50 protein-coding genes and 1 pseudogene (1 of these 51 running past the window's edge) are annotated in these 56663 nt (G+C 71.3%); 22 read left to right on the forward strand and 29 right to left on the reverse strand.

Going from position 1 to position 56663, the window contains the following annotated elements:
• Positions 1 to 219: 219 nt before the first annotated feature.
• The 4 genes from ACIBX3_RS56660 to ACIBX3_RS56675 all read left to right on the forward strand — a co-directional run bounded on the left by ACIBX3_RS56660 (position 220) and on the right by ACIBX3_RS56675 (position 3050).
• On the forward strand, positions 220 to 321 hold the full coding sequence (locus tag ACIBX3_RS56660) for a hypothetical protein (RefSeq protein ID WP_397129209.1): 102 nt from the start codon (positions 220 to 222) through the stop codon (positions 319 to 321).
• An 88-nt stretch (positions 322 to 409) separates the two neighbouring features.
• Positions 410 to 850 (forward strand): ATP-binding protein, encoded by a 441-nt coding sequence (locus ACIBX3_RS56665; protein ID WP_397129141.1) that lies wholly within the window; start codon positions 410 to 412, stop codon positions 848 to 850.
• Positions 851 to 923: 73 nt separating this feature from the next.
• Positions 924 to 2504 (forward strand): AMP-binding protein, encoded by a 1581-nt coding sequence (locus ACIBX3_RS56670; protein ID WP_397129142.1) that lies wholly within the window; start codon positions 924 to 926, stop codon positions 2502 to 2504.
• A gap of 372 nt (positions 2505 to 2876) precedes the next feature.
• On the forward strand, positions 2877 to 3050 hold the full coding sequence (locus ACIBX3_RS56675; protein WP_397129143.1) for an MbtH family protein: 174 nt from the start codon (positions 2877 to 2879) through the stop codon (positions 3048 to 3050).
• Between the two features lie 10 nt (positions 3051 to 3060).
• On the opposite strand, the gene ACIBX3_RS56680 is transcribed toward ACIBX3_RS56675, so the two are convergent.
• From ACIBX3_RS56680 to ACIBX3_RS56700, 5 genes are all read right to left on the reverse strand, one after another.
• A complete protein-coding gene (locus ACIBX3_RS56680; RefSeq protein WP_397129144.1) occupies positions 3061 to 3843 on the reverse strand; it encodes a TIGR03943 family putative permease subunit in 783 nt (260 codons plus the stop codon).
• Positions 3840 to 4490 carry a TIGR03943 family putative permease subunit gene (locus tag ACIBX3_RS56685; RefSeq protein ID WP_397129145.1) on the reverse strand — a complete coding sequence of 217 codons (651 nt, stop codon included), beginning with the start codon at positions 4488 to 4490 and terminating at the stop codon, positions 3840 to 3842. The genes ACIBX3_RS56680 and ACIBX3_RS56685 overlap by 4 nt, the downstream gene beginning before the upstream one ends.
• Positions 4487 to 5458, reverse strand: coding sequence for a permease (locus tag ACIBX3_RS56690; RefSeq protein WP_397129146.1), 972 nt, complete (start codon positions 5456 to 5458; stop codon positions 4487 to 4489). The genes ACIBX3_RS56685 and ACIBX3_RS56690 overlap by 4 nt, the downstream gene beginning before the upstream one ends.
• 69 nt (positions 5459 to 5527) lie before the next feature.
• Entirely contained in the window at positions 5528 to 6349 is an 822-nt protein-coding gene (locus tag ACIBX3_RS56695; protein WP_397129147.1) for an SDR family oxidoreductase, read from the reverse strand.
• Between the two features lie 83 nt (positions 6350 to 6432).
• A complete protein-coding gene (locus ACIBX3_RS56700) occupies positions 6433 to 6837 on the reverse strand; it encodes a YybH family protein (RefSeq protein WP_397129148.1) in 405 nt (134 codons plus the stop codon).
• 62 nt (positions 6838 to 6899) lie between these two features.
• Here ACIBX3_RS56700 and ACIBX3_RS56705 point away from each other — a divergent pair, with 62 nt between their 5' ends.
• The 3 genes from ACIBX3_RS56705 to ACIBX3_RS56715 are packed head-to-tail and all read left to right on the forward strand — an operon-like array spanning position 6900 to position 10033.
• Positions 6900 to 7403 carry a hypothetical protein gene (locus ACIBX3_RS56705; RefSeq protein WP_397129149.1) on the forward strand — a complete coding sequence of 168 codons (504 nt, stop codon included), beginning with the start codon at positions 6900 to 6902 and terminating at the stop codon, positions 7401 to 7403.
• Positions 7400 to 8854: a hypothetical protein gene (locus ACIBX3_RS56710; RefSeq protein ID WP_397129150.1), complete on the forward strand. Its 1455-nt coding sequence runs from the start codon at positions 7400 to 7402 to the stop codon at positions 8852 to 8854. The genes ACIBX3_RS56705 and ACIBX3_RS56710 overlap by 4 nt, the downstream gene beginning before the upstream one ends.
• A gap of 27 nt (positions 8855 to 8881) precedes the next feature.
• Positions 8882 to 10033: a hypothetical protein gene (locus tag ACIBX3_RS56715; RefSeq protein ID WP_397129151.1), complete on the forward strand. Its 1152-nt coding sequence runs from the start codon at positions 8882 to 8884 to the stop codon at positions 10031 to 10033.
• A gap of 507 nt (positions 10034 to 10540) precedes the next feature.
• On the opposite strand, the gene ACIBX3_RS56720 is transcribed toward ACIBX3_RS56715, so the two are convergent.
• Entirely contained in the window at positions 10541 to 10951 is a 411-nt protein-coding gene (locus ACIBX3_RS56720; RefSeq protein WP_397129152.1) for a hypothetical protein, read from the reverse strand.
• A 159-nt stretch (positions 10952 to 11110) separates the two neighbouring features.
• Here ACIBX3_RS56720 and ACIBX3_RS56725 point away from each other — a divergent pair, with 159 nt between their 5' ends.
• The 5 genes from ACIBX3_RS56725 to ACIBX3_RS56745 all read left to right on the forward strand — a co-directional run bounded on the left by ACIBX3_RS56725 (position 11111) and on the right by ACIBX3_RS56745 (position 17625).
• Positions 11111 to 14140 carry a BTAD domain-containing putative transcriptional regulator gene (locus tag ACIBX3_RS56725; RefSeq protein WP_397129154.1) on the forward strand — a complete coding sequence of 1010 codons (3030 nt, stop codon included), beginning with the start codon at positions 11111 to 11113 and terminating at the stop codon, positions 14138 to 14140.
• 222 nt (positions 14141 to 14362) lie between these two features.
• Positions 14363 to 15583, forward strand: coding sequence for a serine/threonine-protein kinase (locus ACIBX3_RS56730; RefSeq protein ID WP_397129210.1), 1221 nt, complete (start codon positions 14363 to 14365; stop codon positions 15581 to 15583).
• Between the two features lie 32 nt (positions 15584 to 15615).
• Complete coding sequence (locus ACIBX3_RS56735) at positions 15616 to 16050, forward strand: GTP-binding protein (protein ID WP_397129155.1); 435 nt, start codon at positions 15616 to 15618, stop codon at positions 16048 to 16050.
• 35 nt (positions 16051 to 16085) lie between these two features.
• Entirely contained in the window at positions 16086 to 17039 is a 954-nt protein-coding gene (locus ACIBX3_RS56740; RefSeq protein ID WP_397129156.1) for an alpha/beta fold hydrolase, read from the forward strand.
• Positions 17017 to 17625 carry a TetR/AcrR family transcriptional regulator gene (locus ACIBX3_RS56745; protein ID WP_397129157.1) on the forward strand — a complete coding sequence of 203 codons (609 nt, stop codon included), beginning with the start codon at positions 17017 to 17019 and terminating at the stop codon, positions 17623 to 17625. Before ACIBX3_RS56740 ends, ACIBX3_RS56745 begins: the two co-directional genes overlap by 23 nt.
• On the opposite strand, the gene ACIBX3_RS56750 is transcribed toward ACIBX3_RS56745, so the two are convergent.
• Complete coding sequence (locus tag ACIBX3_RS56750; RefSeq protein ID WP_397129158.1) at positions 17579 to 17992, reverse strand: GNAT family N-acetyltransferase; 414 nt, start codon at positions 17990 to 17992, stop codon at positions 17579 to 17581. The two genes, ACIBX3_RS56745 and ACIBX3_RS56750, sit on opposite strands and share 47 nt — an antisense overlap.
• Positions 17993 to 18448: 456 nt before the next feature.
• Here ACIBX3_RS56750 and ACIBX3_RS56755 point away from each other — a divergent pair, with 456 nt between their 5' ends.
• Positions 18449 to 19162, forward strand: a complete 714-nt coding sequence (locus ACIBX3_RS56755; protein WP_397129159.1) for a hypothetical protein — start codon at positions 18449 to 18451, stop codon at positions 19160 to 19162.
• 533 nt (positions 19163 to 19695) lie between these two features.
• Here the strand turns inward: ACIBX3_RS56755 and ACIBX3_RS56760 are convergent.
• The 5 genes from ACIBX3_RS56760 to ACIBX3_RS56780 all read right to left on the reverse strand — a co-directional run bounded on the left by ACIBX3_RS56760 (position 19696) and on the right by ACIBX3_RS56780 (position 28615).
• Entirely contained in the window at positions 19696 to 23358 is a 3663-nt protein-coding gene (locus ACIBX3_RS56760) for a BTAD domain-containing putative transcriptional regulator (RefSeq protein WP_397129160.1), read from the reverse strand.
• Between the two features lie 288 nt (positions 23359 to 23646).
• Complete coding sequence (locus tag ACIBX3_RS56765) at positions 23647 to 25038, reverse strand: FAD-binding oxidoreductase (RefSeq protein WP_397129161.1); 1392 nt, start codon at positions 25036 to 25038, stop codon at positions 23647 to 23649.
• Positions 25039 to 25327: 289 nt separating this feature from the next.
• On the reverse strand, positions 25328 to 25621 hold the full coding sequence (locus tag ACIBX3_RS56770; RefSeq protein ID WP_397129162.1) for a hypothetical protein: 294 nt from the start codon (positions 25619 to 25621) through the stop codon (positions 25328 to 25330).
• 437 nt (positions 25622 to 26058) lie between these two features.
• Positions 26059 to 26265, reverse strand: a complete 207-nt coding sequence (locus ACIBX3_RS56775) for a hypothetical protein (RefSeq protein ID WP_397129163.1) — start codon at positions 26263 to 26265, stop codon at positions 26059 to 26061.
• Positions 26266 to 26500: 235 nt separating this feature from the next.
• A complete protein-coding gene (locus ACIBX3_RS56780) occupies positions 26501 to 28615 on the reverse strand; it encodes a hypothetical protein (RefSeq protein WP_397129164.1) in 2115 nt (704 codons plus the stop codon).
• 366 nt (positions 28616 to 28981) lie between these two features.
• Here ACIBX3_RS56780 and ACIBX3_RS56785 point away from each other — a divergent pair, with 366 nt between their 5' ends.
• On the forward strand, positions 28982 to 30361 hold the full coding sequence (locus ACIBX3_RS56785; protein ID WP_397129165.1) for an FAD-dependent monooxygenase: 1380 nt from the start codon (positions 28982 to 28984) through the stop codon (positions 30359 to 30361).
• Here ACIBX3_RS56785 and rpsR read toward each other — a convergent pair.
• A pseudogene (rpsR, locus tag ACIBX3_RS56790) lies at positions 30323 to 30566 on the reverse strand (30S ribosomal protein S18). The gene ACIBX3_RS56785 and the pseudogene rpsR sit on opposite strands and share 39 nt — an antisense overlap.
• Positions 30479 to 31609 (reverse strand): CobW family GTP-binding protein, encoded by a 1131-nt coding sequence (locus ACIBX3_RS56795; protein ID WP_397129166.1) that lies wholly within the window; start codon positions 31607 to 31609, stop codon positions 30479 to 30481. Before ACIBX3_RS56795 ends, rpsR begins: the two are co-directional and overlap by 88 nt.
• A 72-nt stretch (positions 31610 to 31681) precedes the next feature.
• Here ACIBX3_RS56795 and rpmG point away from each other — a divergent pair, with 72 nt between their 5' ends.
• From rpmG to rpmF, 4 genes are read left to right on the forward strand one after another with little or no spacing between them, the layout of a single operon-like run.
• Positions 31682 to 31846 carry a 50S ribosomal protein L33 gene (rpmG, locus tag ACIBX3_RS56800; protein ID WP_188196245.1) on the forward strand — a complete coding sequence of 55 codons (165 nt, stop codon included), beginning with the start codon at positions 31682 to 31684 and terminating at the stop codon, positions 31844 to 31846.
• A gap of 9 nt (positions 31847 to 31855) precedes the next feature.
• Positions 31856 to 32092: a 50S ribosomal protein L28 gene (gene rpmB / locus ACIBX3_RS56805; RefSeq protein ID WP_397129167.1), complete on the forward strand. Its 237-nt coding sequence runs from the start codon at positions 31856 to 31858 to the stop codon at positions 32090 to 32092.
• Positions 32092 to 32391: a 30S ribosomal protein S14 gene (gene rpsN / locus ACIBX3_RS56810; RefSeq protein ID WP_397129168.1), complete on the forward strand. Its 300-nt coding sequence runs from the start codon at positions 32092 to 32094 to the stop codon at positions 32389 to 32391. Before rpmB ends, rpsN begins: the two co-directional genes overlap by 1 nt.
• A 2-nt stretch (positions 32392 to 32393) precedes the next feature.
• Entirely contained in the window at positions 32394 to 32561 is a 168-nt protein-coding gene (gene rpmF / locus ACIBX3_RS56815) for a 50S ribosomal protein L32 (protein ID WP_397129211.1), read from the forward strand.
• A 52-nt stretch (positions 32562 to 32613) separates the two neighbouring features.
• On the opposite strand, the gene ACIBX3_RS56820 is transcribed toward rpmF, so the two are convergent.
• The 13 genes from ACIBX3_RS56820 to ACIBX3_RS56880 all read right to left on the reverse strand — a co-directional run bounded on the left by ACIBX3_RS56820 (position 32614) and on the right by ACIBX3_RS56880 (position 47333).
• Positions 32614 to 33216, reverse strand: coding sequence for a DNA-binding response regulator (locus tag ACIBX3_RS56820; RefSeq protein ID WP_397129169.1), 603 nt, complete (start codon positions 33214 to 33216; stop codon positions 32614 to 32616).
• Positions 33213 to 34430, reverse strand: a complete 1218-nt coding sequence (locus ACIBX3_RS56825) for a sensor histidine kinase (protein ID WP_397129170.1) — start codon at positions 34428 to 34430, stop codon at positions 33213 to 33215. The genes ACIBX3_RS56820 and ACIBX3_RS56825 overlap by 4 nt, the downstream gene beginning before the upstream one ends.
• Positions 34431 to 34482: 52 nt before the next feature.
• Positions 34483 to 35157, reverse strand: coding sequence for a maleylpyruvate isomerase family mycothiol-dependent enzyme (locus ACIBX3_RS56830; RefSeq protein WP_397129171.1), 675 nt, complete (start codon positions 35155 to 35157; stop codon positions 34483 to 34485).
• 546 nt (positions 35158 to 35703) lie between these two features.
• A complete protein-coding gene (locus ACIBX3_RS56835; protein WP_397129172.1) occupies positions 35704 to 37377 on the reverse strand; it encodes a High-affinity nickel-transporter in 1674 nt (557 codons plus the stop codon).
• A complete protein-coding gene (locus ACIBX3_RS56840; RefSeq protein WP_397129173.1) occupies positions 37374 to 38663 on the reverse strand; it encodes a tetratricopeptide repeat protein in 1290 nt (429 codons plus the stop codon). Before ACIBX3_RS56840 ends, ACIBX3_RS56835 begins: the two co-directional genes overlap by 4 nt.
• 12 nt (positions 38664 to 38675) lie before the next feature.
• Positions 38676 to 40061 carry a DUF4331 domain-containing protein gene (locus ACIBX3_RS56845; protein WP_397129174.1) on the reverse strand — a complete coding sequence of 462 codons (1386 nt, stop codon included), beginning with the start codon at positions 40059 to 40061 and terminating at the stop codon, positions 38676 to 38678.
• 81 nt (positions 40062 to 40142) lie between these two features.
• Positions 40143 to 40802: a hypothetical protein gene (locus ACIBX3_RS56850; protein ID WP_397129175.1), complete on the reverse strand. Its 660-nt coding sequence runs from the start codon at positions 40800 to 40802 to the stop codon at positions 40143 to 40145.
• A 124-nt stretch (positions 40803 to 40926) separates the two neighbouring features.
• Complete coding sequence (locus ACIBX3_RS56855) at positions 40927 to 41706, reverse strand: hypothetical protein (RefSeq protein ID WP_397129176.1); 780 nt, start codon at positions 41704 to 41706, stop codon at positions 40927 to 40929.
• 247 nt (positions 41707 to 41953) lie between these two features.
• A complete protein-coding gene (locus tag ACIBX3_RS56860) occupies positions 41954 to 42541 on the reverse strand; it encodes a group II intron maturase-specific domain-containing protein (protein WP_397129177.1) in 588 nt (195 codons plus the stop codon).
• Positions 42542 to 42739: 198 nt separating this feature from the next.
• On the reverse strand, positions 42740 to 43615 hold the full coding sequence (locus ACIBX3_RS56865) for an inositol monophosphatase family protein (protein ID WP_397129178.1): 876 nt from the start codon (positions 43613 to 43615) through the stop codon (positions 42740 to 42742).
• A 738-nt stretch (positions 43616 to 44353) separates the two neighbouring features.
• Positions 44354 to 45097: an ABC transporter permease gene (locus ACIBX3_RS56870; protein WP_397129179.1), complete on the reverse strand. Its 744-nt coding sequence runs from the start codon at positions 45095 to 45097 to the stop codon at positions 44354 to 44356.
• 150 nt (positions 45098 to 45247) lie between these two features.
• A complete protein-coding gene (locus ACIBX3_RS56875) occupies positions 45248 to 46588 on the reverse strand; it encodes an FAD-binding oxidoreductase (protein WP_397129180.1) in 1341 nt (446 codons plus the stop codon).
• Between the two features lie 259 nt (positions 46589 to 46847).
• Entirely contained in the window at positions 46848 to 47333 is a 486-nt protein-coding gene (locus tag ACIBX3_RS56880) for a carboxymuconolactone decarboxylase family protein (protein WP_397129181.1), read from the reverse strand.
• Positions 47334 to 47530: 197 nt separating this feature from the next.
• Between ACIBX3_RS56880 and ACIBX3_RS56885 the strand changes: the two genes are divergently transcribed.
• The gene (locus ACIBX3_RS56885) at positions 47531 to 48469 is read left to right on the forward strand and encodes an RNA polymerase sigma-70 factor (protein WP_397129182.1); all 939 of its coding nucleotides are present in this window, start codon (positions 47531 to 47533) and stop codon (positions 48467 to 48469) included.
• Between the two features lie 169 nt (positions 48470 to 48638).
• Positions 48639 to 49097: a hypothetical protein gene (locus tag ACIBX3_RS56890; RefSeq protein ID WP_397129212.1), complete on the forward strand. Its 459-nt coding sequence runs from the start codon at positions 48639 to 48641 to the stop codon at positions 49095 to 49097.
• Positions 49098 to 49169: 72 nt separating this feature from the next.
• On the opposite strand, the gene ACIBX3_RS56895 is transcribed toward ACIBX3_RS56890, so the two are convergent.
• A complete protein-coding gene (locus tag ACIBX3_RS56895; RefSeq protein ID WP_397129183.1) occupies positions 49170 to 50081 on the reverse strand; it encodes a LysR family transcriptional regulator in 912 nt (303 codons plus the stop codon).
• 114 nt (positions 50082 to 50195) lie between these two features.
• On the opposite strand from ACIBX3_RS56895, the gene ACIBX3_RS56900 reads away from it, so the two are divergent.
• Complete coding sequence (locus ACIBX3_RS56900; RefSeq protein WP_397129184.1) at positions 50196 to 51092, forward strand: MBL fold metallo-hydrolase; 897 nt, start codon at positions 50196 to 50198, stop codon at positions 51090 to 51092.
• 71 nt (positions 51093 to 51163) lie between these two features.
• Complete coding sequence (gene argG, locus ACIBX3_RS56905; RefSeq protein WP_397129185.1) at positions 51164 to 52636, forward strand: argininosuccinate synthase; 1473 nt, start codon at positions 51164 to 51166, stop codon at positions 52634 to 52636.
• Between the two features lie 45 nt (positions 52637 to 52681).
• On the opposite strand, the gene ACIBX3_RS56910 is transcribed toward argG, so the two are convergent.
• On the reverse strand, positions 52682 to 56663 hold the 3' portion of the coding sequence (locus tag ACIBX3_RS56910; protein ID WP_397129186.1) for a hypothetical protein. It continues 122 nt past the right edge of the window; the window shows 3982 of its 4104 coding nt (coding positions 123-4104); its start codon lies beyond the right edge, outside the window; it ends in the stop codon at positions 52682 to 52684.

A 56663-nucleotide genomic window follows, 5' to 3' on the forward strand; every position in this document is an offset into this window, starting at 1 on the left:
AAGGAAATGCAGTCGCTGTGCCTGAACGTCGAGGTGCTCTCCAGCGACGGCATGTCCATCGAGATGCGCGACACCGACGAGGACGTCTTCCGCGCTGCGGAGGAGCTCGGTATCGATCTGTCCCGGCGTGAGCCGAGCAGCGTGGAAGAAGTCTGAGCGCCTCAGGGCTTCAGGCGACGGCCACGATCGCCATCCGGGAGAAGCTGGCGGGGCTTCTACCTGGTCGAATGCGCGGACCTGGCGGAGGCGGAGGAGATCGCCCGGCACTGCCCGATGGGGGCGGGCGTCGAGATCCGCCCCGTCTGGTCGGCGCCGTCCTGATCCCGTCGGCGCTGACCAGGGTTTTCGGCTGCTCCGGGTTGTGACCTTGGGCACTGACGGCGCCCGGGGCCCGGCTGACAGTGAAGGCATGGACCTGATCAGCGTGGAGTTCGAAGGGGGCTGCGTGGCGCGTACGCGCCGCGCGGTCCTGGCTTGCGCCCGCGACCAGGGGGTGGCGGGCGAGCGGCTGGGGGACTTCCTGGCGGCGGTCAACGAGTGCGTCGTCAACGCGGTGGAGCACGGCGGCGGGCGAGGGCGGCTGCGCATGTGGCGGGAGGACGGCAGGCTGGTGTGCGAGGTCACCGACGCCGGACAGGGGATCCCCGCGGGCGTGCTGGAGGAGAAGGGCCTGCCCGGGCCGTCGGCGCCGGGCGGGCGCGGCATCTGGCTGACCCGCCGCCTGTCGGACGAGGCCGCCTTCACGACCGGTCCTCTGGGCACCGCCGTGCGCGTGACCCTGCACCTGACCGATGCGCGGGCCGCGGCGGATCCGCCGATGACGCCGGGCCCCGTGGCCACCGCCCTGTGACCCGCGCCAGGCGAATGGTTCAGGCAAGGAGCGGGTACGGGAACGTCCTCCGCGAGAAGGGCCGGGTTCGCCGATGATCGGAAGGCTGGTCGAGCTGGGCGGCTTCGGGCTCGAGGCCGTCGTCGCGCTCACCCGCAACGGGCTGCTGGCTCCGGTGCCGCCCGCCGCGCTGGCGCGCATCGTGGAGGCGTACCGGCACTTCCACGTCACGCCCGCCGCCGGCCTGGCCATGGCGGCGGCGCGCTGGCCGGAGCGGCGGGCTGTCGTGGACGAGGCGGGGGCGATCACGTTCGCCGAGCTGGACGCGCGGGCGGCGGCGCTGGCCGCGGGCCTGCACCACCGGCACGGCGTGGGACCGGGGCGGACGGTCGCGGTCATGTGGCCCAACGACCGCGGCTTCCCGACGGCGGTCGCGGCGGTGTCCCGGCTCGACGCCGACCTGCTGCTGCTCAACACGGGGCTGGCCGGGCCACGGCTGCGGGACGTGCTGCGTCGCGAGGACGTGGACGTGCTGATCGCCGCACCGGACCTGCCGTCAGTGGACTTCGACGGCCCACGCGTCACCGACCTGGACGAACTGGCGCGGGAGGACGGCCCGCATGGCTACGACCTGGACGAGGCGGCGCGGGAAAGCGGTCCGGCCGTGGAGCCGCCGCGGCGGGCCGGGCGGCTGGTGTTGCTCACCTCCGGAACGACCGGCACGCCCAAGGGCGCGCCGCGCAGGCTGTCGCTGACCGGGCTGGCCGAGCCGTTCGTGTCCATGCTCGCCACCGTCCCGCTGCGCAGCGGCGAGCCGATGCTGATCGCGCCGCCGCTGTTCCACGGCCTCGGCCTGCTCTGGTACGCCGCCGCTTTGGTGCTGGGCTGCCCCGTCGTCCTGCTGCGCCGCTTCGACGCCGAGGCCGTGCTCGACGCCCTGGCCGCCGAGCGGGCCGGGGCGCTGGTGGCGGTGCCGATCATGCTGAGGCGGCTGCTGGCCTGCCCGCCGCGCCCGCTGCCGCACCTGCGCGTGGTCGTCTCCGGCGGCTCGGCGCTCCCGCCCGACCTGGCCGCCGCCTTCATGGACGCCTACGGCGACGTGCTCTACAACCTGTACGGCTCCACAGAGGCCGGCTGGGCCTCCATCGCCACGCCCGCCGACCTGCGCACCGCACCCGGCACCGTCGGCCGCCCGCCCCGCGGCGCCACCGTACGCGTCGCCGGCCCGGATGGCGCCGAGCAACCCGCGGGCGAGGTGGGCAGGGTGCTGGTGGCCGGCGGGCTGACGTTCACCGCCGCCGCGGACGGCCTGCTGAGCACCGGCGATCTCGGGCACCGGGACGGCAGCGGCCTGCTGTTCATCGACGGCCGCGACGACGACATGATCGTCTCCGGGGGCGAGAACGTGTTCCCGCAGGAGGTCGAGCACCTGCTGGCCCGCCAGCCCGGTGTGGCGGACGTGGCCGTGCTGGGCGTGCCGGACGAGGAGTACGGCCAGCGCCTGGCGGCGTACGTCGTCCCCGAGGAGGGGGCGGCGCCGTCGGCCGACGAGCTGAGGCGGGCGGTCAAGGCGGAGCTGGCCGGGTTCAAGGTGCCGCGCGACATCGAGTTCGTGGCGTCGGTGCCGCGCAACCAGACCGGCAAGGTCGACCGGCTCCGGCTCCGGCGGCGCTAGCCGGCGGTCACCTCTTCGGGCGGGCGAGGAACGTCGTGGCGATCACCGTGATGGCGATGATCACCGAGACGAGAACGATCGCAAGGGGCCAGTCCATGACGGCCTCCTCTCCAGGATCTCTGCAGCTCCATTCTCCCGCCCCAGGATCCCCGCTGACCAGGGGTGATGCCAGGGTGATGGCCCCCCGCCGTGGCGGCGGCACGGAACACCTCTTGACAGACACCACATTTCCGATCAAATTAGGCAAGGCTAACCTCATCGAGCTGTGGTGTGCCGCTCCTCGCCTGAGCGGATGGGACCTCCATGCATCTGCTGACAGCCGCGGATCCGCTCGCCGCACGACGACGCGGAGCCGACTCGAGGAGCTGATTCGTGAACCTCTTCGACGACCCTCACGACGAGTTCCTCGTCGTGGCCGACGCCGAGGACCGGCACTCCATCTGGCCGTCCTTCGCCGCCGTGCCCGACGGCTGGTCCGTGCGCTTCGGGCCGGACGTGCGGGCCGCCTGCCTGGCGTACGTCTGCGCCCACCGGACGCACCTGTGACGTTGAAGGGCTACTCGTAGGGCTCGCCGGGTGCGGGGAGGGGCTCGACGCCGGTGGCGGCCAAGGAGGGTACGGCGGTTCGGGCGGCGGGGATCCAGGTGCCGGTGACCCGCACCCAGGCGTCGGCCGCGGGGGCGGGCGCGCCCTTGACGGTGACCTTCATCGTGAGGGCGTCGGCGGCGCAGCAGCTGATGCGCAGGCGTGCGATGTGCCAGCCGGTCGGCGACGGGACGGCGAAGCCGGTCAGCCGTACGGTCTTGCCTTTGAGCGAGGCGGGGTCGGACCAGGCGCGCCCGCCGAACTCGCTCATGCTGAGATCGTTGACGCGGTCGTCCTTCAGCGGGGGCAGGTGGGCGTCGACGATGGATGGCGGGGGCGGGGCGGGGGTGTGCTCGGCCTGTTGGACGGTGTACGAGCCGAGGGCGGGCGGGGCGATCAGGAAGACCGCGGTGATCGGGACGGTCAGCAGCCACGCCGTCCGGGCTCCGTCGCGGTGGGGGTGCTCCTCCCGAGGCTCGAGGGCGGCGGGTTCGCGGCCCAGGAGTCGCGCCAGGTGCAGGTCTTCGGCGAGGCCGGCGCGGGTGAGCGTCGCCTGGCTCGCGGCGTTGCGCCTGCGGTGGCGCTCCAGTGCCACGGCGGTCACGCCCAGTGCGGCCAAGGCGACGCCGGCGGCGATGAGCAGCGGACGGTAGCCGGGTTTGACGTAGTTGGCGAAGTCCGTCGTGAAGGTGGAGATCTGCAGCAGGGTGCCGCCGAGCAGGAGCAGGAGCAGCCCCTGGGAGGTGCGGCTCACAGGGGTTCCTCGTAGGGTTCGGCGGGCGGTTCGACGGTGACGACTTCGGTGGCGGCGATGGCGGGGGGCACGTACGTGCCGGAGGTGCTGGCCGGGCGGGGGATCCATGTTCCGGTGACGCGTACCCAGGTGTCTTCGGGCGGGGCGGGTGCGCCTTCGACCGTCACCTCGAGGGCGAGGGCGTCGGCGGCGCAACAGTTGATGCGCATCCTGGTCAGGTGCCAGCCGCTGCCGGAAGTGACCACGAAGCCGGTCAGCCGGACGCGGTGGCCGGTCAGTGAGGTGCCGGTGGCGCGGGCGATGAATTCGCCGAGTGTCAGATCGGTGGCCGGGGCGCCCTGGTAGGCGGCAGCGGGCGGGGGCGGGCCTTGGTGCCGGCGGGCGGCGTACGAGCCGAGGGCGGGCGGCGTGATGAGCACGATCGCGAACACGGGCGCCGCCAGGAGCCACGCCACTCGGGGGGCGTGCCCAGGCCGCGGACGCAGGGCCGTCAGGAGGCCCAGCGTGACCAGCACGGCCCCGGTCCCGATGAGCGCGGGGCGGAAGCCGGGCCGGACGTAGTTGGCGTACATGGTGGAGAAGGCCGACACGCTCAGCAGCGTCGCCCCGACAACGACGAGCAGCCAACCCTGGGCTTGGCGGCTCACAGCAGCGCCCAGCCGGTGAGGAAGCTGACGGCGATGGCCAGCGCGAGGGTGAGGGGCAGGAAGCGCCGGGCGAAGGCGGAGCCGAAGGTGCCGGTGTGCAGGGCGATCAGTTTCAGGTCCACGATGGGGCCGACCACGAGGAACGCCAGTTTGGCGGTGGGGGAGAAGGTCGTGAGTGAGGCGGCGACGAATGCGTCGGCTTCGGAGCAGATGGACAGCAGCACGGCGAGCAGCGCCAGCACCAGGACCGATATGACGGGGATTCCGCCGAGGGCGGTCAGCCATTCACGGGGTATGGCGACGTTGAGGGTGGCTGCGGCCAGGGCGCCGAGGACGAGGTAGCCGCCGGCGTGCATGAGGTCGTGGCACATCGCGTCGAGGAAGGCGGCCCATCGGCTCTGTCCCGGTTCGGCGGTTCTGCGTGGTGCGGGCAGCCAGGCGGCCCGGCCGAATCGTGCCCAGATCCAGCCGGCGAGTACGGCGACGGCCAGGGAGGCGGCGAAGCGGGCGATCACCATGGACGGGTCGCCGGGGAAGGCGACGGCGGTGGCCACGAGTACGACCGGGTTGATCGCGGGGGATGCCAGGAGGAACGCCAGTGCCGCCGGCGCGGCCACGCCTCGTGCGATCAGGCCGGAGGCGACCGGCACCGACGCGCATTCGCAGCCCGGCAGGACCGCTCCGGCGATCCCGGCGACCGGCACCGCCGCGTACGTCCGCCGGGGCAGGGCCCGGGTCCAGAACGAGGTGGGGACGAAGGCGGTGATCGCGGCCGACAGCGCCACTCCGAGGACCAGGAAGGGAATCGCCTGGACGCACACCGCCACGAAGACCGTCGCCCATGTCCGCAGCGCCGGATGCGTCAGGTGTGGTGCGAGCAGGAATCTGCCGGCCACGAGCAGGGCGACCAGGGCGAGAAAGGCCCAGGGCGGCCCGAGGAGCTGCCGGGGGTTGGTGGTCGTGGTCATCGGCCGCTTGTCGCCCCTCCGCCTCCGGTTTTCGGAGGGTTCAGTATGACATGTCGGTGACAACCGTTTTCATTGTGTGAAGTGGTGGATGTGGTCGCGTACCCACTGCTCGAAGGTGCGCGGCTCCCGTCCGGTGATCTCGCGGACCGCCGGCACCACCGTGGACGCCTGCGGCGGCGGGTTCCCCTGCCAGGAGGCCAGCAGGTCGATCAGCTCAGCGTCGTAGCCGGCCCGCCGCCAGCGCTCGCGGGCCTGCTCTTCGGTCAGCTCGTCGAACTCCAGCTCCCGGCCGAGCACTTTGCCGATCATCGCCAGGCGCCGGCGGGGCGTGTACGTCTCGGGTCCGGTCAGCGGGTACGTCCGCCCGCCGTGCCCGCCTCGGGCGAGGACCGCGGCCGCGACCGCTCCCACGTCGGCCTCGTGGATCATGGCGATCGGGACGTCGCCGAACGGCTCGGACACCCGTCCGTGCGCGCGGATGGCGGGTGCCCAGCCGAGCGTGTTGCTCATGAAGTCCGTCGGCTCGATCCGCGTCCACTCGACGTCGACGTGGGAGAAGGCCTCCTCGACGGGGCCGGGCCGGCCGTTCCACAGCAGTGTCACCCGCCGCACGCCGGCCTCGGCGGCCATCGCCGCCAGTTCGGGGCCGGTGCGCAGGGTGGCGTAGTCGTCGCCGCCTGCGGTCAGCAGATGCGCGCCGAGGACGCCGCGCAGCGCGGGGCGGACGCTGCCGGGGTCGGTGAGGTCTCCTTGGACCACCTCGACCTGGCCGGGCAGGCGGGCGCCGGCCGGGTCCCGGGTCAGCGCCCGTACCCGGTGGCCCCGGCGCAGCAGTTCTTGCACGACATGGCGGCCGGCCTTGCCGGTCGCCCCGGTCACGAGAAACGTCATGGTCGGGAGGCTAGGCCGGGGCGGCCGGGCGGCGCTTCGGTCCGCGGGCGGAGTACGGGCCCGTCTTTGGGCCTAGGTCCGCGTCAGGCGGTGCCGTGCGGGTTGTCGATGACGTAACGCCATCGGCCGTCGGCGCCGCGGCGGACGACGTCGGTGGCGGTCCCGCTGAGGTCGACGGTGCTGCCGTCGCGGGCGGTACCGCGCATGGACCAGTCCACGATGAGCAGGGCGATGTCGCCGGCGACGTAGACGTGGCGAGGGCGGGCTTCGATGGGGAGGCCGAAGCTCTGCAGGTGCCGGGTGGCGGCGAGCCGGGCGGGGCCGGTGACGGGCCGGCCGGGGACGGGTACGAGGACGGCGTCGTCTTCGTAGACATGGTCGACGGCGTGCGGATCACCGGAGTTCATGGCCGCGACGAAGCGCGAGGCGGGGCTGTCGGGGTCGCCGGCGAGGATCGTGTGCGGCTGCGGGGTGTCATGACTGTCCATGACAAAATGATCATATCACTGAGGGAGCCGGATTGTCGTCGGCTCCCGCTAACGTCCCGATCATGGTGAGCCGATTCTCGCAGGACGCCCCCGTGCGCGCATGGGACGACCTGCTCGCATGCGTTCAGGCCGGAGACGCGACCCGCACGGCCCGTCTCGTCGAGAGCCTGCGGGACGCCGATCGCAAGGTGGTCGCGGCCGGACTGCCGCGTTGTCTGGCCGGCCATGGGCCCGAGCGGGCCGGCTGGGAGGAGTGGGACAGGCGGCTGTCGCCGCTGCTGGTGGCGGGCGCCGGCTGTCTGAGCGGCGCCGCGGCCGTCACCGCGTGGCTGCTGCGGCGTGAGTTCCGCCGCCGCGCCGGGCACGGCGACGTGGCCTCCATCCTGCGCCTGCTGCGCCGGCGGCCCGTCGAATGGCAGGCGGACGTGGCGCTGCGCCTGGCCCGGCGGCTGCGCCACGCCGATCTGTGGCCGTGGGAGGTGGCCGCGGCGCTCGTCCGGGAGACCGGTGTGCGGCCGCCGGACGGTGATGCGTTCATGACGGGCTGCTGGAGCGCGCGGCCGTGATCGACGGGCTCATCGGGCGGCTGCTGCGCGACGGGCCTTCCGCGCTGAGCCCGCTGGCGGGCCTGCACGACCGGCTCGACCCGGACCTGGACGAGGCCGCCGCGCGGGCCCGCGACTACGCCCGGCTGCTGCCGGCCGGGCCGGTCGCGGTGGCCGACATGGCGCTGGCGCATGGTCCCACCGGGCCCCCGGGCAGCTGCGCCGCGTTACGCCCGTGGTGGCACCCGTTCGACCCGCACCTGTTCGGACGCTTCGGCGACGTGGCCTACGAAACCGTCGTGGAGGCGCTGCTCCGGGCCTTCCTGGCGTTCGCCTCCCCACAGGACAGCAGGACCCTGTCCGAAGGGCCGCCGAAGGATGACCGCTGGGCGGCGGCCCGGGGCACGCTCGATGAGCTGTACGTCCGCCGCGCCCGGGAGCTCACGGCGCGCTTCGAGGACGGCGGCGCCTATCCCGTCGTGCTCGCCACGCCCACGACAGGCACCGGTCACATCGACCCCGGCGCGCTGCTCGACCGCCTCGACCGCTTGGAGGCCGCGGGTGTGCGGGCGCTGCCCGCCGACCTGACCCAGGCCCTGCTCCGGCTGCCCCGCGAGATCCCCGCCGCCGACGTCACCCGCGCCGGGCGGCTGACCTCGGAGGCGGGCCGGGCCTGCGCCGCCTGGATGCGCGCAGGGCGGCTCGGCGACCCGCAGGTGACGCTCTCCCTTCGCGGGAATGCCCGCTACGGCTCGGCGTCGCCGGAGCTGCACGCCACGATCACCCTGCCGGACGCGCCCGATGCGATCCGCGAGCTGCTGCGGACGCGACCGGCCTACCTGGTCATGCCGACGTGGTGGCCGCCCGTCATGCCGTCGCATCGCGACGTCGTGGCCGCGCACCTGGCCGAGTCGCTGTTCGCCTCGATGGACAGCGGTGACGGGCAGGCGCAGGCACTGACGGACCTGGCCCACGGGGAGGGCCCGCTCGGGGCCGGCATGGCGTACGCGCTGGCGTGCGGCATGGGCCACGCGCGGCGCATGGCGTACGCGCTGGCGTGCGGCATGGGCCACGCGCGGGCCGCCGACCGCGCATCCGCCACCGACGCGTTGCTGACGCTGGCCGCCCGCGGCGAGGTGCCGGCAGCGGAGCTGGGGGAGGTGGTCACGACCCTGGTCGGCGCCGACCACCTCAAGCTCAACCGGCTGGTCTCGGCGCTCGACGACGCCACGCAGGCCGGTGCGCATGAGACGGTGTGGGCGCTGATCGCAGGGGCGCTGCCCGGGGTGCTGCCCGTGGACGGCGAGCGGCCGCGCGCCGGGCTGGCCGACCTGCTGGCGGCCGGCGCCAGGGCGGCCAGGATCGCCGGGGTGCGCGCCGACCTGCCGGAGGTGGCGGAAATCGCGGCCCGGAAAGGGTCGAGCAGGCTCGTGCAGGAGGCGCGGCGGCTGCGGCACCTCGTGGCCTCGTAAGCGTGTCCCATCCGGCAGACTGAGTCGATGCGCCGTTTCGCGATCCCGGCTCTCCTGGCCCTCGTCGTCGTCCTGGCCGGCTGCGGTGACGAGACGGTGCTGGCCGAGGGTGCCGGCGACGAGACGGTGCTGGCCGAGGGTGCCGGCGACGTCCCGATCACACACCGGGCGATCGCGGCGATGACCCTCGAGCACGCACCCGACGACACGACCCGTCGCGAGGCGACCTGGGCCGACCGCAGCTACCACGGTGGCGGGCTCGGCGCCGACCTGCGCTATCACGCCACCGGCGAGAGCGACGGCGGCCTGCTTCGCGTCTTCGTCACTCCGGAGCGGGGACCGAAGAACCCGTGCGCCGACGCCGAGAGCTGGAAGCACTGCGAGAGCAGACACGTCGACGAGGGCACGCTCACGCTGATCTGGCAACTGGAGGAACCCGAGGAGGACGGCGGGTTCGTCGAGGTGACCCTGCAACGCGCCGACGAGACCGTCTCGGTGGCGTGGCTGGGCGACCCGATCACGCGCGATCCCCGGAAGATGGACCTCTTCGTCCCGGTCGACACGCTCGAGGAGATCGCCCAGGACGAGCGCATCAGCATGACCACGTCCCAGGTCGTCGTCGACGCCGGTGCCGACCTCGACGAGTGGGAGGGCGGCGAGGTCGGCGACAGGTACGACCGGGTGCCGTCGACCGACCAGGGCATCGGGTGGGGCTACTGGCTCGCCGCCGGTGGTTACAGCCGCTACCACGACCTGCGGCCGTCGCCGCTGAAGGCCGAGTTCGGTGAAGGAGCGATCGGCGCTCAGTTCGACGCGGACCAGTGGGGCCGCGACTTGCCGGCCCAGACGATCGACGTCGTCGCCGCGCCCCAGGCGCCGGACTGGATGAGCGCCGACGTCTGCGAGAGCGAGCGCTTCGCCGGACACTGCCTCGCGGCGCCAGGCAAGAGGGGGCCACGCTGGTTCGCATGGGTGCCCGGGCCGGCCGGCACCGGCGAGATCTGGACGGTCGCGCAGCGGGACGACGAGGTCGTCGCGTTCCGCTACAGCGACCTTGACGTGCCCGAGGCCCAACGCGAGGCGCAGGAGCTGGTGGAGTGGTGGAGCGCGAAGGAGCTGCTGAACAATTACCGGATCGGCCTGATGACCGACCAGGAGGTCCTGGACGCCGACCTCTGACGCATGCCGCGACGGTGGGCGGGTACCGACCGGGCACTGATCTGCAAGGACATCAGCCGGGCAGCCGGGCTGGGCACCGAACCGGGCCCGGTGGGGGCAACACGGCGGCAAGCCCGCTGTCCACCAAAACTCTCACCTTCGTCACCGGCGCGCTGCGCCAGCACCTGAAGGCGATCGGCTCGCGCTGGCGCAAGCTCCGCGCAGGGAAGATCACCATCCTCGTGCTCGCCGTACTCCGCCATGACCAGGTTCAGGCGGTGCAAGGGGATCTTGACTTTCGACGTTCTGGCAGGGTTGTGAGGTTCGCTTCGTCGTGTGGGCTGTCCTGCCGGTGGATGCGTTGTTGACGGCAGCGGCGTGGTCGGAGGCCGTTCGCCCGGAGGCAGACGAAGCCCTCGAGGAAATTCCTCGAGGGCTTCGTCCTCCCGTAGATGCCGCCGGCCACCTCCGGGATTCTGTGGGTGCTGTGGCCGCAGGAAACGACCTCGTCTGCGTTTGCGGGTGCCTTTACCGGCCGCGGCAGTGGCCGTTCCCGCTGGAGTACAGGCCCGCGAAGACCGGCGGAGTGCTGGGGACGAAGCGGATGCGCAGGCACTGGCGCTTGCCCGCGGCCTCTGCGGCCTTCACGGCGATCAGGCCGGCCCCGATCGTGATCACCCTGCAGGCGGGGTGGCCGCATGTGCCGGATATCACCGCCGCCGCTCCCGTCGGGGTGACCATCCGCCTGGTCAGGCCGCGGCTGAAGTAGAGGCTGCAGGTGACCCAGCCGCAGTCCACGGTAATGGGGGAGCTCGCCTGAGCGGTCGCGATGGCGACCGAGCGAGCCGGGGCGGCCTGGCTCGCCTGGGCGGGGGCCGCGGTGCCGGCTCCCAGGAGTCCGGCGGCCAGGAGCAGGGACGCCACGCGCAGGAAGATCATGATGAACCTCCGGTTGGGAACGAGGTGCTGACGGGCTCCACCGTCCCGGAGCGGCGTTCCTTCCACGCTCAGTCCGCATTCAGCCGCGCGCCGCTGAATGCCCGCTGAACACCCGCATTGCAGGATTTTTCGTAGTTTCATGGGGATGGGAGGGCGCTCATGGACATCCGCATCCTGGGACCGCTCGAGGTCCGCGACGGGAACGCCGCACGCGGTCCGCAGGCCCCCAAGGTGCGCGGCCTTCTAGCCGCCCTCCTGCTCAACCGCGGCCACCCGGTCACGTACGACCGCATCAAGCGTCTGCTCTGGAACGACCAGGACAAGAGCGACATCGTCGTCCGCCGCTACGCCGGCGAGTTACGGGCCATCCTCGGCCCGGCCGCCATCGTGTCCGGCCCGCGCTCCTACACCCTGCATCTGGACGGCCACACCCTGGACTCCGACCGCTTCGCCGACCTTGTGGACGAGGGCCTGCGCGAGGCCGCGCACAGCCGGCCCGAACGCGCGCGGGCGCTGCTGGAACAGGCGCTGTCACTGTGGCGGGGCAGCGCGTTCGAGGGGCTCGAAGGCGACGGGTTCCGCTGGCGTGAGGTGGGCCTCCTGCGTACAGACCTTGAACGGCGGCGCCTCGCGGCCCTGTGCGGCCGGGCCGAGCTGGACCTCGCCGCGGGCCGCTGCCGGGAGGCGGCCGAGGACCTGGCCCCGCTGGTGGCGGCCCGTCCCCGCGACACCCGCCTGCGCAGGCTCTCCATGCTGGCGCTGCACCGCGCCGGCGACACCGCCGCGGCGCTGGAGACCTACCGCGACGCCTGCCGCGCCGACGCCGGCTCGCCCGAGCTCGAACAGCTCTACCAGCGCATCCGCGCCGGCGATCCGCTGCTGCGCGCCGACGCCGTCCGGCTGCTGCCGCACGACGTGCCCGGCTTCACCGGCCGCACCGCCGAACTGGCCGCCTTGTCCGGGCTCATACGCAGGCCGGGGCCCCGGCCTGCGAGCATCCTGATCCACGGCCACGCCGGCATGGGCAAGTCCGCGCTCGCCGTACACGCCGCCTGGACGCTGGAACGGGAGTTCCCGGACGGGATGCTCTTCGCCGACCTGCGGCGAGGCGGCCCCGAGACGGCACTGGAGGAGTTCCTGCGCTGGCTCGGCTGCCCCGTCGACCGCGTACCCCGTTCGCTGGAGGAACGGGAGCGGCTCTTCCGCCGGTACGCCGCGGGCCGCGGGCTGCTCGTCCTGATCGACAATGCCGAACGCGAAGAGCAGGTCAGACCCCTGCTGGCGGCCCGGACCACGATCATCACCAGCCGTTCGCCGCTGGCCGGCCTGGACGTCACCCGCTCGATCGCCCTGGAGGCCATGCCCGGAGAGCACGCGCTGGAGCTGCTGGCCGCGCTGTCCGGCGCGAGCGGCGGCGACCCCGGCTTGGCGCGGCTGGCCGAGGTCTGTGCCGGGCTGCCGATCGCCCTGCGCATCGCCGGCGTGCGGCTGGCGTCCCGGCCGGGCTGGACACCGGGCTACCTGGCCTCGCTGCTGGCCGACGAGCGCTCGCGGAACGAGCGGTTCCGGTCGGGCGATCTGAGTCTGCACGCCGTGTTCGAGCTGGGCTACCAGGGGCTGCCGGAACCTGAGCAGGCGCTGTTGCGCCGGCTCGGCGCGCTCCCCGGGGGCGACTTCGCGGACTGGGTCGTGCCGCTCCTCGGCGGCGGCGAGGCCGAGACCCTGGTCGACGCGGGGCTGCTGATCTCCCACCTGGTCGACGTGGCCGGCGCGGCCCGCTACCGCCTGCACGATCTGACCAAGGGATACACCAGGTGGCGGCTGGAACGGGAGGAGGGCGCGACCGCTCGGGAACGGATTCTCGCCGCCCTCGCCCGTCACGTGATGGAACGGGTCAGGGGTGTCCGGCTCGTGCTGGCCCCGTACGAGCCGGGCTGGGGCGGCACCGAGGTCCCCGGCGAGCCGAGCTCGTTCGCCACCGCGGACGTGCGGACGAACGTGAACTGGCTGCTGGCCGAGCGGGCCTTCCTCGTCGGCCTGGTTACCGAGCTGCACGAGGCGCGGTTGTGGGACGAATGCTGGCGGCTGGGCCACCTGCTCGCCGTGTTCTTCGAGCGCCACCGGTTCCTGGACGACTGGCAGCGCGTGGGCGACCTCGCGCTCGACGCGGCCCGGCGCGCCGGGCACGAGCGCGGCGCGGCGCTCGTCCTGCGCGGGCAGGCCGACCTGCACCGGATGCGCGGCGAGTTCGAGCAGGCACACGCCGCACTGTCGGAGTGCCTGGGCCACTTCAACGCCCAAGGGGACGCCCGCGACCAGGCGCACACGCTGCGGCGGCTGGGCGAGGTGCACCTCGCCCGCGACGACCTCGCCCCCGCGCGGGTCTGCCTGAACCGGTGCTTGAACGCCTTCCTCGCCGGCAACGACCTGCGCGGAACCGGCGACACGCTGGTCCTGCTCGGCGCGGTCCTGCACCGCCTGGGCAACGTGTCCGACGCGGCCGAGCGGCTGAACGAGGCCGAGTCGCTGCTCCGGGTGCTTGGCGACCGCCAGCGTCACGCGCTCTGCCTGCTCCTGCTGGCCGACGTACGGCTCACGCAGTACGAGGACGGCCCGGCCAGGGAGGCGGCCCAGCAGGCCATGGCCACGGCGAGCGGACTGCGCGACCGGCACCTGCGCGCTCGAGCCCTCCTCGTCCTGTCCGCGATCGACTGCCATGAGGGCGCCGGGCTGCGCGCGGCCGAGCTCGCCGGTGAGGCCGCGGACATTCTGGGTGAGACGGGCGACGCCCGCGACCAGGCGGACGCGCTGCTCGCCCGCGGCCGGGCCGAACTGGTGGCCGAGCACCTCGACGACGCGATAGCCCGCCTGGAGGAGGCGCTGGAGGCTCATCGCCGCACGGGCGACGCCTTCGCCCAGGTTCGTACGCTGGAGTCGCTCGCCGAGGGCCATCTCCGGCGCTACCAGCCCGACCGGGCCCTTGACCGATATCGCGAGGGCGCGGAACTCGCCGCGCGACTGAGTTTCCGCCTGCTCCACGTCCGCCTCCTGAACGGTACGGGCCTGGCCTGCCAGGCGCTTGGGCGGCCGGGCGAGGCGTCGCGCGCATGGCAGGAGGCGCTCGGCCTGGCGGGCGACCTGCCCGCGCGGGAGACGGACATGATCAGGCTGCTTCTGGAGGCCAGGTGAGCGAGGCCACGGCACCTCCCGAGATCGGTCCCTATCAGGTGCGCGCCAAGCTCGGCGAGGGCGGCATGGGAATCGTCTACCTCGCGATCGCCGAGGACGGCCGCGAGGTCGCCGTCAAGCTGCTCCGCCCGCACCTGCTCGAAGCGCCGGGCGGCAGGCGGCGGTTCGAGCAGAACGCTGGAGGCGGTCCGGCGCGCTCCAGCGTTCTGCACCGCCCCGCTGCTGGACTACGACCTCGACGGCCCCGAACCGTACCTCGTCACGGAATACGTGGAAGGCCCCGGCCTGGACCACTACCTGCACACGCGCGGGCCGCTGCGCGGCGCGGAACTGCACGCGTTCGCCGCGTACACGATGCAGGGCCTGCACAGCATGCACGCGCTGGGCATCGTGCACCGTGACCTCAAGCCGTCCAACGTGCTGCTCGGGGCGGCCGGGCCGCGCATCATCGACTTCGGGATCGCGCGCCTGCCCGACTCCACCCTCACCACCGCCTCCCATCTGGTCGGCACGCCCGCGTTCATGTCGCCCGAGCAGGTCGAGCGGCGGCCGGTGACCGCCGCGTCGGACGTGTTCTCCTGGGGCTCGCTGGTGGCCTACGCCGCCACCGGGCGAGCGCCGTTCGGCACCGGCCAGGCGGACGTCTTCCTCCGGATCCGTACGGGAGCACCCGATCTGGCGGGCATGGACGAAGCACTGCTGCCGCTCGTCCGGGGAGCCCTGGAGAAGGACCCCGCCAAGCGGATGACCTCGGCGGAGATCCTCGCCGCGCTCACGCTGGAGCCGGCGCCCCAACGCGCCCGGCGCGCCCGGCGCGGGTGGCGCTGGGCGGCCGGGCTGGCCTCGGGCGCGGCGCTCGTCGCGACCTTGCTGGCACTCAGGTACGACTCCGGGCGCCTGGTCGAGGACGACTTCGACGACCCCGCCAGTGGCTGGCAGGTGCTGGGCAGCGGGGTCGGCATCCAGGAGTACGGCCAGGGCTACTACGTGATGCGCCCGCAGCCCGGGTTCTCCATCTTCGCGCCCGCGCCTCGCGCCCTGTCCGCCGGGGACGTCGACATGACGGCGATCGCGCAGATGGACGGCGGGAGCGGCCTGTGGGGGGTGTGGTGCCGCGGGCACCGCTTCAACAGGTACGAGTTCTACGTCAGTGAGCTGGGTGACGCCTACATCTCCACGAACCTGTGGCGGAACCAGGACAAGCCCCACTACAAGCTCGCCCGCTGGGATCCCGGGGTGCGCAACACGATCCGGGGGCGCTGCAGGACGGTGTCCGGCGGTGTGGAGCTCACGATGTGGGTCAACGGGGTCCAGATCCTGTCCACCGTGGACCGGACGCCCTTCCCTCCCGGCCAGTTCGGCTTCAACGCCACCACCTGGGGCGGCCAGAAGACGAACGAGACCGTGGTCAGAGTTGACCACTTCGAGGCCCACCGCCCCTGAGCCCGATCGCGGACCAGGCGCCCGGTGCCGGGATGGCGCTGTGCCCCCGCGAGCTGGCCGAACGCGTCGATCCGGCCACCGCCCTGCTGCCCTGCGACGCCCAGACCGGCGCGGTCACCACCGTCGTCTGGCACCGCCTGCGCCCCCTGCACCCCGCCCGCCTGTTCGCCGCCGCCGAGGAGCCGGCCACCTGCTCGGTACGCGGCCGCGGCCGCTTCTGGCCGGCCAGCCGCCACGAGCGCATGCCGGCCTGGGACGCCGTCGCCGGCAGGTCACGGCACGCGACGCCGGTCCCTGGCTGGCGGCCCTGCCCGAGACTCGGTACGCGCCCCCCTGCACGGTGCCGCCAGGCAGCAAGGTCAGTAGGGGCTGATGGTGCGAACCTGAACGACAGCGCGACGACGCGGCTCAGCCAAGCGGGTTCTTCGCGAAGATCCACCACCGCGGGCTCGCCGGCCACTTGTTAGGATACGACTGTATCCATTCGGGAGATGAGGTCACCATGCGCATGCCTGACCGCCCGTCCGCCTTCACCAGCGACTCTGCCCGTGACAAGTACTACGCGGTCTATGACCGGTTGCTCGGCGAGCTGTGGCCGGTGCCGGTGGACGCCATCGACGTGGAGACCCGCGCCGGCATTGTGCGGATCCACCGGGCCGGGCCCGCCGAGGGGGATCCCGTGGTGCTCCTGGCCGGTGCCGGCGGGAACGCGCTGGCCTGGTACCGCTACATCGAGCCGCTGGCGCGCACGCGCCCGGTCCTTGCCGTCGACCCTCTCGGCGAGCCGGGCCGCTCGGTTCAGAGGCGGCCGCTCGCGACCGGTGCCGAGGTCGGCGGCTGGGTCACCGACGTACTGGCCGCAGTCGGAGCCGAGCGCGCACACGTCGCGGGTTTCTCTGCCGGCGGCTGGGCCGCGGTGGAACAGCAACTCGGCGGGGGCGGCCGGGTCGCGGCGCTGACGCTGGTGGACCCGGGCGGCTTCGCGCCGTTGCCCAGGCGGTTCATCCGGTGGGCCCTTGCCGGCGCCGTCGCCTCCATGCTTCCTCGTGCGTTGCGACACCGCATGGCCGGCGTAGTGGACAACGGGGTGCTGCGCGAGGATGGGCTGATGGAGCTGATGCGGGTCGGCTGGTCCTTCCGCCGGCGTGTGCCCATCCCGCCCGCCTACACCGACGAGCAGATACGCGAGGTGTCCGTGCCCGTGCAGGTGCTGCTGGGCGCCCGCAGCGCGCTGCTCGACGCGCAGGCGCTGGCCGCGCGGCTGGCCGGCATCGTGCCGTCATGGCGCGTGGAGATCGTGCCCGGCACCGGACATTCGCTGCCCGTCGAAGCTCCGGACCTGGTCGCCGAGCGGATCCTCACCTTTCCCGGCCAGGCGCGGCCCGGGACCGCAAACGCCGAAGCACAGCACGAACAACAGGTAGGAAACGGGCATGCCCCGACAGGTGGATCATGATGAGCGGCGGCGCCAGTTGACCGAGGCGCTGCTGCGCATCGCCAGCACGCGCGGCCTGCAGGCAGTGTCGATGCGTGAGATCGCCGCCGAGGCCGGGGTCTCGCTGCGCGTCGTCCAGTACTACTTCACGAACAAGCAGGCTCTGCTCGAATCCGGCCTCACCGAGCTGGGTGCTCGCATGGACCGCCGCGTCAAGCAGCGGGCCGCCGCTGCCGCGGGCGAGCTGACACCGCGAGGCGTTTTCGCCGCCGTCCTCGGCGCGATCCTGCCCTTCGACGAGCAGAGCAAACTGGACTCCATGGCCTGGACCGCCTACTACACCGCCGCCCTCACCGACCCGGCGCTCGCCGCGGTCGGGCTCAGCCTGCCCAACGCACTGGAAAACTTCCTCACCGTACGGTTGACCGCCGCGCAGCAGGCCGGGGACATCGCCCCCGATCGTGACCCGCGTACCGAAGTCGCCGGCCTTCTGGCTCTCGCCAACGGCCTGACCTCCAGTGTCCTCAGCCGGCAGCGCAGCCACGAGGCCGCCACCAAGATCATCGACTACCACCTGGACCGCCTGTTCGGGCCGGCAGCGGCTTGACCCAGCGGGACCACTGCGGTTGAGGGGCATAGCCGGCGGCGTTCCAGGCCGAGTGGGCGAGTGTGTTGTCGTGGAGGACCATGGCATCGGCCCGGAAGGCGCCGAAGCTGGTGAAACGGGCCTCTGCCTTCGCCAGCAGCGCGGCGGCGATGCCCTTGCGGCGATGGGATGGGTGGACGGCAAGGCGGTACAGGTGGGCTCGCCAGCCGTCCCAGCCGGCGATGACGGTCCCTGCGATCTCGCCGCCGCACTCCGCTATCAGCAAGGCCTCGGGGTCGCGGTCCAACAGCGCGGCTATCTTGCCGGGCGAGTCGTGCCGGTCGGTGCCCTCGGCGGCCAGTCGCCAGAACTCCAGCACAGCATCCACGTCATCCCGGCTGCCGATTCTGATCTTTACCTCGGATCCCTGCATGGACAACGAATCTAGTGCGCAGGGCCATGTGGACCGTCTCCCGCTGCGAGCGTGAGCCAGGGTCCCGGTCGGCATAGAGGCGGGTCACCGATGTCTGGCGTGACGCCTCACGTGGTGATCGGTTCACTGGTGATCACAGGGTGGACCTTGGGGTGAGCGTGTCGTTCGGTAACAACTCGCCCACCAGGAGCGGGCCGGTGCGGCTGCAAGAATCGTCGATGAGCCCGCCGCCCGCGCCGCCGTCAACGAGGTCATCGCCGCGGAATGAACCGGAAAGGCCCATCCCCGACGGGTGTAGCGTCTACCTCGCGAAGTTGATCAGGGGGATGCCTGCCATGGGAACTGCAAGACACACGGTTGGACATGTCTCAAAGTGAGCGTGTCAGCAGATACAGCGATGTCGCGAGCGCGTTGGCGTTGCACAGTGACCGGCAGCTCGGCGAGTCGCTGGAGCAGGCGCAGATTCTGGGCTCAGGGATCGGCGGTAGCTCGGCGTTGTTAGCGATCGAGGGCGTGCCGGTCTTCGCCAAGCGAATCCCACTGACCGACCTGGAGCGCCGCGCGGGCGACGTGATGTCCACGGCGAACCTGTTCGGGCTGCCTCCGTTCTGCCAGTACGGATTCACCGCTCTCGCCGGACCGGGCTTCGGTGCCTGGCGTGAACTCGCGGCCGGCGTCATGACGACCAACTGGGTCCTGGCCGGACGCAGTGCGGCCTTTCCGCTGCTGTATCACTGGCGGGTGCTGCCGGGAGCGCCGCCACCCATCGATGAGCACGCCGACGTCGAGGCGGTCGTGCAGTACTGGGATGGGTCACCGGCGGTACGGGATCGTCTCCACGCCCTTGCCCGCGCCTCGGCCGGCATCGTGCTGTTTCAGGAGTTCATCCCCTACAACCTCGACAACTGGCTCGTCACCCATGTCTGCGGAGTGGCGGTGCCGCAGAACGGCATCCCGGCACAACGCAACGAGTACATCCGCGCGTGCGCGAACGGCGCCGACCCCGCTGGTGCCCCGCCGGCTGTAGCCCCGCCGATCCGCACCGCCCTACCTGCATTGCCCGCCGCTCCGCACGAGGTCTCACCGGCAACCCGGTCACAGCCGAGAACCACCCACGGCTGCTGACCGAGGCGTTCGGTGCCGCGGCGGACCAGATCGCCGCACGGTACGCGCTCAACCGCTTCCCGGCACCGAGCCTCGCCTGGGCACAGCTCTGCACGGACCAGGACTGGACGCCTCCCGCCTGGGAACTGGGCCAGGCCTTCGCCACGTACACCGACACCTGGTTTTACGAGTTCGCCGACCGAGACGCCCCGCCGATCGTGCCCCTCCCAGGATTCCCGACCGGCGCCCAGCACTCCAGCGAACCGCTCCTCCAGCCTTTCCACGGAGACCGAAGGCGCTGATCGAGCCGACGGTGGGCCTGCAATCGCGCGACGAGCTCGACGCGCGCCTGCGGGAACTCACCAAGCAGGCCGCCGCGGCGGCCGCATCGTCGAGCGGGGCACTCACGACCGGCTTCTGGCCTACGGAGGCCGTTACGCCGCCCTGATGACCGCGCAGACGGTGCGCAGCCTCGTCGTGAGGCTTGCCGACGCGGGCGGGTCCGGACGCCATCGCCGAGGCCTCCGCTTTTCCGCCGACGGAGCTCGTCCGCGTCAACCTGGGGCAGGTGACCTCGCTGCGAGACGAGATGGTGCCGGGTCGGTGTCGAGGGCTTGTCTCAGGCCCGCGAGGGAGGTCGCACCCAGCCGCTCCCGGACGGCGTGCAGCGTGGTCCGCACCGACCGGGTGGTGAGGAAGAGCGCGTCGGCGATCTGCCGCTCGTCCTCCCCGTCAAGATGCCTGGCCAGTATCCGCCGCTCGGTGGCGGTCAAGGCGGCAGAGGCCGCCAGCGGGGAGAGCGTCACCCCGGCGCGCGCCAGGGCCGATTCGATCTGCTGGTACAGCCCGTTCGCTCCACACCGTCCGGCGATCTCCGCGGCCTGGCGCAGCACCGGCACCGCCTCGCCGGGCGATAGGTGCGTGGCCAGGGCGTACATGGCGTGGGCGTACTCCAGCCGGGCGATACTGCCGGCGAGCGCCTCGACCGCCTCCCGCAGTTCGGCCGCCCCGTCTGCGCCGCGCAGTTGGCCCAGCAGCCGGAGGGTGCGGCCGACCACGCTCGGCGCACCCCACGCACGGGCGAGCACCAGCTCCTCCTCGACCAGCCGGACGGCCTCGGCTCGGCGGCCGAGCCCGGCCAGTGCCTGGGCGCGCAACGATCGCCAGGGCCGCCAGGCCGGGTTGACCACACAGGTGTTCCAGTCCTTGATCTCGTCCAGGGCGGTGAGCGCTTCGGCGTAGCGACCCTCCGCCGTCAGGACGACGGCACGCGCCTCGCCGAGCAGCCGGCCGCCGTCGCCGCGCGGCAACGGCCCACTCACCTGAACCAGCAGGTCCAGGGCGCCGACGACGTCCCCGCGGTCGACGAGGACGCGCAGGCCGTACGCGGCCCCGTACGCGTTGGCATACCCGCCTGACGCCCAGCCCTCCGCCTGTTCGCTCGCTGTGATCACGCCTTCCTGCGCCTCCCGAAGGTCACCACGCGCCCACTGCTGGTGCCCGCGCCACAGGTGAGCGGTCAGGACGGCGGACAGCGAACCCTGCCCGTAGGCCCGGGCAAGCGCGTTGTCCCAGAAGCTCGCGGTATCCACGTCCGCCAGGTGCAGCACCATGGCCGCCACCGCCCACAGCCACCACGGGTCGGCGTCCTCCAGGATCCCGTCGGCGAGCGCGAACCGCGCGAGCCGTACGGCCTTGTCACGGTCCATCCCGTCGATGAAGGTCTCCCAGGCCAGCGCGGCGGCGAGCATCCGCGCGCCCGGGCCCTCGCCGACGATCTCCGGCTCGGCGCCGCGCCGCCAGATCGCCGGGTCGACGTCGTGCATGAAGCCGCCACACCGCTCGACCGCCAGCAGCCCCTGCCGCTCGTCGAGCAGGTTGCCGGGGAGGTTTTCGGCGGCGCGCCGGGCGAACGTCACCGCCTCGCCCGGCGCGCCGCCGAACACGAGGGTCCGGGTGAGCATCTGCGCGGTCGTGGCCCGCCGCACGGGGTCGCGCAGCAGGTGATAGGCCTCGCGGAGGTGCCCTATCGCCGTGGGGATGTCGGTCAGGGCCTCCGTCATGCCCAGTTCCAGCAGCACGTCAGCTCTGTCGGCCGGGTCCGGGGGCTCGGCGACCGCGCGAGCGAGGTAGGTCGCCGCGGCGTGGGAGGCCCCGCGGCCGGCGGCCGTGGCCGCCGCGCGGCGCAGGATGCCCACTACCCAGCTGTCGCCGCGCTGCGGAACCTGGAGCAGGTGGGCGGCGACCTGCTCGGCCGCGGCGCCGGCCTTGTCGAGCAGCCGGGCCGCACGTTCGTGGTGCAGCTGGCGTTCGCCGGGGGGCAGATCCCGGTAGATGGCGTCGGCGACCAGCGGGTGGACGAAGCCCAGCGGGTAGTCGTCGCGCAGCACCTCGGCTCGCGCCAGTGCGGCCACCGCGGCCACCGTTTCGGCCTCGGCGATATCGGCCAGCGCGCTCACCTCCGGCAGCGCGGCCCGGTCGCCGAGGACCGCGACGGCGCGGGCCACGGCCGCGCTCGTCCGCGGCAGCCGCGCCAGCCGCATCAGGACCAAGCTGGAGATCGCGCGCGAGCCGATCGCGGTCACCGTGTCGACGTGGGCCGCGATAGGCCGTACGCCCTCGCTCTGCAGTGCGCGCAACAGTTGTCGCACCAGCAGCGGGTTGCCCGATGTGGTCCGATGGCAGGCCGCTGCGAAGGTGTCGTCCGCTGACCCTCCGAGCCGGTCCCGGACCAGGTCGGTGACCCCGGCGACGCTGAGAGGGGCCGGCCGGATCGACACCGTGATGGGATCGTGGGCGAGCTCGGCCAGCAGGTCCTGATCGGCATGCGGTTCCCCGGTGCGCAGGGTGGCGACGACCAGGATGGGCAGACCCTCGATCCGGCGTACGAGGTAGGCCAGGAAGCGCAGCGACGCGCTGTCGCACCACTGCAGGTCGTCGATCGCGACGATGAGCGGTCCATCGGAGGCCAGGTTGACCGTCAACCAGTACAAGCCGTGCAGGACCGCCAGGGAACCGTCCCCGTACGGCGGCTCGGCGGCGGCCACGTCGAAGACCGTGGCCGCCGACGCCGCCGCGCCGGCCAGCACAGCCGGACCCTCCCGCGTCGCGGCGGCCACGGTGGGCTCGAGGAGTTGCCGCACCGCGCCGAAGCCGTACTCCTTCTCCAGCTGGCTGCCCCGCGCGGTGAAGATCCGGAAGCCGCGGTCGGCGGCCAGGCGACGGGCCTCGGCCAGCAGGCGGGTCTTGCCGATGCCCGCCGGGCCCTCGACGAACACCACCCGGGCCTGCCCCTCCAGCGCCTCCTCCAGGCAGCCGGTCAGCTCCACCAGCTCGCGGCCCCGGTCGACCAGGTCGCCCGTGGCCGGGGCGGCAGCCGGCAGCTGCACCGGAGCCGGAGCCGGAGCGGATGCCCCCGCACGGGTGGCCGGCGCACGCAGGGTGGTGAGCTGCAACGCCGGCGACTGCACCAGCACCTCCGCCTCCAGGGCACGCAGCGCCGGCCCAGGGTCGACGCCGAGCTCGTCGGAGAGCACCTGCCGGGCGCGCCGCAGCGCCCCGAGCGCGTCGCCTTGCCGGTGCGACCGGTACAGGGCCAGCGCGAGCAACCGCCACCGCTCCTCCCGCAACGGCTGCTCGGCGACCATCGCCTCGGCCTCGGGCACCACCACGGCGGCTTCGCCCTGCTCCATGCGGGCCGCGAGCAACTGCTCGCCGGCCACCTCACGCAGCTCGGTGAGACGGTTCACCTCGGCTTGGGCCCACGGTTCGCCGGTGTACTCGGCGAGTGCCGGCCCTCGCCACAACGCCAACGCCTCGGTCAGCGCCGTCACGGCGCCGGCAGGATCGCCGTTGGCGGACGCCTGGCGCATCAACTGCTCGAACCGCCACGCATCGACGGTGTCCGGCCCGACCGACAGCGCGTACCCCGGCCCTCTGCTCACGATCACGGAGCCTCGCGATCGCCTGGCGGCGCCCGGCTCCAGCTGCCGCCGCAGCCGGGAGATGTAGGACTGGAGGTTGCCTGCGGCGCCCGCGGGGGGCTGCTGGCCCCACAACGAGTCGATCAATCGATCGGCGGGCATGGCGTCACCACGGGCCAGCACCAGGAGGGCCAGCACCGCACGCTGGCGGCGGCCGCCGACGTCGAGCGCGGTGCCCTGCCGCGTGGCGGTTACGTCGCCCAGCACCGTGATCCGCAGCGTGCTCAGGTCCACGCCGTGAAGACCTGATCGGCCGGTAGCGTCGTTTGTGGGGTTTTGCCCGCCCGGCCGCATGGTTCGTCCCTTCCGCGCGGTTCGTGGCCTGCGCTGATACGAAGGTACGATATAGGCAGGAACACCCAGCGTCGACAGATCGCTGCAACATGTGACTGAACGTCAAGGCGCGTGTCCACGAACCGGCGGACCCACCAGGCCGGGGTGCCGGTGGAAGCCACGGCCAGGCTGGGAGCACGTGCGGAGCGGCGATCACCGCAGCGCACGCGCACCACCCGAACAACCGGCTCAGACCGGCTTCGCCGGGGGGACGGAATGGTTGGCGACGAAGAGCTGGTTCGGGTCGACGGCGGCGCGTACGTCCTGCATGCGTTTCCAGGCGTCCGGGTGGTAACCGGTGCTGACGTCGACCGGCCGGGTCGCGAAGTTGAGGTACCGGGACCCGGTCGCGTACGGCGCCATCGCGGAGATGACGCCGCGGGTACGGACGAGCCCCTGTGCCTGCGCCTGCGGCGTGTCCGCGACCGTCGCGGCCTGGAGCAGGAACTGGCCGTCCAGGGAGGACAGGGCGCCGCCATCCGGGTGCGGCCGGGACAGCGCGCCGCCGAGCTGGCGCAGCTCAGCCAGCCAGAGGGGCGACCCGGAGCCCGGGCCGGCGGCGTCGACGAACCTCTCGACAGCGGCGGGAGGCAGTTCGGACAGCACCATCGAGTCGGCGACAACCGGTGCCGGCTCACCACGGTACGCCGACAACTGGATGACTGAGGTCGCGGGCATGGTGGCGAACGTGTCGATCTCGGGGCGCAGTTCGCGCAGCGGCGCGAGCAACGCCGACGCCCGCGTGCCGTCACCGAGGACCGCGCCCTCGATGGCGGCGAGCCGCCTGCCCCGAAGCCGCCCGGGCACCGAGGCGTGCGACGGGACCTGCTGGATCCGGAACGACGTGGTGACCGTCTCGGGCGCGTCGGCGGCCCACCGGGCCCACCGGTCGAGCACCTGCCCGGTCTGCCGCCAGTCCCAGGCGAGCATGCCCGCGTACGCCTCGCGGACCGGGTAGAGCGCGAACTCCAGCGCGGTGACGACGCCGAAGTTGCCGCCGCCGCCCCGCAGCGCCCAGAAGAGGTCCGGATCGTGGTGTGCGTCTGCGCGTACCAGCACGCCGTCAGCCGTGACCAGCTCGGCCGCGATGATGCTGGTGGACTGCTGGCCGAACGCACGGGCGTACCAGCCGATGCCACCGCCGAGGGAGTAGCCGACGATGCCGACGGTGGGGGCGTCGCCGTGCAGCGGGACGAGGCCGTGCGCCCCGGCGACCTCCACCGCGTCAGCCCATCGCGCGCCCGCCTGTACGCGGGCACGGGTGGCGCCGGCGTCGACGGCGACCCGCATCATCCCCGATGTGCGCAGGACGATGACGTCGTGAAGGTCGCCGAGTGGCCCGGCGTTGTGACCGGTGCCCTGTGGCGCGACCCGGAGCCCTGCCTGCGCCCCGGCCCGCACCACGTCGGCGACCTCGGCATGGTCGACTGGATAGGCGACGGCGGCCGGCCGCTGGTGGAGAGTGAGGTTCCCGGCCGCCCTCGCCGCGTCGTAGCCGTGGTCGCCGGGCAGCAGCACCGCGCCACCGCAGAGGCCGCGCAGCGACTCGGCAACGTGTCGTCGCGGTGGTTCGATCGCCATGGTGCCTCCTGTCGGCGTTCGGCTCAAGGAATCACCGTGCCGGACCAGACTTGCCGCCGACTTGCAGACGACGTACCAGCTGCATCCGTGCCGATGGGACACGCCTGCGCCGGCTCGTGCGGCCGGTGCCTGACTTGCCCTGGACGGCGCTCATGGATGAGGTGGAGGATGCGCGGCACCACCGGGTTCAGGTGGCCGCCCTCCTACCGAGCCGCCGCTCTGGCGCCCTGGTGGCTGGTGGTCGTACCTTGGCGCGCAGCCGGTGTCTGGGTGACGGAGGCGAGGAGGGTTAGTTCGTCGGCGTTGTCGGTGCCGGGGCCCGGAGGCGGCTGAAGAGGGGACTGGCGAGGCGGAGCTCGCCGACGAGCTCGATGTAGCGGGGGTCGTCCGTGTCGGTGCCGACGGACTCGCGGAAGCCGGCGACCATGCCCGCGGCGACGTACGCGGGCAGCGGCAGCATGGCGACAAGCTTGGCGACGCCCGCGGGGACGGTCTCCTTCCGGGGACGGCGCCGGGGCCGCCGGGGTCTGTCGGCGCCGAGGCGGAGCAGGAAGGCCGTCGCGTCGTCGTCGAGTCGAAGCACGCGGGCGAGCGATTCGAGGACCTGGGCGGAGACATGTGGGTGCGGCTCGCTGGTGTCCCGTTCGCGGTGCGAGCGGGGCTCAGCCTCTCCGCGATGATGGCGAGCGTCCCTCCGACGTGGTCACGCTGGGGCACGCCTTGTCCCCGCAGCAGAGTCTCGGCATGGCCATCAAGCATCTCAGTGGAGGCATCCTTGATTTGTGCTCCGTGGGCGAGATGATCGATCAGGCGGCGGCGGCTTTACGGGAGGCGCACGCGACCGGCCGCCTGCTGGCCGACGGCGGCGTCGCCCGCACGGGAGGCCGGAAGTTCGAACACGCGCCCACGCCGGAGCAGGTACGACTGTGGCAGGACCTGGCCCGCAACGAGCAAGTGCGGCACCGGGCCGCAGACCGCGACCGCGCCGCGACCCTGGATGCTCTCAACGCCTTCCGTCGCTCAGGTGTTGATGTGGAGTACCCATACCGATACATGATCTGGATTGTCCGGGCCGTGGGTGTAGAGCGTGCGGAAGGTCGGTGTGATCAGCTCGTACGCGCCGGGGATCTCGGCGTACGGCACGGCGTCGGGGGGTGTGGGTTCGTCGCCCAAGTCCAGCAGCGCATCGACGATCGACGCGCGCAGCGTCGGTGCCGCGAGACGCATCCTGCCGCGCTCACCGCACTCGCGGCCGCGATCCGGCAGATGGACGGCCGACCGCGAGGAAGGCTCGGCAGCTAGATGACCTAGCAGGCCCTGCGGGCCTGCCTGGAATCGAACCAGGAGAAGGAAGCTGCCGAATGGCCTCACGACCAGCGTGCGAGGAAAGCGGGAAGACTAGAGATTCTTTTCAAAAGAAGAGGAGAAGGAAGCCCTCCCATGGCCTCGCGTCTCGACACTATCAGGCGGGGATCAACTCGTGCAGCGTCGACGGCGTGTACACCCGGGCGCCCTCCGGCAGATCGGCCGGCGCCTGCAGACCGATGTACGTGATGTGCTCACCTTCCGAACCCTTCTGCGCCAGCAGGTCAGCCAGATACCGGACCCGCAGGTGGTCACGTTCGACGATCGAGCGCACCAGACGGGAAGCCGTGACGCGATTGCCCTCCACCTGGTTGAAGCCAGGGTGCCCCTTCAGGTAGAGGTGCAGCCACTTCGCCCGCCAGACGCCGTCGTTGCCGCGCAGGAAGACCAGCGGCAGCGCGACGCGGCCCGCACCACGCAGGTCGGACTTCATCCGCACTGTGCGAGGCTCGAACGGGCGGCCCTCCTGCTCGGCGTCCCCGCTCATGAACCCGAAGAACGCCTCCTCCGCCTCGTCGAACGCCTCGCCGGCGTAGATGTGGACCTGCGGGATGAGGATCGACCGGGTCGCCTGAGCGAGCCTGATGTTGATGAACTCGCTTGCGCCCTCAGCGGCGTCGGTGAGGTCTCCGGAGTATTCGGCGAAGTCGTTGCCGTAGTTCGTCCACGAGACGTGCTCAGGATTGCCGTAGGAGGCGTCGAGCATCAGCGCCGACAGGTCGTAGTCGGTGCGCCGCTCGGCCTGGCGCCAGTGGACGAAGAACCGCAGCAGCTCGCCGTCCACCGCCGACAGCGAGCCGCGCGGCAGAGTGCCCAGCCCGGGCGCGACGGCCTTGCCGGACAGCGGCAGGGCGACGTCGAGCATCTCGGGATCGATGATCAGCTCGCCGGGGTCGGGCAGGCGCCGGGTGATCTCCTCGTCGAGGATGACCACGGCACGCGACAGGATGTTCTCCTCGAGCGGGGAGCGGGCGTCAGGCGTCGTCCACGCCCGGCCGTGCCGGTTGGCGAAAACACGGCCGGAGGCCGGGGCGAGCCGGTTCTGCAGGTGCTCCCGCAACGACAGCAGGACGCGGCCGGAGGCGCCCGCCACGGCCTTCTCTGCGGCCTCCAGCACGGCCGTGGGGGCGGTTGCGGTGCGCAGCATGTGATCGAGGCGGCGCAACAGCGCGCCGGGCGTCTTCTCCAGCAGCGCGACCGCATCGCCGGTACGGCCCGCTGACAGGGCCGCCTCCACCCGGCTGTCCAGTCCGCGGGCCTCGCGCACCCCACGGGCCACCTCGAAGACGTGAGCCGCACGCGGGAAGCGCGGGTACTCGCCAGGGTGCAACCTCTCGCCGAGCCGCTTCCACTGCTCCCGGTGCCGCGGCACGTCGCCGAGTTTGGCCGAGGTCGCGATGGCGTCCAGGGCCTGCAGGAGCGCGCGGCGCTCTGCCCGGCGGAACGAACGGAACCGGGTGGGGGTCGCCAGCGTGACGTCGCCGTCGGAGCAGCCACAGGCGAGCCGCAGCACGTCGGTCACCGTGTCCACGAGCAGCGGCCGGCCCGCGGCCAGGCGCACCTGGTTGACGACCGCACGGTTCTCGCGCACCGGGATGCGGTCCGGCTCGTCGGTGCAGAACGCGGCCAGGGTCCGCAGGGCCGCCAGGTCCTCGGCGGACAGCGGCACTTCCGAGCCCGCCAGCGAGAAGTAGAGCTCGCGCGCCTCCGACTCCAGGCTCCCGCCCGGTTCCAGCACGGTCACCCGGTCGCCGGCCAGCGGAATGAGCTCGGCGTGCGCGGCCAGCAGGTCGGCGTAGGTGTGCTGGTAACGGCCATAGCCGGGCAGGTCGAGCAGGTTGAGCGTCGCCGGCTGGACGCGTGTGGCGGCGACCGGGTCGAGCAGCGACTCCCGAAGCAGACCGGCCCAGAACTCCACGGTGTCGGGCACGTTGCGAGGGAAGTTGATGAAGTAGGCGTTGTGCTGCACGTGGTCGCCCACGAGCTCGCGAACGGCGGCCAGGACCCGCACGCCGAGATCGACTACCGTCTCCCCGCGCAACCTCGCCAAGCGCTCAAGCAGAGCCGCCGAGCACTTGAAACCGACGCTCAGCAGCGCGGCGTCAAGCTGGCGGGCGGCCACCTCTCCCCAGCCCGGGTGGGAGCCGGCAGGGGCGTCGCCGATGGGGACGCGCAGCCGACGGGCGATGACGAGGGCTTCAAGATTGTCCACGAGCGCACCCTATAGCCGGTGCGAGCGGGTATGCCGCGTCTTTCCGGCGTACGATCATCATCAGATCTTGGGGTGTGTCTTGGCGCATGGCTGGCGCTGCACTGGCGCGGCGAGGCCCCGTGTGGGCGGGGATCAGGTCCGTGTACTGGACGGTTGCGCTGATCCTTGCGGCCCGAGTAGCTTCACGCGCGATGGTGCTCGGCGACCAGGCGGGTCACCCTCATGCCAGATCTGTGCAGCCGAGTACATGTTTCTCCCGCCTTTGAGGAAGCTCTCGAAGAGCGCGAGAGCAGGGTATGGACGCTGTACGACGGTTCCGGCAGAGCGTGACAGAGATATGGCAGCGCGGCCTGGCACGGTCGGGTCATGACTGAGAAGACGAACGTGCTCATCGTCGGTAGCGGGCCCACGGGGCTCACGCTCGCGGCAGAACTGGCCAGGCGCGGGATCGGCCACCGCGTCGTGGAACGGGCGCCGGAGCCCTCCCTCGGTTCGAAGGGCAAGGGGTTGCAGCCCCGCACGCAGGAGATCTTCGACGACCTAGGAATGATCGACCGCGTGCTGGCGTCCGCGACGGTTTATCCGCCGTTGCGGGTACGGATCGGCAGGGTGGCGGTGTATCAGGGGCGTATGCACAAACCCGCCGCGGCGACGGACGCCGTGCCGTACCCGATGGTGGTGATGCATCCGCAGTGGCGCACCGAGGAGGTCCTGCGTGAACGGCTGGCAGAGCTGGGCGGGAAGGTGGAGTACGGCGCGGAGCTGACCGGCTTCGAGCAGGACGCGCAAGGCGTGACGGCCAGGCTGGGCACGGGGGTGACGGTGCGGGCCGACTACCTGGTCGGGGCCGATGGTGGCAGAAGCTTCGTGCGCAAGGCGCTCGGCGTCGGTTTCGCCGGCGAGACCCGCGAGGAGGAGCGTATGGCGCTTGGCGACGTACGTGTCGAGGGGCTCGGCCGAGACCACATTCACGTCTGGGTCCGGCCGGGCAGGGGCATGGTGGCGCTGTATCCGATGGCCGGCACCGACACCTTCCAGGTGCTCGCGCCGCTCAAGCCGGGCGTGACGCCGGATCTGACGCTGTCCGGCTTTCAGAGGGTCTTTGCTGAGCGGTCGATGCTGCGCGGGGTGCGCATCACCGAGTTGCTGTGGTCCTCCCTCTACCGGGTCAACATCCGGCTGGCCGACAGGTACCGGGACGGTCGTGTCTTCCTGGCCGGAGACGCCGTCCACGCGCATTCGCCCGCAGGCGGGCAGGGCCTCAACACTGGTGTGCAGGACGCCTACAACCTGGGCTGGAAACTCGCGCGCGTGCTCGCCGGAGCGCCGCGGTCGCTGCTGGACACCTATGAGGAGGAACGCCGCCCGATCGCGGCTCGCGTGCTGGGCCTCAGCACCGGCCTGCACGACAAGAAGACCTACAAGCGCGATGAGGAGACCTACCAGTTGCAGGTCGGCTACAGGGGCGCTTCGCTGGCCCGCGATGGCGGGGATCGGGTGCCCGACGGGCCGCTGCTCCTGGCCGACGGCTGCCGGGCGCGCATGTTCGACCTGCTGCGGGGCCCGCACTTCACGCTGCTCTCGCCGGATCCCGCGCCCAGGGTGCCGGACGGCCCGCAGGTGCGGGCGTACGCCCCCGCAGAGCCGTACGGCAGCGTGCGTCACACCCTCATCCGGCCGGACGGATATGTCGGGATCGCCACCGACTCATCCAACGAGCTCGCCGGCTACCTGGCCATGGTCTGAGCGGGTGGCGTAGGGGAGCAGGGCCATCTCGCGGGCGGCCTTGACGGCCTTGGCCGGCTGCCGCTGCTGCTGCTGCTGCGACGCCCGTGACCCGGCGGCTGCGGATCTCGCCCCGGGTCATGCGATCTCCTTCAGGTCGAGGATGGGGGCGAACGGGTCGTCGAGGCGCCGGCCGTCGCGCTCCTCGCGCTCGGTGAGCAGGCACGAGTCCAGCAGCGTGCGCAGCCGGCCGGTGTCCAGGTCGGGGCCGGTGAAGACCAAATGCTGGACGCGGTCGCCGCACTCGGCGTCCCAGTCCAGGGAGGCGGCCAGACGGCGCGTCGGCGAGATCAGGTCCCATGCCGCGCCCGGCAGCGCGGCCAGCCACGGCCCGGCGTCCTCGACCGAGACGATCCCGGCCACGGCGTCCCAGGCCAGCATCCGGCCGGGGCGGGTGGCCAGCCAGAAGCGGCCGCGCGAGCGTACGGACTCGGTGACCAGCTCGTCCACGGCCTCGAACAGCCGGCCCGGGTGCAGCGGCCGGCGCTCGCGCCACACCATGGTGATGATCTCGTCGGTCTGGGCGTCGCAGGGCAGCCAGGCGGTGCCGGGCTCGACGCGTTCGGCCAGCTCGGCCGCGCACACGGCGGCGCCGGTGACGGGCGGCAGGGCGGTGACCGGGTGGACCGGCGTGACAGGGGCCAGGTGGGACAGCACCGCACGCGACAGCTCCTGGTCGCCGTCGTCGCCGCCGTGCAGCACCAGGGCGGTCGGGTACTCGATCTGCCGGGCCAGGACCTCGGCCAGGTAGCGCTGGTCGCCGGCGGCCGCCATCTTGCCGACCTCGGCCAGGCGCTCGCCGCACGTCAGGTCTTCGGGCATGGCGACGGCGTCCAGCGCGGTGAGGACCCCGGTCAGCCGCAGCACCTCCCGCGCCTCGGCGCAGTCGACGGCCTCAGCCGCCGAGCGCGGCTCCACCGAGTCCCACAGGTCGGCGATCAGCAGCGTGGCGGCGGGCGCCAGTCTGATCAGCTGCGGGATCAGATCCTCGCGCACGGTGCAGGTCACGCAGCCGTGCGCCAGGCGCACGTCCGCCTCGTCCCGTACGCCGGCTCCATCGCGTACGGTGCGCCGGACCAGGCCCCCGGTGACCTGGCGGAGATCGTGGTGGACGGCGACCGAGCCGGGATGGTCGGCCAGCAGCCGCTCGACGGCGGCCGTGCGTGCCGGGCCGTGCAGGCCCGCGACGAGGACGACGGGGGTGGGCACCGAACCTCCAGTTGCCAAAATGAAAATCGTTGTCGTTATCATGGCACAACTTCGCAACCCGGAAGGAACCCATTGGCCAGAAACGACCTGCGCCCGGTGATCAAGCTCCGCTCGACCGCCGGGACCGGCTACACGTACGTCACGACGAAGAACCGGCGCAACGACCCCGACCGGCTGACGCTGCGCAAGTACGACCCGATCGCGCGGCGGCACGTGCCGTTCCGCGAGGAGCGATGAGAGGAACCGATGTCCGCCCACTGCCAGCTCACCGGCGTCAAGCCGGTCTTCGGCAACAACGTCTCCCACTCCCACCGGCGCACCCGGCGCCGCTGGAACCCCAACATCCAGCACCGCCGCTACTGGCTGCCCAACGAGGGCCGATTCGTCCGGCTGACCCTCAGCGCCCGGGCGATCAAAACCGTCGACAAGATCGGCATCGAGCAGGCCGTCGCCCGCATCCGGGCGCGGGGGGAGAGGATCTGATGGCCAAGAAGAGCAAGATCGCGGCCAACGAGCGACGCAAGGCCGTCGTGGAGCGCCACGCCGAACGGCGGGCCGAGCTGAAGGAGATCATCCGCACCGGCACACCGCAACAGCGCGCCGACGCCGTAGGCGAGCTGAACCGCCAGCCGCGCGACGCCAGCGCCACCCGGGTGCGCAACCGCGACTCGATCGACGGCCGGCCGCGTGGGCACCTGCGCAGGTTCGGGCTGTCGCGGGTGCGCTTCCGCGAGATGGCCCACCGGGGCGAGCTGCCCGGCGTCACGAAGGCGAGCTGGTGACCGTGGCCGTACCCAAGCGCAAGACCTCCCGCAGCAACACCCGCCACCGCCGCAGCCAGTGGAAGGCCGCTGTCCCCGACCTGGTGCCGATCACCGTGAACGGGCGGGAGCTGCTGGTGCCGCGCCCCCTCGTCCGCGCGTACCAGAGAGGCCTGATCCGGATCCGCTGACCCATCCCCGGCCCCGCGCCGGGCGCGGCGGGACGTCCGTGCCCGGCGCGCCTCAGATCCAGCCCTCCTCCCAGGCCCGGTGCGCCGCCGCGTGCCGGGAGGCGACGCCCAGCTTGGCCATGGCCGCCGACAGGTAGTTGCGTACCGTCCCCGGCGCCAGGTGCACCTGGTCGGCGATCTCCTTGATCGAGGCGCCGGAACGCGAGGCGCGCAGCACCTCCAGCTCCCGATCCGACAGCGGGCAGTCGTTCTCGGTCAGCGCCGAGGCGGCGATGTCCGGGTCGACGTAGCGCCGCCCACCCGCCACATCGCGGATGATCTCCGCCAGTTTGGACGCCGGCGTGGTCTTGGGCACGAACCCGCTCACCCCGGCCGCCAGCGCCCGCCGCAGCACCCCCGGCCGGGCGTGCCGGGTCACCAGGATGATCCGGGTGGGCAACTCGGCGCGGATCTCCTCGGCGGCACGCAGCCCGTCCGCCGGCGGCATCTCCAGATCCAGCACGGCGATGTCCGGCCGGTGCTCGCGCGCCAGGCGTACCGCGTCGGTGGAGGTCGACGCCTCGGCGGCGACGGTGAGATCCTCCTCCAGCCCCAGCAGCGCCGCCAGCGCGCCGCGCAAGAGGTCCTCGTCGTCGGCGATCAGCAACCGGATCATCGCGCCTCCGTGCCCGCCGCGGGCGCCCCGACCGGAAGCCGGGCCGCCACGACGAAGCGGTCGTCCTCATGTTCCCAGGTCAGGCCGCCTCCGGCGGCCCGCAAACGCTCGGCCAGGGTACGCAGCCCCGTACCCGTCCCCGTGTCCGGCGTGGCGTCCGCGCCGTCGTTGCCCACCCGCAGGCGGGCGAAGCCGTCGCTGACGCGGAAGTCCACTTCGGCGTGGCGGGCGTGGCTGTGCCGCAGCACGTTCGTGGTCGCCTCCCGCATCACCAGGCCCAGCAGGTGCCCCCCGCCGTCCGGCAGCGCCCGCACGCCGGCGGGCTCGACCTGCGTCGAGGCGTCGATGCCGGCGGCGGCCAGCACCCGGGTCGCGTTGACGATCTCGGAGTCCAGGCTGGTGCGGCGATAGCCCTGCACCACGGCGCGGGTGTCGCGCAGCGCGTCCGCGGCCAGCCGCCGTACCTCTTCCATCTCCGCGGCCGCCCGCGCCGGGTCCGCCTGCGCCAGCCGCGCCGCCAGTTCGCTCTTGAGCGCGATCACCTGCAGATGGTGGCCCTGGATATCGTGGAGGTCGGCGGCGAAGCGCAGCCGCTCGTCCTTGACCGCCAGCTCCGCCGACAGCCTGCGGGCCTCGTTCAGCCGCTCTGTGACGTCCCACGACCACATCATGCCGAGCGTGAGCCAGGCCACGAACGCGACCAACCCGGCGGGGAAGGCGGCCGCGTACAGCACGTCACCGCCGGACAGAGCACTGGTCACGCCGCCGGGCAGCGCCGCCCCGGCCGCCGCCACGGCGATCAGCCACCACCGCCGCCCCGCCGGCAGGAACGTCGCGGTCACCGACGCCATCGTCGCCGGCGCCAGCGCCCACAGCCCGAACTCGCCGCCGGCGAGCAAGATCGCACCCAGCAGGACCGCCGCCCCGCACCCGGCCGCCAGCCACCCCACCGGCGTGCCGCCGTCCTGCGCGCCGGGAATCGGCGGGCGATCGAGGCGACGGGTCAGCAGCACCGCGCTGACCACCACGACGACGGGCAGGGCGACCCCACCGCACGCCCGGACCGCGACCGGCACGTCCGGGCGCAGCAGCCAGCGGCCGACGAGGAGGATGAGGAAGAACTCGGTGGTGCCCACGAGGGTCCACCACGTGTAGCGGCGGAGGCTCGTCAGGCCCGCCCTGGGGTCGGCTGCGGGCACCGGCTCGTCACGCACGCGGCCATTGTCGCAGCATCGGACGCGGTCCCGTGGCCTGCGATCCGGGGGCTCAGGAGGCCGCGCCGATGCGCGCGCGGTCGCGCAGCATCGCCACACCGTCGCCTTCGAGTTCGTCGCAGTAGGACGTGCGCCCGGTCATGGCCATCGTCAGGGCCAAGGTGGTGCCCGCCACCAGGGGCCCGGAGCCGGTGGTGAAGCGTCCGTCGTTCGCGACGAGGCGGAGGCCGCCGATTCGCCTCTTGGCGGCGACGACGAGGTCGGAGCGATGGTAGTACTCGGCCACCTGGGTGAGTGTCTCTATCGGGTAGTCGCGGCGGATGCCCAAGGGCCGCCGGATGTCCTCGCCGTGAACGATCGTCTCGCCGAGCATCGCCATGGCCGGCAGGGGCGGTTTGGTCGTGCTCGTGACAACGCGGCGGAACTTCTCCAGCGTCTCGGCCGGGGTTGCGCCCAATTGCTCGGCCAGCCGCATGGCCACCTGTTCGTCGAAGTCGAAGCGGCAGCGGATCACGCCCGCCAGCCACCGCACGGAGTTGAGGCTCGCCCCCGCGGTGAGGTGCGCAAGGACCTCGCGCACCGTCAGCCCGGTGCATAGCGACGGCGTCGCCCATTGTTCGTCGGTCAAATGAGCGAGGTCGTCGGCCAGGACCGCCCGTTCGGCGCGGATCAGTGGCCAGACGGCGGTTCTGGGGCGCGGCACTGCTTCTGGGTCTGGGGCGGTCATGGTGGATGATCTCCTAGCGTGTCGTGACTTCGCCGCACCTGGCCCAAGCGGTCACGCAGTCCTAGGTGTCGTGCGTTCTCGGTCCTTGGGCGGCTTTGCCTCCTTGGTAAAGAGGACTCCCGCCGAAGGACGGAGTCGTCGCTCGTGAGCAACTATTCGTCCGCGGTGAGCTTGTCGATGGCGGCCTGGCGGCCTGGCGGACGGCTTCGGGGGCGAGCTTGGATCACGCGAGGTGCATCTCCTGGTCTCGGCCCGCTCCCGACCGAACTTCCTTCCGCGCTGCCAAGATGATGAGTGCCCCGGAGATGATCCCGGCGAAGAACGGGGATGGCACAAGAGGGGCGCCGTCTAACACACACCACGTTGCGAGGCCCCAGCCGATTCCGGCGGGCACAGCCACCCCGCGTCCAGCGAGGTGCCATGTCAGGCAACCCAGGAGAATCAGGGGCACGGTGATGGCCGGGTTCCTGCTCAGCCGCCTCGACACTCAGCCTGGGCGCCTCGGCGAACGGGATGCCTGCGGTTGAGCGGGCCGGGGTTGGCCGGTCAGACCAGGGCGGCGACGGCGCGTACGGTGACACCCGTGCCGACGAGCAGGACCAGCGCGGCGGTCATGGTGGCGGTGTAGGGGCGCAGGCGGTGGAGACGGCCGGTCAGGGTGAGGTCGCGTAGGCTGCGTAGTGCGAGCGCCGCGGCCAGCAGGGTCAGCGCCATGCCGATGCCGTAGCACAGGACGATCAGCACGCCGAACGCGGTGCGTCCCAGCGCCATCGCCCCCAGGAGCACCACCAGCGCCGACGGACTCGGCACCAGCCCACCCGCAACGCCCAGCGCCACCACACCCCCACGCCGCCCCCAACTCCCGTGCCCGTGCCCATGCCCGTGCCCGTGGCCGTGGCCGTGGCCGTGGCCGTGGCCGTGGCCGTGCCCGTGGCCGTGGCCTTGGGCTTGGCCGTGGCCGTGGCCGTGGGCTTGGGCTTCGGCGTCCGCGTGGTAGTTGGGCTGGGCGCCCGCACGGTCGTGGTCGTCGCGGTGGGCTTGGACGTCCCCATAGCCGTGGGTGTGGATGTGGACGTGGTGGCGGGGGCGGAGGGCGGAGTGGAGCAAGGCGGTGCCGGTCAGGGCGATGATGATGCCGCTGATCAACCCGAGCCAGCCCAGCACCACGTCCCCTGCGATCGACGCGGTCACCGTGACCAGCAAACCGAGCACCAGCACCCCTGCCGTGTGGGTCAGCGTGACCGTGGCCGCCACCGTGCAGGCGTCCCGGAGCCGCCGGTCGCGCCCGGCCAGGTACGCGGCCATGACCGTCTTGCCGTGGCCCGGCATGGCGGCGTGCACGGCGCCGAGCACCAGCGACAGCAGCAGGGCCAGCAGCCCGAGCGGCACGGTCAGCCGGTCGTTCCTCAGCAGTCCGTTGAGCCGGTCGGCCAGCATGCCGGTGTAGCGGGTGACCATGTCCACGCCCGGCACGCCTACGGCCGTCTCGTCTTCTCCGGTGCCCGGCTCCGCCGTGAACCGTGACTGCCTGATGTCGAGCGGCGAGCTGAGCAGGTCGGCCGGGTAGTGGCGCAGCCCGCCCGACACGCTCCGCGCGGGCACGTCGGACTGGCTGATCCGGACACCCCGGCCGGTCGCGGTGATCTCCCGCCAGCCGACGGTGTCGTCTCTGTAGTGATTGGCGAAGGTGAGGGCGAGCGGCCGGTCCACGCGGACGGACGCGGCCAGGCGGCACGTCAGCCTGCTGGTCTGTAGTCCTGCCGCCCCTGGCTGATAGGCGAAGGACGTCTCGGTGACACGCCAGGCCAGCGGCTGCCCGCCGGCCTCCGCGCGGACCGCGCCGCTCAGCTCGGCACAGGCGCGCCGCGCATACGCGCTCGCCGGCTCGCCCGGCCGGGCGTTCTGCCGCTGCTGCAGGGTGGGGATCTCGGCGCTGTCCACGATCGCGGCGTCCTCGATCCGGTCCTGGTAGACCACCAGCCCGTCGTAGCGATTGACGCTGAAGTTCCCCAGCGGATGCCTCAATCGACCGACGACGGCCCTGGAGGCGGCGGCTTGGACGACGTCGGCACGAGGGGCCGCGGCCTGGGCGACGTGGGCACCAGAGGCGGCGGGAACGGCGAGCACCGCGGCACCCAAGGCCGTGACGGCCAGGACTGTGGCAGTGCGGGCGCCATTGGCCAGAACCGTGGCGGCGCGGACTCGCTGAGAGGCGATCATACCGGGTGGGCCGATCCGGCGAGGGCGGCGCGGGCGCGGGCCGCTCCGAGGGGCGAGAAGTGCGGGTTGATGGACAGGGCCTCGGTCAGATAGGCGTGCGCGGCGTCCCGGTGCCCGAGCGCCCGCTCGATCTCGCCCCGGTGATAGGCGAACAGCGCGTTGCGCCCGCCAAGCCGGGCGGCGCGCTCGGCGTACGTGGCGGCCTCGGCGTGGCGGCCCGCGCGGTGCAGAGCCCAGCCGAGGGCGTCGGCCACCTCCACGCTCTGCCGCCGCTTCCACTCCGCCCGCAGGCGCCGCACGGCAACGGCCGGATCACCGTGGTCGGCCTCGAACCGCCCCACGGCCAGGTCGTCGCCCACTCCACGCGCAGCCAGCAACTTCTCCTGCGCGGCGAACACCGCGTACTGCCGCCCCGCCCCGGCCCGGTCACCGAGGTGTTCCAGCAGTTCGCCGTATTCGACCACGTACGAAGGCGCGCGGGCCACGGCGGCGGCGTAGTCGCGCAGCGCCTCGGCGGTACGGCCCAGCGCGGCCAGGGCGCGGCCCCGGCCCGCCAGCGACGGCGCATGCTGAGGCGAGGCGGCAAGGGCCTGGTCGTAGGCGGCGACGGCACCCCGCGCGTCCCCCGAGCTCCAAGCCAGCTCGCCCAGTTGCCACAGGCAGAAGGCGTATTCGACGGAGTTCGCGGCGATCTCGCGGGCCCGCACCAGCGCCAGCCGCGCGCGGTCGTCGTGCCCACGCAGGTGTTCGACGTGGGCGACGCGGGTGAAGGAGGCGAGGTCGGGCCGCCCGTCGAGCATGCGCCGGAGGCTGGCCTCGGCCCGTTCGTAGTCGCCCAGCTCTAGGTAGGCGTCGGTGAGCACGCCGTACAAAGGCCACCGGTACGGCGCCGCCGCCCGGGCCCGCGAACCCCAGCGCAGACCCCCGGCGAAATCGTGCCTGGCATTGGCCAGCGCCCCCATCCCGATCACGGCGTCGATGTCGCCGGGGGACAGGCGCAGGGAGCGTTCGAAGGCCCCTTGCGCCTTGCCGTGGTAGGCGGTGTCCCCGCTGCCGCGCGCCTGCTCCAGGTAGGCGTGGCCGAGGCTCGCCCAGGTCGCCGCGTCGTCCGGGTGGCGGCGCAGGTGCTCCTGGGCGAGGTCGATGTACGCCTCCGGAGACCGCCCCGCGGGCGGCGGCGGCGGCTCGTTCCCGCGCAGCAGGCCGCCGGGAGCGAACAGGGCCAGCAACGCGCCGCCCAGCAGCGCGCAGGCCAGCAGGGGCAGGAGTCTCCGTATGCGTGTCATGGGTCGTTCCGTTTAGACGATGACGCCGGGGAGTGCCAGGTACGGGAAGGCGTCGGTGATGGGCTGGGTGAGGAAAGTGGGATTGTCCTCGTCGACCACGTCGGGCTTGCCGCGTCCGGCCGGCTCGCCGAGCAGCATCCGCAGGTTGATGGTCACCACGTCGTCGGTGAGGCGGCGGCCGTTGGGGTAGCCCTGCTTGTCGCCCCCGAGGTAGCCGTACTGGTGGGGCTTGGCGGCGACGGGGGTGCTCATGTTGAGCCGCAGTTCCTCGGCCCGCTGGATGCCCGGCACGTCCCGGTTGAGGAGCTGGGAGTTGAGGTCGTCATCGATCGGCCCATTACTCCCGGTGCTCAGGCCGGTGAGATAGATCTCTTCCAGGTCCTTGCGCGGTGTGGCCGGAGCCGGCGCGCCGGCCCTGGGGGCGACGACCTTGGCCTGCTCCGGGTCGAGCGTGGCGGGGACGACCATGCCGCCGTTCTCGTCGCCCTCTGGCATGGTGCCGTTGAAGCGGTCGCGGGAGTTCTTGGGGATGATGACCTCGTTGTAGTTGGGGTTCCCCAGCCTTGAGACCTGCTTGTAGGCCCCCGAGCCGGAGCCGAGCAGGCCGGTGGACTTGCGCGCGGCCGTCGTCCAGACGCCGATGACCGGGTTGGCCGCCGGGTCGCCGCCGAGCGCCAGCTCCGACTTGGGCAGTTGCAGGGCGATGGAGTTGACGTTCATCGGCACGCCGGTCTTGATGTCGGGGAACGGCAGGCCGAAGCGCAGCAGCATGACCGCCTTGTTGTCGCTGAAGAACGGGTCGGCTGCGGCGCCGGTGAACACCTTCCCGCCGCCGGGCAGGTCGAGCACGGCCTTGCGGCGCATCGTCCCGTAGTTGGGCGTGACCAGGGAGCCCATGTTGGTGGGGGCCACGTACCCGTCCTTGATCAGGGTCTCCTCCGGCCGGCCGGGCCGCAGCCGGGTCAGCGTGAAGCCCTGCTCGACCAGGGAGTCCAACGGCCCGGCCTGGTGCTCGCGCTTGCGGACGAACGAGGGCACCGGCAGGCCTTTGTTGCGGAAGGTCCACCGGTAGGTGACGGCGGGCTTGCCGGTGCCGGTGTTGTCGACGTGGATCTCGTACCGGGCGTTCGTGTCGAACTGGTAGGGCTTGTGATCGAACTGGAACGGGACGTAGTTCGCGATGACGGTGACGGTGTCGGGCTTCTCGGGGCTGGTGAAGGCGTACAGGTCGGCGGCGTCGATCTGCTTGTTCGCCATCGTGTGGGGGGCGTCCCAGTGGCTGGTCGCCGTGCCGGGGGCCATGGCGGGCCCGAGCAGCACGGTCGCCGCCAGCACGGCCGTCGAGGCGGTGGCGACGGCGAGCCACGTCCACCTGCCGGGGTTTCCGGTGTGGCGCATCGTGTTCCTCACTTCAGGGGGCGCGCCCGCAGCGTGGGCCGCGGGCGCGTGGTTCTCAGGGGACTGCGGGCGTCCGCGGGGTCACGGCACGTACTGGACGACCGCGTCGAGGTTGGCGAGGTAGTCGCCCTCGTTCAGCTGGATGCCGGTGAGCTCCCTGAGCTTCTCCGACAGGTAGGCGCTGGCGTAGAAGGGCCAGTACTTGGGCCCGATGCCGCCTTCGAGCGGACGCGGCGTGGGAACGTTCCAAGCGAACTCATGCAGTTTGTACGTGGCCACGAGCTGCTCTCCCTGCCCTTGGCCGTCGATCTCGACCTGCGCGTAGGCGCCGTCGGGGCGCAGGTAGATGTCGTGGACGGCGGCCCGGTGGCCGCTCGTGTCGTCGACCAGCGTGAATCCGCCCGGGTAGTAGACGCCGTTGCACGGGTCGATGTGGTCCTGCTTCCAGCCGATGGGCATGTAGATGCCCTTGTTGCCGGGCTTGGCCTGCATCGGTGCGATGCCTTCGACGCGCACGCCGCGCTCGTTCATCAGCCTGACGATCTCGTCGCCGAAGTCGAAGTCCGCGTGCCCCTTCGGCCCGAAGTACGGCAGCCTGAAGCATTCGGCGGTGGGCGGGTCGATGGACGGCGCTTTCGTAATCGGGGGGAACGGCCCGGCGGCGGCAGGGGAGGCCGGCGCCGCGAGGAAGAGCGCCGAGCCGAGCGCGAGCGTTTGGGCGAGGCGTACGAGGACACGCATACCTGATCACCTTTCCTGGGTGGAGGATTTGCAGGCCAGCTCTGACCTGCGATGATTCACCCGCGACTGTGCGGGCGTGCGGAGCGGGCGCCCCCTCGTGAGAGGCGTCCGCGGAAGGCGCGGGTCAGAACACGCTGCGCGGGTCCGGGAACCACGACGCGGGCCCGCCGCGCTGGATCGCGTTGGCGACGACGTTGAGCCCGACCATGCCGAGCGATGTGCCGGACGGGATGGGCCTGCTCGGCGCTCCCCGCCACGCGATGTCCAGGTCAGCCCAGTGCAGGCCGCCGTGGAAGTCCGTGCCGAGCGTGGTGTTGAGGTCGTCGGCCCACACGGCGTCCATGGACAGGACGACCTTGAGCGGACCGATGCCGCCGTTGTGCGGGACGAAGTTCCCCGGGGCGAGCGCCGGCGGGACGCGGAAGTTGACCATGGTGAGCTCGCCGCCCAGGCGGGGATTCCCGTTGACGAACGGGGTGGCGAGGAACTTGCTGTCGGCCACGGCCGCGAACAGCACCCAGAAGGTGTCGATCTCGTAGACCGTGCCGGTCGACTCCTTGATGAACCGGAAGCCGCCGGGGTAACAGACCCGGCCGCTGGGCGTCTCGATGTTGTCGTAGCGCTCGCCGACCGGCAGCCAGGCGGCCGTGCCGCCGTCAACCATCCTGATGGGCTCGATCGCCTCCATCGTGACGCCTGCCCGTTTCAGCCCATCGAGGAATTCGCTGGAGAAGCCTGCCTTCGCACTGCCCTCCTTGGACAGGTAGCGGCCGATCTCGCCTTCGGCCAGGCACCCGCCTCCGGGAGTGCCGGGTGGGGGAGCCGCGGCGAGCGCCGCCGGACCGGACAGCAGCAGCGCGGCCATGGCGCCGCCGGCGACGAGTGAGACGCGCTTCAAGCGCATTCTTCTGCTCCTTCACGGAGGTTGCGGCGGACAAGCGCTGGCCAGCACCCTCCATGAATACCTAGAGTAGTCATCTCAACACAAGGGGTAAGTGAAGAAAACGCAAGACAGGATCTCCAGGGGTGCCGGGTTGGGTCGGACCGGGGCGCCCTGCCGTGACTGCTCACGGTGGGTTTCCCCGGCCCGCCCGCCGCACCCGGCGTGCGCGTCTCCACGCACCGGGCGCTCCACGTGCCTTGCCCGCCGGTCAGCTGTCAGCAGCTGCCGGGTTGGGGGTCAATGGGGTCGCAATGTTGCCGCCGCGATAGCGGTAGCGCTTCACCGAGACGCTGGATGTGCCGGTGAAGGCGACTCCCTGATAAGCGATCCTCCAGCCTCTGTCGCAGAAGCGACGTCGGAACTCGGACATGCCGAGCCGGGCCTTGCCCGCGTATTTGCGGCGGATCCAGCGCATCAACCGCCCCCAGGTGAAGGCGTCGATCGCGTTGAAGATCGCCTTGGATACTCCGTGCCGGAAGTAGTTCGCCCATCCCCGCAGCATCCGGTTCAGGCTGAGGATCAGCTCGGCCGGATCCTGATTGCGGGTTGACCTGTGGGTTTTCGCCGACACCTTGTCCTTGACCGTCTGGACGGCCTTCTTGGACGGCTTGGTGTAGACGTAGTACTTCGAGGTTCCTCGTTTCCGCAGACGGCGGATGTGGTGCCCAAGGAAGTCGAAGCCCTCGTCGATGTGGACCACGCGGGTCTTGTCCGGAGCCAGCCGCAGCCCCGACGGGGCGAGCACCCCGGCCGCTTCCTCCCGCAGTTCCTCGGCATGGTGCCGGTCGCCCGACACCTCAGGACGAAGTCATCAGCGAATCTGATGAGTCTCCAGTTGCCCTGGCCTCGGGTTCTGCGCCGGTTCCGCTGCCGCCAGGTGCTCATCTCCTGTTGCCATTGCCGGGCGAAGTGCTCGTCCAGCGCTGTCAGGGCGATGTTGGCCAGCAGCGGGGATAAAGATCCCGCCTTGGTCAACGACCCCAGGGCTGAAGCTTCAGGGCGGGGAGCAGGTCAAGCTGGAACGGATCACATCCAGCACCTGTTCGTGCAGGCGGGTGTTGGTGAACACGGCGACGCTGCTGCCGATGAGCAGATCATCGGCTAGTTCGCTGAATGCCCCACCCGCCTCTTCGACGATGGGGATCGCCGCGGCAAGGTCCCAGCGGCCCGCGCCGAGCAGGAGGAAGGCGTCCAGCCGGCCGGTGGCGACCAGGAGCGCGCCGTGACAGGTTCCTGAGCCCGCCGACGGCTTGAGTGGCGGGAACGGCGGCACGGACGTACGGGTCCAATCCACGTGCGGCAGAACCCGTTCGGCTCTGGCGGCCACCGCTGCGGCGATGGTCCTGCCTGCTGTCGTGAGCCGATGTGGTGGCGGCCAGATGCCCACGGCGGCGTTCTTGAGGGCTGCGGATGTGGTGACCGCCAGTTTCTCGGGCGTGACGACGGTCGTATCGATGGAGCGTGACCAGGCTCCGCCACCAGGTGTGGCCCACCAGCGTCGGTGAAGCGCCGGGGCGGAGACCAGTCCCAGCGCCACGGTCCCATGGTCTTCGAGAGCGATCAGAGTGCTCCACTCTGGCTCGCCCGCCAGGAAGCTGGCGGTTCCGTCGATGGCGTCCACGATCCAGCGCCGGGCGCCCTGGCTGCTGCCGTAGGCGCCGAATTCTTCACCGAGGAACGCATCACCGGGACGCTCTCGGCCGATCGTTGAGCGCAGCGTGGTTTCGATCTCCCGATCAGCTTCTGTGACGACGCTGCCGTCGATCTTGGTCTCTGCAGGTATCACCACCGCTGCGAGATGACGCAGCGCGAGAGCCCGCGCCTGATCGGCGAGCCTGTGAGCGAAGGCCAGGTCTGCGTCGTGTGTCACCGGCGGCCTTTCCCCTGACACGGTGGGTGGAGGACCGCGCCCGCATGGGAAGGCGGCTCATGGGAGCAGGCCGCGCGGTATTCCTCCGCCACCGATTCAACCCGGAAGCATCAGTGCCTGCCACAGTGCCGCATTGTCCAGCTCCGAGCCGGGTGCATTTCACCTAGCCATTGGCATATCGGACTCGTCCCGCCAGGATGCTGAGCAGCAACACTGCGCCCCACGACGGCGAGCAGGCGGTTACCGACGCGCCCTGCCAAGAGTGCGATCGTGCAGAGCCCGATGATGTTTCCGACGCTCGGCACGGTGTTCGCCAAGCCCCAGAGGGTGTCGTCCGCGCCCACCTGCCGGCGCACGTCGGGGACTCGGGCAGCCCACCCGTCGATGGGCATGCTCATGATCACATAGAGCAGGGCGACGGCTAAGCGCGCCTGCCGATTTCTGCGCGGCTCCCCAGGACGTCGCGGGCTTCCTGAGGCGTCAATCAGGCTGCTGCGCCTCGTCGGTATCGCGCCGGCCTGTTTCAGGCATGCCTGAAGCTCCTCCGTGGCTGTGGCGGGTCGCGCAGGAAACGCTGCTGCACGTTGGCGGGGTCGCGGTAGAAACGCTACGAACGGACCAGACGTCCCGTCAATCCCGTGTGCTTCGCCTCCTCGGGCGACCGGGTTGCCCCGTGCGTGCGTTTCCCGCCATCTCGGCTGCCCCACGATGCATGGCGTCCGTTGCGTAGTCCGGCCGTCAGCGGGTGAAGCCGCCGCGGGCGGCGATCTCCACCGTCACCAGGATCGCCACGGCCTCAGCCGCCAGCAGCGCCACCAGCACCACGAGCTGCACGACTCCCGCCTCGATCGGGCTCGCCCCGCCGATCAGCATGCCCACGAACGCCCCGGGCAGCGTGACCAGCCCCACGGTCCTGGTCTGGTCCAGCGCGGGCACCAGCGCCTGGGCGGCCGCCGGACGGCAGATCTCCAGCGCGGCGTCGCGCGGCGTGAACCCCAGCGCGAGGGCCGCCTCCACCTCGCCCTTGCGCTGGGCCAGCTCGTCCAGCGCCCGCCTGCCGGCCAGGGTCGTGGCGGTCAGGCACCCGCCCAGCAGGATCCCGGCGACGGGGATGACGACGATCCCGTCCGTGGAGATCGCGCCGCTCGTCATCAGGACGGCCAGCACCGGCGCGGTTCCGGCCGCGATCGGCACTCCGGCCAGCCACAGCTCCCGGCCGCCCGCGATGCGGCGCCCGGCGGTGAACGTGGCGACGCCGTACATGAGCAGGATGAATCCCGCGCTGGCCGCCGAGTAGGCGATGACCCAGGAGATCACCACGGACACGCCGCCGAGCTGTACGGCCGCTCTGAGGCAGGCGGTCACCACCGCCTTGCCGTGGCCCAGGTGCCCGGCCCAGGCCACCAGCGCACCCAGCGCGACCAGCACGAGCAGGACGATCGGAAGCCAGGAAGTGAGGGAGATCAATGAGGAGGTACGCACCGTAGCAGTTTCCCGCAGCCCTTGGCGGGGCTCCCGGTGGGGAATGGGAAACTCCGCAGATGTGTTGCTGGCCTGCGGTAATGCCGGAATGTCGGGCGAACCACCCCGGCCCACGCGAACGCGGACCGAGTGGTTGAGCTCCATCAAGGCTCACTGCGGCCGGATGTTGTGGTTGCGGGCGAACAGGTTGCCGGGGTCGTACTGACGCTTGACCGCCGCGAGCCGCTCGTAGGTCTGCGTTGGATAGATCGCGGCGACATCCTCCTCGGTGGCAGAGGCGAGGAAGTTGGCGTAGGCGCCGTTGACGTGAGGTGCGAGTCTCACCCAGATCGCTTCCAGAGCAGGACGCGCGGCCTCGACGACCGGCCGGGGCCCCGCGATGGTGGTCACGAACATCAACTCCGCCTGGCGATGCGCGTAAGCGGTGGCATCGCCGGGGATTCGGGACACCGCACCGCCGACGCTGCGGACGGCGATGAACGGTGACCCCTGCGCTGCCCCAACCTCAACAAGGATCCGAAGGACCTCGGGCACCGATGCCTTGTCGACAAATGCGCTTCGGGTGACCAGTTGGATGCCCGGCGGCGGGGTGACGCCGTCCGCAAGCGTGTCCGCATAGGGTTTCAGCGCGACATCGTCGTCGATCACCGTGCCGAGCCGCCGGAGCGGATCGATGGCCTGTGCCGCGAGATCCGGGTCATCGCCGTCAAAGGCGACGCGGATCTCGACCGGCGCTTCGGGCCCGCCCGCGAAGGGATTGGCGAACTCCGCGACGGAGGTGAGCTCTTCGGGGGCGGTGCGGAGGTAGTCCGCCCAGCCCTGGAGCACGGTGGCCGCCTCCGACGCCGGGAAGGCGATCCTGCCGTGGAAGACGTCCGTCGTCGGGTGTGCCGCGAACTCGAAGGCGGTCACGATCCCGAAATTGCCACCGCCACCGCGAATCGCCCAGAACAGCTCCGGATTCTCCTCCGCGCTCGCCTGCACGACCTCTCCGCCGGCCGTGACCACCTCCGCGGTGACCACGTTGTCCAACGCGAGGCCGTACTTCCTGACCTTCCAGCCGATGCCACCGGTCAACGTCAGCCCACCGACACCGACGCCCTTGGCGTCACCCGAGGAGATCGCCAGGCCGTGTGGGGCCAGGGCGGCCGCGACCTGACCCCAGGTGGCGCCGCCGCCGATCCGTACGCGGTGGCGTTCCTTGTCGATGACCTCGACGTTCACGAGCTTGCTCAGGTCGATCACGACGCCGTCGTCGCTGGTGCCGAAGCCCGCGAAGCTGTGGCCGCCGCCTCGCACGGACAGCGAAAGCCCTTCGCCGGCGGCGAATCCGACACCTGCTTGGACGTCACCGACGTTTTTGGGCCGCAGAACGTAGGCCGGACTACCCGAAGCCAATACCGAGCGACTGGCCGATGTGTACTCCGCTGCGCCCGGTTCGATGATGTCGCCGCCGAAGTCACGGCGAAGGGTTTCAAGCGCTGAGCTCATGACGTTCCTTCCAAAACAAAGAATCTTCGTTTCCGAACTTGCCGGCCCTGGTGGTCGCCGCCCGGGGGCCGGGCGATGACGTTCAAGAGGTTGACGGCGTTGATGAGGGCGATGAGCGACACCAGCGCAGGCGAGCTGCTGCTGCACCTCGTCGTAGTGCTTGGCGCAGTCGCCCGCACGTCGCTCCGGATGAGTCGGTGAGGTACGCGGGCCGGCCCGGGTGGACTAGGTCCTGGGCCGGCGGGGATCGGCCTGCCGGTCAGTTCGCCATGCCGGCGAACATGCCGGGCTCGTAGGAGCCTCCCGGGTTGCGCACGATCACGTTGAGCCGGTTGTTCGCGTTGATCATGGCGATCAGGGAGACCAGCGCGACGATCTGGTCGTCGTCGTAGTGCTTGCGCACCTGGGCCCAGGTCTGGTCGGACACGCCGTGGTGGGCGTCGGCGATCCGGGTGCCCTCCTCGGTGAGCGCCAGCGCGGCCTGCTCGGCCTCGGTGAACACGGTGGACTCGCGCCAGGCGGCGACCAGGTGGAGCCGGACCGCGCTCTCCCCGGCGGCTGCGGCGTCCTTGGTGTGGTAGTCGATGCAGAAACCGCAGCCGTTGATCTGGCTGGCCCGCAGCATCACCAGGTCCTGGGTGGCCTGGGGTAGCGGCGACTGCTGGATCGCCAGGGCGACGTTGTAGATTCGCTTGGCGATCTTGGCGCCGAGCGCGTTGGCCATCAGGTCGATACGGGGTTCCATGATGTGGTCCTCACTCGTGGTGTTGCGTGCCGCGTGGGTCGTTGGCGCGGCGTCCTGACGAGCAAGAGATCCCGGCGACCCGATCCTTGTGACGGCGCGGTGGTGTGACCTGTGTCACCCATCGTGGGTGTCACAAAGCGGTGGGGACCGGGATCTCATGCATGGCACGGTCGAGAACGAACAGACAGGAACCAGCGATGAGCGAACGCAGCGAGGAACCGACGGACACAGCGGGGCCGCTCGCTCGTGGCAGCCGCATGGACTCCGCCATGGACCCGGCCACCGAGGCGTTCCTCGCCCACCGCAACCTGCTGTTCACGGTCGCCTACGAGATGCTCGGCTCGGCCGCCGACGCGGAGGACGTCCTGCAGGAGACGTGGTTGCTGTGGGCGGGCGTCGACCTCGGCACGGTGCGGGATCAGCGTGCCTACCTGGTCCGGATCACCACCCGCCAGGCGCTGAAACGGCTGCGTACGCTCGGCCGGCGCAAGGAGTCCTACGTCGGCCCCTGGCTGCCCGAGCCGCTGCTGACCACCCCGGACGTGGCCGAGGACGTCGAGCTGGCCGACAGCGTCTCGATGGCGATGCTGCTGGTGCTGGAGACGCTTCAGCCGACCGAGCGGGCGGTGTTCGTGCTGCGTGAGGTGTTCGATCTGGACTACGAGGAGATCGCCGAAGCCGTCGACAAGAGCTCGGCCGCGGTCCGCCAGATCGCCCACCGGGCGCGGGCACACGTCGCGGCGCGCCGACCCCGTGGGGTCGTTTCTCCAGCCCAGGCCCGCGGCGCGCTCGAGGCGTTCCAGAAGGCGGTCGAAACGGGTGATCTGCAACGCCTGCTCGACATCCTCGCGCCGGACGTCGTCCTTCTGTCAGATGGCGGCGGACTCAAACGGGCCGCGCTGGCGCCCGTCGTGGGGGCCGACCAGGTGGCCCACGTGCTGGGCAGGATCGCCCTCGCGGCGTCGCTGCAGCCGGCGCAGGTCAACGGCCACCCGGCACTGATAGTCCGGCTCGACGGCGCGATCGACACCGTCATGACGGTGCGCATCGACGACGGCCTCATCACCGGGCTCTACGCCGTGCGCAATCCCGAGAAGCTGTCGCATATGGAGCGGGAGACCACTGTGAGCCGCTGACCCGGAGTGCGCAAGGCGAACGAGCGCTGCCAGTCCAGGCCAACGAACCCCGAAGAAGCCCGGTGGAAACGAAAACGTCGCCCTTGCCAGGGCCTGGCTCCCCCCAACCTTCAGGCCGGCTGAAGCCTTCGCTAGGCTTCAGTCATCCTGAAGGTTGGAGGAGAACATGCTGGAACATGTCCTGTTGTCGGTCCACGTGCTCGCCAGCATCGTGTTCGTGGGAGGCTCGGCCGTCGCGACGAGCCTGTTCCCCCGCTACGCGCCGGTCGCCGCGGCCGGCCATCCGCCGGACTCGGACGAGCGCAATCGCGGTGTGGCGGTCGCGCTGCACCGCATCACCCGCGGGTACGCGGTCTTCGGCCTCGTCGTGCCGCTGGCCGGCATCGTGCTCGCCGGTGTCCAGGGCCGGATGGGGGAGATCTGGATCACGATCTCCATGGTTCTCACCGCCGGCGCAGGGGTGCTGCTCGCCACGCAGATCTACCCGCGCCAGCGCGACGCGCTCAGCGATCCCGATGACGGCAGGCGGCTGCGTTCGCTGTCCATGCTCGCCGGGTTCTACAACCTGACCTGGGCGGTCGTCGTCGTCATGATGATCGTCCGGCCCGGCTCCGGTCCGGGGGAGTGATCCGGATGCGGGGCCTGCGTGTCGCGGCCGCCGTCGAGGGCGTGTCCCTGGCGGTGCTGCTCGGCAATGTGCTCACCGTGGGATCACCTGATCAACGGTCTGTGCCGAGGCGCCCATGGTGGCGCGGACAGGCCGATAGACGGTCGCGGCGATTCGCGTGAACGAGCGGACGAGCGGACCGGGGCCGGCGCCGTTCCAGGCCACGACGAGGCGGCTCGGCGGCATGTCGGACAACGGAACGGCCGTGAGTCCTTCCGGAAGGGCATGGGCGAGCGGCATCAGTCCCACGGTGCCGTTCCACAGCACGGCCTGCAGGCACTCGTGGGCCGTACGCACCACCGGACCGTCCTGCCGGCTGCCGGTGGGGCCGGTCCAGAAGGCCCGCCAGACGGGGTCGGTGCCCTCCGGCAGCTGGAACCACTGCCGATCCGCCAGATCCCGCAGCCGCAGGCTGTCGCGATCGGCCAGCGGATCGTCGGCGCGAAGAACCACCCCGACCGGGTCGGAGCGCAACACGTGGGTGACGATGCCGGTGTCGTCGAACGGCGCCCTGGTCAGCGCGACATCCACGATGCCGGCGCGCAGTCCTGCGGTCGGATCGCTCAGGTCGGCTTCGCGTACGCGGACCCGGATCCCGGGGTGGTGGCGCCGGTAGGCGGCGACCAGTCGTGTTCCGGCCTGTTCGGCGCTGTCGGCCAGGGTGCCGATGGTGATGGTGGCCGTGCCGGCCGCCGCGGCGACCCGGGCCCGCGCCTGGTCGGACTGCGCCAGCAGTGTGCGGGCCTCGTCGTACAGGCACGTCCCGGCCGGGGTGAGCGCCACCCCGGTGGGGGAGCGGCGCAGCAACTCGCAGCCGAGATCGGTCTCCAGCTGCTTGATGGCCCTGCTCAACGGCGGTTGTGTCATATGGAGTCGCGCCGCGGCCCGGCCGAAGTGGAGCTCTTCGGCGACCGCCACGAAATAGCGCAGCGTACGCAGGTCCATCAGCGGCAACGATACCGGTTCGGTATCGGGGCCGCGGAATCGGTGTTGGACGCCTCCCGGCGTCGCGCGGTGAACTGCGACATGCCCGATCACCGCGATTCCCTGGAGCCGAAGATGGCGGAACAGACAATGCCCGATCCCGTGGTCGACCTCGCCGGCCTGCGGGAGCTTGCCCACGACATGGTGGTGATCCCGAATCGGGGCGTGCCGCTCGTGCCGAACATCGGCGTCATCGGCGGGCGGCATTCCGTTCTGGTCGTCGACACCGGCATGGGCCCTCGGAACGCGGAAACCGTGCTCACGTTCGCCGCCGACTACGCCAAAGGCCGCAAGCTGTATTTGACGACGACGCATTTCCATCCGGAGCACGCCTTCGGTGCCCGGACGTTCGCCGGCGCGGCGACGTACCTGATCAACAGCGCCCAGGCGGAGGACCTGCGGGTGAAGGGCCCCGGCTACCTGGAGATGTTCAAGGGGCTCGGCGAATCGGTCGCTCGCCGGCTCGAGGGCGTCGAGCTGGGGCAGCCCGACCTTGTCTACGACCAGGCGTACGACCTCGATCTGGGCGGCCGGGTGGTGCGGCTGCGGGCCACCGGCCGCGCGCACAGCAAGGGCGACCAGGTGGTCGAGGTGCCGGACGCGGATGTCTTGTTCGCCGGGGATCTGGTGGAAGCCGGGCAGTTCGCCATCTTCCCGTGGTTCCCACCGCACGACACCGACGTCTCTGGCACCCGCTGGCTCGCGGTCATGGAGCGGCTCGCCGCCGGCCGCCCGCGGGTCGTGGTTCCGGGCCACGGTGACGTGGGCGGCGCGTACCTGCTGGCCGACGTCCGCGACTACCTGCGGCTGCTACGTGACGAGACGTGGGCGCGCCGCGACTCGGCCATGAGCGAGGAGACGATCGCCGATGAGATCTCCGCCCTGATGATCGGCAGGCACCCCGAATGGGCCGGCCGGGAGTGGATCGGCAAGGGCGTCGGCTGCCTGTGCGCCGAGCACCCCGCCACCTGACGGCATCGGAACACGCTGATCAGACCCCCGGCATTGCATGGCCATGCATTGGTATGTATATACTTCTAGCCATGTCCAAGGTGCTCACCTCCCTGCCTGTCGGTGAACGTGTCGGGATCGCCTTCTCCGGCGGCCTCGACACGTCGGTAGCGGTCGCGTGGATGCGCGAGAAAGGTGCGGTGCCGTGCACGTACACCGCCGAGATCGGTCAGTACGACGAGCCTGACATCGCCTCTGTGCCCGGGCGCGCCACGGCGTACGGCGCGGAGGTCGCCCGGCTGGTCGACTGCCGGGCGGCCCTCGTGGAGGAGGGGCTCGCCGCCCTGGCCTGCGGGGCGTTCCACATCCGCTCCGGCGGCCGCACGTACTTCAACACCACCCCGCTCGGCCGGGCCGTCACCGGGACCCTGCTGGTACGCGCGATGCTCGACGACGGTGTGCAGATCTGGGGCGACGGCTCCACCTTCAAGGGCAACGACATCGAGCGGTTCTACCGGTACGGACTGCTCGCCAACCCCTCCCTGCGCATCTACAAGCCGTGGCTGGACGCCGACTTCGTCAGCGAGCTCGGCGGCCGCAAGGAGATGTCCGAGTGGCTGCTCGAACGCGGCCTGCCCTACCGGGACAGCACGGAGAAGGCCTACTCCACCGACGCGAACATCTGGGGCGCCACCCACGAGGCCAAGTCACTCGAGCACCTTGACACCGGCATCGAGATCGTCGAACCGATCATGGGCGTGCGGTCCTGGGACCCCGCCGTCGAGATACCCGCCGAGGACGTCACGATCGGCTTCGAGCAGGGACGGCCGGTGACCATCAACGGCAAGGAGTTCTCCTCCGCCGTCGACTTGGTGCTGGAGGTCAACGCCATCGGCGGCCGGCACGGCCTGGGCATGTCCGACCAGATCGAGAACCGCGTCATCGAGGCCAAGAGCCGCGGCATCTACGAGGCGCCGGGGATGGCGCTGCTGCACGCGGCGTACGAGCGCCTGGTCAACGCCATCCACAACGAGGACACCCTCGCCAGCTACCACAACGAGGGACGGCGCCTGGGCAGGCTGCTGTACGAAGGCCGCTGGCTGGACCCGCAGGCGCTGATGCTGCGCGAGTCGCTGCAGCGCTGGGTCGGGACGGCGGTCACCGGCGAGGTGACGCTGCGGCTGCGGCGTGGCGAGGACTACTCCATCCTGGAGACCTCCGGACCGGCGTTCAGCTACCACCCGGACAAGCTCTCCATGGAACGGACCGAGGACGCCGCCTTCGGCCCGGTCGACCGCATCGGCCAGCTGACCATGCGCAACCTCGACATCGCCGACTCGCGCGCCAAGCTCGAGCAGTACGCCAGACTCGGCATGGTCGGCAGCCCGCACCCCACGCTGATCGGCGCCGCACAGGCGGCCTCGACCGGGCTGATCGGCGCGATGTCCGAGGGCGGGGCCGAGGCGATCGCCTCCCGCGGGCCCGAAGATCAGTCGGCTGGTTACCCAGTGCCCGGCGATGACGAGTTGCTCGATCACGCCGCCATCGAGTCCGGCACCGACTGACCGGCGTGGACCGTCAGCGGTCGCCCGCTGACGGTCCGGGCCGGATCAGGCTTGGGAGCAGAACCTCTTGAACGGCGGGTTGATACCCGGGTCCGCCGGTATGTTGGGGTTCATTTCCCAGGGGTTGCCGGCGCGCTCGTTGAGGCTGATGCCTCGGCAGGGCCCGTAGGCGGTGTTGGAGCCGGTTTCGGGGACCTGGGTGAACATGGTCCAGTCCCCTCGCAGGACGGGCGCTTTGTTTCCGGTGCGCGCACCGTCCCTGTTCACGGCCACTCCCCGGTGATACAGGTACTGGTCCGGCATCCAGCTGGAGCGCAGCACCGGCGTGAACGCGTCCACCCTGCGGACGACCGCATCCTTGCAGGCCAGGAAATGAAGTTCCTGCCAGATGGGCGGGGCGTCGTTGAACATCGACGCATCGACTCCCGCCACAGCCCCGGCGTTGAAGAACATGTCCTGGATGTCTTCGGCGAGTTGTTTGACTCCGGAGGGAATCCGCGAATCGCCGTTGAGACGGTTGACCCACGCGTCCATCGCATCGACGGGGCCGGATTGGCTGAGCAATGGCCGGTAGCCGGTCGATCCGCCCGCCGTGGTCTGCACCTTGACACATGAGGCGTTGTCCTGTGACGCGCTCCCGGACAGGTCGGTCAGCACGGGTGCCCGTCCTCCTGGCTCGTACGCGCGGCCGGGAAGCTTTCTGTCCAGTGCCGGGTTGGCCGATCGCCAGGCTCCGTCGTGCACGTTGAGGTCGACCATCCTGTACGACAGGTCAGGCCTGGTGATCGCGTAGTCCTGCTCGATCGCGCGGAACAGGTCGAGCGTGAACGGAGGCAGATGCGAATTGCCGGTCTGGTGCTCGTAGGTGACGTACTCGGTGCCAGGGATGATCTTGGCGAGGTTGCCGACGCCTTCGGTGACGAACGATACCGTCGCCTTGGTCCTGATCTTGAAACGTTCGACGTCGCTGAACCAGCTCGGCCTTTGCTCGTTGGTGGGCCGGTCGGTGTACGGCTGAGCGAAACCGATCCATGTGGCGATGCTGTTTCCGTCGGGATGGTTGACCGGGTCGGTTCCCGCGGCATCCACCTGTTGTTTCCAGGTGTTGATCGCCTGCCGGGTCGCCGTGCCCAGATTGGTGGCGCCCAAGATGTCGGCTGTCGATTCGCGGGCCCACTGGAACAGGCTGTCGCGGTTGGCGATGGGGCCGCCGAGCCACGACGCGGGCGGGGCGGTGTCGATGTTCTGGTCCTCGTCGAAGACCGCGACCGCCTCGACGGGCTCCTCATGGTAGTTCCCGTTGACCGGGACGAACGCCACCGCGTCCCAGGCGATCCTGACGCTCCCGTCCCCGTCCGGGGTGAGGTTGCTGAGGCTGACCTGCGGCACGGTGCCGCTGAACATGAAGGTGCCGATGTTGACCCAGCGGTTGCCGCCGGGGCCGGTCTGGTTGATGGTCCGCCGCCGTTCGCCGCCGTCTGCGTTGACGCGGTATTCGGCGAGCTTGGTGCGGGCACCCGGGTCGGGAATGTGCACCATGATCCTCATCGGGCCGGTACGCGCTTGGTTGAGCGTCCACGTGCCGACGGCCTCCCGGAGCGCGGAACTGTGAGTGTTGCTCATCCAGAAGTGGCCGCCATAGGCCGCCCCCATCTGATGAACGTCGATCTTGCCCGGGTAGGTGCCGCCGGAGGCCGACCTGAAGGTGAAGGCGAAGGTTCCCGAGCTCGGCGGTTTCGTACAGTTCGGACGGATCGACGGGACGTTCTGTGGCAGGTTGTCGACCACCAGCGCGTTGGACGGCAGTCCGGCGAGTGAGCAGACCGGCGGATAGTTGGTGGCGTCCTCCTGGTAGGCGTACCCGGGGTCGAATCTCAGCCTGCCGTGGCCGCAGGTGACCGGGCAGTTGGCCTTCCACGTGCTGGCGGTGTGCCACCAGCATTTCAGGTCGTACTTGCCGTTACTGGGGTTCTTGTGCGCGCACGGTCCCGCCGGCTCGCCGATCACATCAGGGTCGTCCGGGGTGTAGGACTCACCGGGGTAGCAGTCGTTGCTGACCGTGCAGAACTGCACCACCGGCGGCTTGGCGTTGTAACGGTCTTGGTTGGAGTTCCACCACGCGTACAGGTGGGAGTAGACCAGGGTGCCGGGACTCTCGATGAGCTCGATCGGATGACCGGCGAAACCCAGCACCTTCTCCGGGTACGGCCAGTGCTGCGGGTGGGCGGAGTCGGCGTAGGAGGTCTCCATGAACGGCGGACGGTCGGCCGGGTAGCGGGGATTGACCGGGTTGTTCAGCCAGCCCAGCCCCCACGGGTTCTGGCCGTTGGGCTGATGCAGGCCCGAATTGTAGGCCCATGCCGCGAAGAACCAGTTCTCCAGCCCCTCGGGGGTGCCGTTGTTGACGATCAGCCCGGCGCGGCGGGTCTCGTTCCACTTGTCGGCCAGCATCTGCTGGCCTTTGGCGATGTTGGCGGCGAAGTCGAGCGCGATCGCCCGCTGCTGGTCGTAGGGCAGCGGGGTCTCGCCCGGCTTCTGCTTGCCGGCCAGGCGCATCCCGTCGGTGATCTGCATGATGCCGTAGCCGCAGTCAGCCCCAGCCCAGTCGATCGTCCAGTCGTCGCCCTCGTCGTCGTTGTAGTACTCGATGCCGAAATAGTTTCCGATCAACGGATTCGCCGTCACCCCCGGGATGGCGAAGCGAGCGGCCTGCCAGGTGTTCGACTCCTGTACGGCGACGCCCATCATGATCTGCGCGGGGATGTCGCCGCCCCCATCCAGGGCCCTGTGTGGGAACAACCCCTGCGGCGTATAGGCGGGCATGCCCAGGTTCTTCCAGTTGGCCGGCCGCTGCACGGTCAGCGTGCCCGCCACGGCCTGGTTGACGGCCCACTCCACCTGGCGTGGCTTGGGCTGCATGGCCTGGTTGCGCGGGTCGTTACGGGCCACCGAGCAATACCGTTGGTCGCCGTCGGCCGGATCGTTCGGGTCGCCCGCCGCCACTGACGCCCGGCCCAGCGCCGGACTCGGTCGCGCCCCCTCACCCGCCCCCGCCTCAGGGGTCACCGACAGGGTGAAGCTCTTCTTCGTGGCCAGCGAGGTCGCGGTGACGTCCACTTCCTGCGGAGCGCTGGGGTCGGCGGGCGGCACCCGCGGGTCCTTGGCGTGCGTACGCAGCACCGAGGTCACCGCGACGTCGCCCGACAGCGACACCGCGGCCTCGTGCGGCACGTCCGCGAGCGCCACGCTGCCCGGCGTGGCGGCGTTCTTCGTGGCCTTGGCGCCGGTCACGAACACCCGGCCGCCCCGCGCCGCGCGCACGCTCAGATCGGCGATGCCGCCGCTGGCCAGCGTGGTGACCGCAGCGCCCTTCTTCAGATCCACCCGCCGTACCGAGGCCGTCTCCTTGCCCTCCAACTGGGCGAACACCAGACCGCCGTCAGCATCGGGAGCCAGCCGGTACGGCACTCCCTTGGCCGGCGCCACCACCGTGCGCTTGCCGTCGGGATGCACCCGAACCACCGCGCCGGAATCGGCGGCCACGATCCCGTCCGCGACCGGCACGGCCGAGGTGAGCTGACCGGGCACCTGGATCGCCTTGTCCAGCTTGCCGCTGACCGTATCCAGCTTGAACAGGCGGGTGGCGCCCAGGTCCTCCGTTCCCTCCTGAGTCAGAACGGCCGACTCCGACGGGCCGCAGCCGGGATTGAAGTAGGCCAGCGTGGCCTGCAGTCGCAGCTTGCGCACCGGGCCGCCGTTCAGATCGACGATCGCGGTGAAGCCGCCGCGCTCGTTCAACGCGCTCTTGTTCGTGAACGTACGCGGCGCGTAAACGACCACCGCCCGATCCCCGGAGGCGGTCACGCAGATATTGCCGATCCACGCGTCGGTCTCGAACCCCGGCTCCGACAGCGAGGCCGCCGTACGCCACCGATAACCATCCTTGGCCTCGCCCACCAGCACATGGAACCCTGTCGCGTCACCCGCGGTGGTCACCGCCCGATCGGACGACTTCTGCCAGCCGCCG

The organism is Nonomuraea sp. NPDC049480, from assembly GCF_044465905.1.
GTDB lineage: Bacteria > Actinomycetota > Actinomycetes > Streptosporangiales > Streptosporangiaceae > Nonomuraea.

What these genes read in the sequence shown, in the direction of transcription:
- ACIBX3_RS56665 (WP_397129141.1), top strand. Translation starts at nt 410, where the DNA reads ATGGACCTGATCAGCGTGGAGTTCGAAGGGGGCTGCGTGGCGCGTACG.
- ACIBX3_RS56670 (WP_397129142.1), top strand. Translation starts at nt 924, where the DNA reads ATGATCGGAAGGCTGGTCGAGCTGGGCGGCTTCGGGCTCGAGGCCGTC.
- ACIBX3_RS56690 (WP_397129146.1), bottom strand. Translation starts at nt 5,458, where the DNA reads ATGACCACGACCACCAACCCCCGGCAGCTCCTCGGGCCGCCCTGGGCC.
- ACIBX3_RS56695 (WP_397129147.1), bottom strand. Translation starts at nt 6,349, where the DNA reads ATGACGTTTCTCGTGACCGGGGCGACCGGCAAGGCCGGCCGCCATGTC.
- ACIBX3_RS56700 (WP_397129148.1), bottom strand. Translation starts at nt 6,837, where the DNA reads ATGGACAGTCATGACACCCCGCAGCCGCACACGATCCTCGCCGGCGAC.
- ACIBX3_RS56705 (WP_397129149.1), top strand. Translation starts at nt 6,900, where the DNA reads ATGGTGAGCCGATTCTCGCAGGACGCCCCCGTGCGCGCATGGGACGAC.
- ACIBX3_RS56715 (WP_397129151.1), top strand. Translation starts at nt 8,882, where the DNA reads ATGCGCCGTTTCGCGATCCCGGCTCTCCTGGCCCTCGTCGTCGTCCTG.
- ACIBX3_RS56720 (WP_397129152.1), bottom strand. Translation starts at nt 10,951, where the DNA reads ATGATCTTCCTGCGCGTGGCGTCCCTGCTCCTGGCCGCCGGACTCCTG.
- ACIBX3_RS56725 (WP_397129154.1), top strand. Translation starts at nt 11,111, where the DNA reads ATGGACATCCGCATCCTGGGACCGCTCGAGGTCCGCGACGGGAACGCC.
- ACIBX3_RS56735 (WP_397129155.1), top strand. Translation starts at nt 15,616, where the DNA reads ATGGCGCTGTGCCCCCGCGAGCTGGCCGAACGCGTCGATCCGGCCACC.
- ACIBX3_RS56740 (WP_397129156.1), top strand. Translation starts at nt 16,086, where the DNA reads ATGCGCATGCCTGACCGCCCGTCCGCCTTCACCAGCGACTCTGCCCGT.
- ACIBX3_RS56745 (WP_397129157.1), top strand. Translation starts at nt 17,017, where the DNA reads ATGCCCCGACAGGTGGATCATGATGAGCGGCGGCGCCAGTTGACCGAG.
- ACIBX3_RS56765 (WP_397129161.1), bottom strand. Translation starts at nt 25,038, where the DNA reads ATGGCGATCGAACCACCGCGACGACACGTTGCCGAGTCGCTGCGCGGC.
- ACIBX3_RS56775 (WP_397129163.1), bottom strand. Translation starts at nt 26,265, where the DNA reads ATGCGTCTCGCGGCACCGACGCTGCGCGCGTCGATCGTCGATGCGCTG.
- ACIBX3_RS56785 (WP_397129165.1), top strand. Translation starts at nt 28,982, where the DNA reads ATGACTGAGAAGACGAACGTGCTCATCGTCGGTAGCGGGCCCACGGGG.
- rpmB (WP_397129167.1), top strand. Translation starts at nt 31,856, where the DNA reads ATGTCCGCCCACTGCCAGCTCACCGGCGTCAAGCCGGTCTTCGGCAAC.
- rpsN (WP_397129168.1), top strand. Translation starts at nt 32,092, where the DNA reads ATGGCCAAGAAGAGCAAGATCGCGGCCAACGAGCGACGCAAGGCCGTC.
- ACIBX3_RS56820 (WP_397129169.1), bottom strand. Translation starts at nt 33,216, where the DNA reads ATGATCCGGTTGCTGATCGCCGACGACGAGGACCTCTTGCGCGGCGCG.
- ACIBX3_RS56830 (WP_397129171.1), bottom strand. Translation starts at nt 35,157, where the DNA reads ATGACCGCCCCAGACCCAGAAGCAGTGCCGCGCCCCAGAACCGCCGTC.
- ACIBX3_RS56835 (WP_397129172.1), bottom strand. Translation starts at nt 37,377, where the DNA reads ATGATCGCCTCTCAGCGAGTCCGCGCCGCCACGGTTCTGGCCAATGGC.
- ACIBX3_RS56840 (WP_397129173.1), bottom strand. Translation starts at nt 38,663, where the DNA reads ATGACACGCATACGGAGACTCCTGCCCCTGCTGGCCTGCGCGCTGCTG.
- ACIBX3_RS56845 (WP_397129174.1), bottom strand. Translation starts at nt 40,061, where the DNA reads ATGCGCCACACCGGAAACCCCGGCAGGTGGACGTGGCTCGCCGTCGCC.
- ACIBX3_RS56850 (WP_397129175.1), bottom strand. Translation starts at nt 40,802, where the DNA reads ATGCGTGTCCTCGTACGCCTCGCCCAAACGCTCGCGCTCGGCTCGGCG.
- ACIBX3_RS56855 (WP_397129176.1), bottom strand. Translation starts at nt 41,706, where the DNA reads ATGCGCTTGAAGCGCGTCTCACTCGTCGCCGGCGGCGCCATGGCCGCG.
- ACIBX3_RS56875 (WP_397129180.1), bottom strand. Translation starts at nt 46,588, where the DNA reads ATGAGCTCAGCGCTTGAAACCCTTCGCCGTGACTTCGGCGGCGACATC.
- ACIBX3_RS56880 (WP_397129181.1), bottom strand. Translation starts at nt 47,333, where the DNA reads ATGGAACCCCGTATCGACCTGATGGCCAACGCGCTCGGCGCCAAGATC.
- ACIBX3_RS56885 (WP_397129182.1), top strand. Translation starts at nt 47,531, where the DNA reads ATGAGCGAACGCAGCGAGGAACCGACGGACACAGCGGGGCCGCTCGCT.
- ACIBX3_RS56895 (WP_397129183.1), bottom strand. Translation starts at nt 50,081, where the DNA reads ATGGACCTGCGTACGCTGCGCTATTTCGTGGCGGTCGCCGAAGAGCTC.
- ACIBX3_RS56900 (WP_397129184.1), top strand. Translation starts at nt 50,196, where the DNA reads ATGGCGGAACAGACAATGCCCGATCCCGTGGTCGACCTCGCCGGCCTG.
- argG (WP_397129185.1), top strand. Translation starts at nt 51,164, where the DNA reads ATGTCCAAGGTGCTCACCTCCCTGCCTGTCGGTGAACGTGTCGGGATC.